At 40.9% G+C, this 52,482-nt stretch carries 54 protein-coding genes, 2 tRNA genes, 1 other RNA gene and 1 pseudogene (1 of these 58 cut by a window edge); 27 read left to right on the top strand and 31 right to left on the bottom strand.

What is annotated here, in order from left to right; translation table 11 throughout:
• The 3 genes from FTU19_RS06105 to FTU19_RS06115 form a co-directional block, all read right to left on the bottom strand.
• A protein-coding gene (locus FTU19_RS06105; protein WP_180048114.1) for a BON domain-containing protein crosses the window boundary here: on the bottom strand, positions 1-23 show its 5' end (the start). 670 nt of this gene lie to the left of the window's left edge; only the first 23 of its 693 coding nucleotides appear in the window; it begins with the start codon at positions 21-23; its stop codon lies off the left edge, out of view.
• A 136-nt stretch (positions 24-159) separates the two neighbouring features.
• Positions 160-573 carry a YraN family protein gene (locus FTU19_RS06110; protein ID WP_034703744.1) on the bottom strand — a complete coding sequence of 138 codons (414 nt, stop codon included), beginning with the start codon at positions 571-573 and terminating at the stop codon, positions 160-162.
• Positions 574-582: 9 nt separating this feature from the next.
• Positions 583-1,542, bottom strand: a complete 960-nt coding sequence (locus tag FTU19_RS06115; RefSeq protein WP_180016846.1) for a penicillin-binding protein activator — start codon at positions 1,540-1,542, stop codon at positions 583-585.
• Between the two features lie 10 nt (positions 1,543-1,552).
• Here FTU19_RS06115 and rsmI point away from each other — a divergent pair, with 10 nt between their 5' ends.
• Complete coding sequence (rsmI, locus tag FTU19_RS06120) at positions 1,553-2,395, top strand: 16S rRNA (cytidine(1402)-2'-O)-methyltransferase (RefSeq protein WP_180016844.1); 843 nt, start codon at positions 1,553-1,555, stop codon at positions 2,393-2,395.
• Positions 2,396-2,463: 68 nt separating this feature from the next.
• On the opposite strand, the gene FTU19_RS06125 is transcribed toward rsmI, so the two are convergent.
• From FTU19_RS06125 to FTU19_RS06140, 4 genes are all read right to left on the bottom strand, one after another.
• On the bottom strand, positions 2,464-2,715 hold the full coding sequence (locus FTU19_RS06125) for a hypothetical protein (protein ID WP_004782870.1): 252 nt from the start codon (positions 2,713-2,715) through the stop codon (positions 2,464-2,466).
• 174 nt (positions 2,716-2,889) lie between these two features.
• Positions 2,890-4,137 carry an FAD-dependent monooxygenase gene (locus tag FTU19_RS06130; RefSeq protein WP_180130420.1) on the bottom strand — a complete coding sequence of 416 codons (1,248 nt, stop codon included), beginning with the start codon at positions 4,135-4,137 and terminating at the stop codon, positions 2,890-2,892.
• Complete coding sequence (ubiH, locus tag FTU19_RS06135) at positions 4,134-5,342, bottom strand: 2-octaprenyl-6-methoxyphenyl hydroxylase (protein ID WP_034703738.1); 1,209 nt, start codon at positions 5,340-5,342, stop codon at positions 4,134-4,136. Before ubiH ends, FTU19_RS06130 begins: the two co-directional genes overlap by 4 nt.
• Before the next feature lie 410 nt (positions 5,343-5,752).
• Positions 5,753-6,193, bottom strand: a complete 441-nt coding sequence (locus tag FTU19_RS06140; protein ID WP_004782875.1) for a BLUF domain-containing protein — start codon at positions 6,191-6,193, stop codon at positions 5,753-5,755.
• 1,200 nt (positions 6,194-7,393) lie between these two features.
• Here FTU19_RS06140 and FTU19_RS06145 point away from each other — a divergent pair.
• Entirely contained in the window at positions 7,394-8,437 is a 1,044-nt protein-coding gene (locus tag FTU19_RS06145; RefSeq protein ID WP_257225436.1) for an acyltransferase, read from the top strand.
• Between the two features lie 163 nt (positions 8,438-8,600).
• Here the strand turns inward: FTU19_RS06145 and FTU19_RS06150 are convergent, their stop codons facing one another.
• From FTU19_RS06150 to FTU19_RS06160, 3 genes are all read right to left on the bottom strand, one after another.
• Positions 8,601-8,840 (bottom strand): DUF378 domain-containing protein, encoded by a 240-nt coding sequence (locus tag FTU19_RS06150; RefSeq protein ID WP_034703714.1) that lies wholly within the window; start codon positions 8,838-8,840, stop codon positions 8,601-8,603.
• A 393-nt stretch (positions 8,841-9,233) separates the two neighbouring features.
• Positions 9,234-10,568 carry a Xaa-Pro aminopeptidase gene (pepP, locus tag FTU19_RS06155; RefSeq protein WP_180130423.1) on the bottom strand — a complete coding sequence of 445 codons (1,335 nt, stop codon included), beginning with the start codon at positions 10,566-10,568 and terminating at the stop codon, positions 9,234-9,236.
• A gap of 150 nt (positions 10,569-10,718) precedes the next feature.
• Positions 10,719-11,351, bottom strand: a complete 633-nt coding sequence (locus FTU19_RS06160) for a UPF0149 family protein (protein ID WP_180002308.1) — start codon at positions 11,349-11,351, stop codon at positions 10,719-10,721.
• Between the two features lie 65 nt (positions 11,352-11,416).
• Here FTU19_RS06160 and FTU19_RS06165 point away from each other — a divergent pair, with 65 nt between their 5' ends.
• The 5 genes from FTU19_RS06165 to lon all read left to right on the top strand — a co-directional run bounded on the left by FTU19_RS06165 (position 11,417) and on the right by lon (position 15,985).
• Entirely contained in the window at positions 11,417-11,974 is a 558-nt protein-coding gene (locus FTU19_RS06165; RefSeq protein WP_004782884.1) for a hypothetical protein, read from the top strand.
• Positions 11,971-12,258, top strand: a complete 288-nt coding sequence (locus tag FTU19_RS06170; protein ID WP_005234746.1) for a cell division protein ZapA — start codon at positions 11,971-11,973, stop codon at positions 12,256-12,258. Before FTU19_RS06165 ends, FTU19_RS06170 begins: the two co-directional genes overlap by 4 nt.
• Before the next feature lie 97 nt (positions 12,259-12,355).
• Positions 12,356-12,540, top strand: a non-coding RNA gene (ssrS, locus tag FTU19_RS06175) — 6S RNA.
• A 289-nt stretch (positions 12,541-12,829) separates the two neighbouring features.
• The gene (locus FTU19_RS06180) at positions 12,830-13,411 is read left to right on the top strand and encodes a 5-formyltetrahydrofolate cyclo-ligase (RefSeq protein WP_159123362.1); all 582 of its coding nucleotides are present in this window, start codon (positions 12,830-12,832) and stop codon (positions 13,409-13,411) included.
• 147 nt (positions 13,412-13,558) lie between these two features.
• On the top strand, positions 13,559-15,985 hold the full coding sequence (gene lon / locus FTU19_RS06185; RefSeq protein WP_034703702.1) for an endopeptidase La: 2,427 nt from the start codon (positions 13,559-13,561) through the stop codon (positions 15,983-15,985).
• A 63-nt stretch (positions 15,986-16,048) separates the two neighbouring features.
• On the opposite strand, the gene FTU19_RS06190 is transcribed toward lon, so the two are convergent.
• Complete coding sequence (locus FTU19_RS06190) at positions 16,049-17,008, bottom strand: M28 family peptidase (protein WP_180130425.1); 960 nt, start codon at positions 17,006-17,008, stop codon at positions 16,049-16,051.
• Between the two features lie 155 nt (positions 17,009-17,163).
• On the opposite strand from FTU19_RS06190, the gene rlmH reads away from it, so the two are divergent.
• The 3 genes from rlmH (at position 17,164) to FTU19_RS06205 (ending at position 19,451) form a co-directional block, all read left to right on the top strand.
• The gene (gene rlmH, locus FTU19_RS06195; protein WP_179992085.1) at positions 17,164-17,646 is read left to right on the top strand and encodes a 23S rRNA (pseudouridine(1915)-N(3))-methyltransferase RlmH; all 483 of its coding nucleotides are present in this window, start codon (positions 17,164-17,166) and stop codon (positions 17,644-17,646) included.
• Positions 17,647-17,752: 106 nt separating this feature from the next.
• Positions 17,753-18,529: a dioxygenase gene (locus FTU19_RS06200; RefSeq protein WP_004782897.1), complete on the top strand. Its 777-nt coding sequence runs from the start codon at positions 17,753-17,755 to the stop codon at positions 18,527-18,529.
• A 139-nt stretch (positions 18,530-18,668) separates the two neighbouring features.
• Positions 18,669-19,451 carry an META and DUF4377 domain-containing protein gene (locus FTU19_RS06205; protein WP_180130427.1) on the top strand — a complete coding sequence of 261 codons (783 nt, stop codon included), beginning with the start codon at positions 18,669-18,671 and terminating at the stop codon, positions 19,449-19,451.
• A gap of 70 nt (positions 19,452-19,521) precedes the next feature.
• Here the strand turns inward: FTU19_RS06205 and gdhA are convergent, their stop codons facing one another.
• Complete coding sequence (gdhA, locus tag FTU19_RS06210; RefSeq protein ID WP_004782901.1) at positions 19,522-20,865, bottom strand: NADP-specific glutamate dehydrogenase; 1,344 nt, start codon at positions 20,863-20,865, stop codon at positions 19,522-19,524.
• A gap of 347 nt (positions 20,866-21,212) precedes the next feature.
• Between gdhA and FTU19_RS06215 the strand changes: the two genes are divergently transcribed.
• Together FTU19_RS06215 and nth are read left to right on the top strand one after the other, a co-directional pair.
• Positions 21,213-22,004, top strand: coding sequence for an RnfABCDGE type electron transport complex subunit B (locus tag FTU19_RS06215; protein ID WP_180130430.1), 792 nt, complete (start codon positions 21,213-21,215; stop codon positions 22,002-22,004).
• A gap of 4 nt (positions 22,005-22,008) precedes the next feature.
• Positions 22,009-22,722 (top strand): endonuclease III, encoded by a 714-nt coding sequence (gene nth, locus FTU19_RS06220; RefSeq protein ID WP_180053172.1) that lies wholly within the window; start codon positions 22,009-22,011, stop codon positions 22,720-22,722.
• 34 nt (positions 22,723-22,756) lie between these two features.
• Here the strand turns inward: nth and FTU19_RS06225 are convergent, their stop codons facing one another.
• From FTU19_RS06225 to FTU19_RS06240, 4 genes are all read right to left on the bottom strand, one after another.
• Positions 22,757-22,966 carry a hypothetical protein gene (locus FTU19_RS06225; RefSeq protein ID WP_034170490.1) on the bottom strand — a complete coding sequence of 70 codons (210 nt, stop codon included), beginning with the start codon at positions 22,964-22,966 and terminating at the stop codon, positions 22,757-22,759.
• An 82-nt stretch (positions 22,967-23,048) separates the two neighbouring features.
• A complete protein-coding gene (gene adk / locus FTU19_RS06230; protein WP_004782907.1) occupies positions 23,049-23,708 on the bottom strand; it encodes an adenylate kinase in 660 nt (219 codons plus the stop codon).
• Positions 23,709-23,790: 82 nt separating this feature from the next.
• Entirely contained in the window at positions 23,791-25,107 is a 1,317-nt protein-coding gene (locus FTU19_RS06235) for a membrane protein (RefSeq protein WP_034170491.1), read from the bottom strand.
• A 65-nt stretch (positions 25,108-25,172) separates the two neighbouring features.
• Positions 25,173-25,691: a hypothetical protein gene (locus tag FTU19_RS06240; protein WP_034170492.1), complete on the bottom strand. Its 519-nt coding sequence runs from the start codon at positions 25,689-25,691 to the stop codon at positions 25,173-25,175.
• Between the two features lie 234 nt (positions 25,692-25,925).
• On the opposite strand from FTU19_RS06240, the gene mrdA reads away from it, so the two are divergent.
• Both mrdA and rsmD read left to right on the top strand, forming a co-directional pair.
• The gene (gene mrdA, locus FTU19_RS06245) at positions 25,926-27,968 is read left to right on the top strand and encodes a penicillin-binding protein 2 (protein WP_180130431.1); all 2,043 of its coding nucleotides are present in this window, start codon (positions 25,926-25,928) and stop codon (positions 27,966-27,968) included.
• 3 nt (positions 27,969-27,971) lie between these two features.
• Complete coding sequence (rsmD, locus tag FTU19_RS06250) at positions 27,972-28,529, top strand: 16S rRNA (guanine(966)-N(2))-methyltransferase RsmD (RefSeq protein WP_180130432.1); 558 nt, start codon at positions 27,972-27,974, stop codon at positions 28,527-28,529.
• A gap of 75 nt (positions 28,530-28,604) precedes the next feature.
• On the opposite strand, the gene FTU19_RS06255 is transcribed toward rsmD, so the two are convergent.
• A complete protein-coding gene (locus FTU19_RS06255) occupies positions 28,605-28,811 on the bottom strand; it encodes a hypothetical protein (RefSeq protein WP_004782913.1) in 207 nt (68 codons plus the stop codon).
• A 244-nt stretch (positions 28,812-29,055) separates the two neighbouring features.
• Here FTU19_RS06255 and FTU19_RS06260 point away from each other — a divergent pair, with 244 nt between their 5' ends.
• From FTU19_RS06260 to FTU19_RS06270, 3 genes are all read left to right on the top strand, one after another.
• Entirely contained in the window at positions 29,056-29,805 is a 750-nt protein-coding gene (locus FTU19_RS06260; RefSeq protein ID WP_180130433.1) for a sulfite exporter TauE/SafE family protein, read from the top strand.
• 84 nt (positions 29,806-29,889) lie between these two features.
• Entirely contained in the window at positions 29,890-30,651 is a 762-nt protein-coding gene (locus FTU19_RS06265) for a 3-oxoacyl-ACP reductase (protein ID WP_180016819.1), read from the top strand.
• 132 nt (positions 30,652-30,783) lie between these two features.
• The gene (locus FTU19_RS06270) at positions 30,784-31,107 is read left to right on the top strand and encodes a hypothetical protein (protein WP_125278719.1); all 324 of its coding nucleotides are present in this window, start codon (positions 30,784-30,786) and stop codon (positions 31,105-31,107) included.
• A gap of 64 nt (positions 31,108-31,171) precedes the next feature.
• Here FTU19_RS06270 and FTU19_RS06275 read toward each other — a convergent pair whose 3' ends face one another.
• On the bottom strand, positions 31,172-31,750 hold the full coding sequence (locus FTU19_RS06275) for a 1-acyl-sn-glycerol-3-phosphate acyltransferase (RefSeq protein ID WP_180130434.1): 579 nt from the start codon (positions 31,748-31,750) through the stop codon (positions 31,172-31,174).
• Positions 31,751-32,058: 308 nt separating this feature from the next.
• Here FTU19_RS06275 and FTU19_RS06280 point away from each other — a divergent pair, with 308 nt between their 5' ends.
• Positions 32,059-33,243 (top strand): hypothetical protein, encoded by a 1,185-nt coding sequence (locus FTU19_RS06280; RefSeq protein WP_180130435.1) that lies wholly within the window; start codon positions 32,059-32,061, stop codon positions 33,241-33,243.
• A gap of 38 nt (positions 33,244-33,281) precedes the next feature.
• Here FTU19_RS06280 and FTU19_RS06285 read toward each other — a convergent pair whose 3' ends face one another.
• Positions 33,282-34,436: a LuxR C-terminal-related transcriptional regulator gene (locus FTU19_RS06285; RefSeq protein ID WP_180130436.1), complete on the bottom strand. Its 1,155-nt coding sequence runs from the start codon at positions 34,434-34,436 to the stop codon at positions 33,282-33,284.
• 230 nt (positions 34,437-34,666) lie between these two features.
• Here FTU19_RS06285 and FTU19_RS06290 point away from each other — a divergent pair, with 230 nt between their 5' ends.
• Positions 34,667-35,173 carry a copper resistance protein NlpE gene (locus FTU19_RS06290; protein ID WP_125278722.1) on the top strand — a complete coding sequence of 169 codons (507 nt, stop codon included), beginning with the start codon at positions 34,667-34,669 and terminating at the stop codon, positions 35,171-35,173.
• Positions 35,174-35,243: 70 nt separating this feature from the next.
• On the opposite strand, the gene FTU19_RS06295 is transcribed toward FTU19_RS06290, so the two are convergent.
• Entirely contained in the window at positions 35,244-36,920 is a 1,677-nt protein-coding gene (locus tag FTU19_RS06295) for a YadA C-terminal domain-containing protein (protein ID WP_179992095.1), read from the bottom strand.
• 510 nt (positions 36,921-37,430) lie between these two features.
• On the opposite strand from FTU19_RS06295, the gene FTU19_RS06300 reads away from it, so the two are divergent.
• A complete protein-coding gene (locus tag FTU19_RS06300; RefSeq protein ID WP_179992096.1) occupies positions 37,431-37,808 on the top strand; it encodes a hypothetical protein in 378 nt (125 codons plus the stop codon).
• On the opposite strand, the gene FTU19_RS06305 is transcribed toward FTU19_RS06300, so the two are convergent.
• From FTU19_RS06305 to FTU19_RS06325, 5 genes are all read right to left on the bottom strand, one after another.
• The gene (locus tag FTU19_RS06305; RefSeq protein ID WP_180016811.1) at positions 37,795-37,980 is read right to left on the bottom strand and encodes a hypothetical protein; all 186 of its coding nucleotides are present in this window, start codon (positions 37,978-37,980) and stop codon (positions 37,795-37,797) included. The two genes, FTU19_RS06300 and FTU19_RS06305, sit on opposite strands and share 14 nt — an antisense overlap.
• A gap of 260 nt (positions 37,981-38,240) precedes the next feature.
• On the bottom strand, positions 38,241-39,875 hold the full coding sequence (gene groL, locus FTU19_RS06310) for a chaperonin GroEL (RefSeq protein WP_005234685.1): 1,635 nt from the start codon (positions 39,873-39,875) through the stop codon (positions 38,241-38,243).
• Between the two features lie 69 nt (positions 39,876-39,944).
• Positions 39,945-40,235, bottom strand: coding sequence for a co-chaperone GroES (gene groES / locus FTU19_RS06315; RefSeq protein WP_004646315.1), 291 nt, complete (start codon positions 40,233-40,235; stop codon positions 39,945-39,947).
• Positions 40,236-40,413: 178 nt separating this feature from the next.
• The gene (locus FTU19_RS06320) at positions 40,414-41,190 is read right to left on the bottom strand and encodes a metallophosphoesterase (protein ID WP_180002289.1); all 777 of its coding nucleotides are present in this window, start codon (positions 41,188-41,190) and stop codon (positions 40,414-40,416) included.
• Positions 41,171-42,109: a diacylglycerol kinase family protein gene (locus tag FTU19_RS06325; protein WP_180130437.1), complete on the bottom strand. Its 939-nt coding sequence runs from the start codon at positions 42,107-42,109 to the stop codon at positions 41,171-41,173. The genes FTU19_RS06320 and FTU19_RS06325 overlap by 20 nt, the downstream gene beginning before the upstream one ends.
• Positions 42,110-42,523: 414 nt before the next feature.
• On the opposite strand from FTU19_RS06325, the gene FTU19_RS06330 reads away from it, so the two are divergent.
• From FTU19_RS06330 to FTU19_RS06340, 3 genes are all read left to right on the top strand, one after another.
• On the top strand, positions 42,524-44,353 hold the full coding sequence (locus FTU19_RS06330) for a phosphoenolpyruvate carboxykinase (GTP) (protein WP_034706283.1): 1,830 nt from the start codon (positions 42,524-42,526) through the stop codon (positions 44,351-44,353).
• A 355-nt stretch (positions 44,354-44,708) separates the two neighbouring features.
• Entirely contained in the window at positions 44,709-46,061 is a 1,353-nt protein-coding gene (locus FTU19_RS06335; RefSeq protein WP_171523054.1) for an MFS transporter, read from the top strand.
• Between the two features lie 136 nt (positions 46,062-46,197).
• Positions 46,198-46,620 (top strand): hypothetical protein, encoded by a 423-nt coding sequence (locus FTU19_RS06340; protein WP_200230802.1) that lies wholly within the window; start codon positions 46,198-46,200, stop codon positions 46,618-46,620.
• A 55-nt stretch (positions 46,621-46,675) separates the two neighbouring features.
• Here the strand turns inward: FTU19_RS06340 and FTU19_RS06345 are convergent, their stop codons facing one another.
• Both FTU19_RS06345 and folD read right to left on the bottom strand, forming a co-directional pair.
• Positions 46,676-47,344 carry a methyltransferase gene (locus FTU19_RS06345; protein WP_034704932.1) on the bottom strand — a complete coding sequence of 223 codons (669 nt, stop codon included), beginning with the start codon at positions 47,342-47,344 and terminating at the stop codon, positions 46,676-46,678.
• 263 nt (positions 47,345-47,607) lie between these two features.
• Positions 47,608-48,456 (bottom strand): bifunctional methylenetetrahydrofolate dehydrogenase/methenyltetrahydrofolate cyclohydrolase FolD, encoded by an 849-nt coding sequence (gene folD / locus FTU19_RS06350; protein ID WP_034704935.1) that lies wholly within the window; start codon positions 48,454-48,456, stop codon positions 47,608-47,610.
• Positions 48,457-48,609: 153 nt separating this feature from the next.
• Between folD and FTU19_RS06355 the strand changes: the two genes are divergently transcribed.
• A tRNA-Cys gene (locus FTU19_RS06355) sits at positions 48,610-48,683 on the top strand.
• A gap of 11 nt (positions 48,684-48,694) precedes the next feature.
• A tRNA-Leu gene (locus tag FTU19_RS06360) sits at positions 48,695-48,780 on the top strand.
• Between the two features lie 131 nt (positions 48,781-48,911).
• Here FTU19_RS06360 and FTU19_RS06365 read toward each other — a convergent pair.
• The 3 genes from FTU19_RS06365 to FTU19_RS06375 all read right to left on the bottom strand — a co-directional run bounded on the left by FTU19_RS06365 (position 48,912) and on the right by FTU19_RS06375 (position 51,387).
• Positions 48,912-49,817 (bottom strand): YafY family protein, encoded by a 906-nt coding sequence (locus tag FTU19_RS06365; RefSeq protein WP_179992100.1) that lies wholly within the window; start codon positions 49,815-49,817, stop codon positions 48,912-48,914.
• 139 nt (positions 49,818-49,956) lie between these two features.
• On the bottom strand, positions 49,957-50,157 hold the full coding sequence (locus FTU19_RS06370; RefSeq protein WP_179992101.1) for a hypothetical protein: 201 nt from the start codon (positions 50,155-50,157) through the stop codon (positions 49,957-49,959).
• A gap of 237 nt (positions 50,158-50,394) precedes the next feature.
• Positions 50,395-51,387, bottom strand: coding sequence for an NAD(P)H-quinone oxidoreductase (locus FTU19_RS06375; protein WP_180130441.1), 993 nt, complete (start codon positions 51,385-51,387; stop codon positions 50,395-50,397).
• A 129-nt stretch (positions 51,388-51,516) separates the two neighbouring features.
• On the opposite strand from FTU19_RS06375, the gene FTU19_RS06380 reads away from it, so the two are divergent.
• Both FTU19_RS06380 and FTU19_RS06385 read left to right on the top strand, forming a co-directional pair.
• Complete coding sequence (locus FTU19_RS06380) at positions 51,517-51,957, top strand: N-acetyltransferase (protein WP_180130443.1); 441 nt, start codon at positions 51,517-51,519, stop codon at positions 51,955-51,957.
• A 24-nt stretch (positions 51,958-51,981) separates the two neighbouring features.
• Positions 51,982-52,332 (top strand): co-chaperone YbbN, encoded by a 351-nt coding sequence (locus tag FTU19_RS06385; RefSeq protein WP_034704950.1) that lies wholly within the window; start codon positions 51,982-51,984, stop codon positions 52,330-52,332.
• Between the two features lie 36 nt (positions 52,333-52,368).
• Here the strand turns inward: FTU19_RS06385 and FTU19_RS06390 are convergent.
• Positions 52,369-52,482, bottom strand: a pseudogene (locus tag FTU19_RS06390) (IS982 family transposase); the annotation flags it as partial.

Raw genomic sequence — 52,482 nt, forward strand, 5'->3', positions numbered from 1 at the left:
GTTATTGCAATACGCTTAACCACTCAGCAAGACTCCTTAATTTTAATCAGTCTTATTTCAATATAATAATCTGTTTTTTCAAGGCCAGATGTTCTTCATCATACTTGAACTTTCCCATGATGCTGCAAATTTTATCTACCGCATCCGATCTTATTTTATTCAAAGATTAATAAACTCTTGATCAAAAGTAAAAGCATTTTCAAACCAGTGCAGATCATAAGGGTATTGAGAAAAATCATGCTGTATGGTTTTTGCAAAATACCGATTAAAATCAAAACAAATCACATCAAAACGATAGTAATAATGTGCAAACTGTGGATTTTTTTGAATAAAACATACAGCCGTTTGTAGGACTTTTCGTTGCTTCGCAGAGGAAACAGATTCAAAAGCCAATGCATAACCCGTTTTAGCTCGTGCTTTTACTTCGACAAAGACCAGTTCCTGCTCACGCTGCATGACCAGATCAAGTTCACCATAGCGGCTATGCCAGTTTCTGGCAATGAGCTGAAAGTCTTGTTGCTGCATCAGTTGGGCAGCCTGTTGTTCTGCCCATGCACCTAATTGTTTCTGCATCACTGACCCTTATAGTGCCTTAAGACCTTTGGCACTCTGCTGAAAACAGGACGGCGTACGTTGTATGCCCTGATCTGATACCTGAATCATTCCAGTACGACCCTGGAATTCAATATTGCGTATTTTTTTATTGTTCAAATAATACTGGGTGATTTGCCAGGCATCGCCACCAAAAGCAATCAAGCGCTGATAGGCCATATTCACCGGTGCATGATGATAAGCCTGCATCACATCAGGCCAGTTAGCAAAATAAAGTACCGGCACATCGCAGAACTTGATGCCTCTTGGCGGAGCATGCTGCTCATTAATTGCATTCGCGACTGTATAAATCCGTTTATGTCCCAAACCCTGTAAGGATGCCAGCCAGTCCGCATTGCCAAGCAATAATATCCCCTGCTTGCTCTTCAGAAAAAATGGTGGCTTCTGGATCATTTCCAGTTGCAGCTCACTCTGACTAAGTAGTGACATTAGCAGAAGTTCATGTTCTGACTCACTACCCGGTTGGCGCATCACAAACAGTTGCTGAATCCCATCTTGCGCAATCTGCTTCTGTAAGGCAGCCGCATCTTCTTTTTTCGACAGACTAAATTGCCAGATATTTGGCGCTGTAAGACTACTTTCATTCAAACTCAGTGTACGAATCTTGGGTTTAGTTTGCACCAGTTGCTCTACATCCTGACGTGCCAAAGGACCAATCACCATTTGCGTCTTTTTACTGACATGTTGTTTGAGTAGTTGAGAGATTTTTTTCTGATCTGAATTGACCCATTTCAATGGTACTTTCTGTCCGGACGCTGTATATGCACTGAGAAATCCTTGCTTGATACTCGAAGCGGCTCGCGCCAAGGGGCCGCTTTCAGGTAGAATAATCAGCACTTCTGCTTGTACGCTGCTGACGCAGGCCAGTAACCCCAAGCCCAAAATTTTATTTTGAATCTTCCATTTTTTATTATTCGATTTATTCCACATGGAGAAACCTATGAGTGCTCAGTTATTTGTTGTTGCGACTCCAATCGGGCACTTAGATGATATTAGTTATCGTGCAATTAATGTATTGAAATCGGTGAGTCTTATTGCAGCTGAGGATACACGAACTTCTGCACAATTACTTAAACACTTTAATATTCAAACACCTTTGACAGCCTGTCATGAACATAATGAAAGCAACAAGATTGATCAGTTGATTCAACGCCTGCTCAATGGTGAAGATATGGCATTGATCAGTGATGCAGGCACGCCACTGATTAGCGATCCAGGATTCAAGTTTGTCCGTGCTGCCCAAGAACATAATATTCATGTGGTTCCTGTACCGGGTGCATGTGCTGCAATTGCCGCTTTAAGCGCAGTAGGTTTACCAAGTGACCGTTTCAGCTTTGAAGGTTTTTTGCCGTCTAAACAAAGCCAGCGGCTCTTGACTCTGGAAAAACTGAAAGATGAAACCCAGACCTTAATTTTCTATGAAGCGCCGCACCGCATTTTGGAATGTGTCAAAGATCTGGCAGCGGTATTCGGTGCAGAGCGTCCTGTCGGTTTTGCCCGTGAAATTACCAAGACCTTTGAAACCATCAAGAAAATGACACTGGGTGAACTGGTTGAATTTGTTGCCAATGATCATAACCAGCAAAAAGGTGAAATCGTACTGGTGATTGGCGGTTCTATCGAAGAAAAAGATCTGGATCAGGAAAAACTGGATAAATTGTTACTGCGTTTATTACAAGACCTGTCTGTCAAAGCAGCTTCACAGCTGGCTGCTGATTTGACCGGGATTAAGAAAAAAATCGCCTATCAACGTGCTTTGGAACTAACCTCTGCCAACGATTAATTTTTCTTTACCCATAAAAAACACCACAATCAATGTGGTGTTTTTTTATTTAATAATATTGAGTGCAATTATTCTCTTGCAACGGATTCATCAGCTGGAACTTCAGTAATACGGCCACCGCTTGCCAGAAAAGCCGCAATTTCATCTTCAAGTGCCTGACGTTTTTTCTGCTTAGCAGTTACAGTCAAAGTTTCAGCTTCTAATACGTCCGTATCATTCACAACTTCTTCGCTACTTGCAGCGCCTTTTTCTGCTGCTTTTGCTTCATCGTCGTCGATTACAGGATCTTCTACATCATCATAATCATTTACGTCTGTCATTTTGCTCTCCCCACAAATGGCTTCGCTTTTATCTATTAAACCAAGCTTTAAATTAACTGAAATTTAGCAATCTCTTTGGTCTTCGCCTAGCCCTAATTTTCAAAAAATCGTATCTTTTTTAAACAAAATGGTTACTCTTTATAGATGTTTGTTTAAAAAATTTACATTCGGCCGCTAGGCTGAATAACGTGTATCTTTGAGTAAACTTAAACCATTCGCCTGAGCCATAAATGCATCTTTCAGGACTGTCTGTTGCTCGACCTGTTTCAGCCCGAAATTACGTGCCCACACCACTGGGAAAAGCTCTGTAGTTTCCATCCAGCCAATCGCCGACATGCTATGCATCATCGCATCATTCTGGCCTTTACGGCGATGCTCATAACGTTTCAAGGTCTGTTCATGGGCCCACACTCCACGCGCTTTGTCATGCAGCAACACGTCACAGAGTACGGCAGCATCCAGACAGCCGATATTAACCCCTTGTCCAGCGAGCGGATGAATCACATGCGCAGCGTCACCAATTAGTGCCAAACCATCTTGTACATACTGCTGTGCAGCACGAGCTTTGAGTGGGAATTTAGCTCGTGCTGTCGCTTCCAGCACTTCACCCAGCATATGATAGCTTTCACGGGTCAATAGTTGAGTAAAGTCAGCATCTGATAATGCCACATATTCATCGGCATAATCATCAGGTAATGTCCAGACTATGGATTGCCAGTGCCCTTGTTTTTCCTCCTTTAGACTTGCCATTGGCAGATAAGCCAAAGGACCGGTTTCCAGAAAAATCTGACGCGCCACATGTTGATGTGGCTGAGCTGTTCTAATTGCACAGCTGATTCCTGCCTGTTTATAGTCCAGTACATCAATATCAATAAAGGCTTGTTCACGCACAAAGGAGTTCGCGCCATCTGCACCAATAACCAGCTTGGTTTTGAGCTGGGTACCATCTGCCAGATGAATGATCCAAACATCTACTCCACGTTCAACCCGGCTAACTTTGACCTGTGTGCGGTAATCTTGCACCTCTTCAAGCATCTTTTGCTGAATGGCCAGATTCAGGATACTCGGTTCCACCATCGAGCCTAGCGCCTGCTCTACAGAAGGTGTTCTTTCTGAAGAATGACCAAAGTTAATTTCACCGTAGCCATTTTTATTCCAGACCTGCATTCCAGTATATGGCTGCTGGCGTGCAAGTTTGTCCCACACACCCACAGTTTTTAATAAATGAATAGTCGCCTGACTTAGAGCCAAAACCCGCGGATTGGCTACGCTTAAAGTTTTGTCTGCATCCAGAATAGGCGCAGCATCCAGAACAGTCGCTTGCACACCACCTTGAGCGAGTAATAAAGCCGTTAGACCGCCTACCAGACCGCCACCAACAATCACGACATCTAATACATCAGAACTTGGATTCAGACTCATGCTTTTAACCCCATGGCATAGTTAGCGACTAGTGGCTTGATACCAGGAATGGTATCAAAAGCAATCAGTCCGGTATTACGGATCAGTTTCAAGAATGGATTCTGGTTACTAAATCCACGTACGACTGAATCACAGAACTTAATCACTCTTTGCTGGTCATTCAAACGGGATTTTTCATAATCCTGTAATACTGCTGCATCACCTAAGTCTGCACCTTGTGACTGCTGTTCTTTCAGGTAGCGCACCAATACATGCGCATCTCGCATACACAGGTTAAAACCCTGACCCGCTACTGGATGAATTGTATGTGCAGCATTACCCATCAAGACCACGCGGCCCACAGCCTGTTTTTCTGCTAATACTTGGGACAATGGAAAACTGAAGCGCTTACCTGTTTTCTGGAATTTACCGGCACGATCGCCATAGGTTTCTTGTAAGGCGTTCAGGAAATGCTGGTCATTTTCTTCACCCAGCCATTCTCCTTCCGTTCCTTTTTTCACAGGCCAGACTACAGAACGACGATATTCACCTGGAAGTGGTAATAAGGCTAATGGGCCTAAGTGGCTAAACCGTTCAAAGCCAACATGATTATGTGGCTTAGAAGTTTGAACGGTAGTGACAATGGCGACCTGATCATAGTCATGTTCTGAAGCCCCAATACCGAGCGCTTTACGACAGAAAGAATCACGCCCATCAGCAGCAATCACCACTTTGGATTGAAGTTTCAATAAAGCATCACCACGTTGTGCTTCAAGATAAGCAAACTCAGCATCTTGAGTCAGAGAGCTGACCTGAACCCCATCAATCAGTTCAATGAGTGGTTCTTTTTTGACTTGAGTTAATAGCACACGACCTAGCCAGGCATTTTCAATCACTTGGCCAAAGCTTTCGACTTTTTCCTGTTCTGCAATTAAGCGCGCCTTACCAAAACTGCCCTGCTCAGTGATATTCACTTCAAGAATCGGCGTTGCATGTTCCTGCAAGGCATCCCAAAGCCCAAGTTCCTGATAAATCTGTACACTACGGCGTGACAAGGCACTATTACGTGCATCAAAGCTGGAATGATAGGGTGCAAGGTTTACATCATCATAATCTGGATATTTGATCGCTTCCAAAAGTTTGACTGCAATATTGGTTTTGGCCAACATCAGCGCGAGACTCAAGCCGACCATACCACCACCGACAATGATGACTTCTTGTTGCATGCTGTAATCCTTTCAATGGCGTACCTATATATAGATACTTATAATCATGATGAATTTTATATTAGCCTAAAAAATTTCTTTTTTATAATAAATTAGGTTGCGGTTTCGAAGCGAAGTCTGCTTGTGGTTAATTTATAGCTCACCTCAACGTCCTACTTAAATTTTTCAAAATACAGAAGTATCATCTGCCTGATAAAAAGCAGAAGAATTTTGGCACTGATTGTTAGGTTTAAAAGCTTGGCTTGGTATGAAATGATGAAGATGGGATCTGGATATAATTTTTTGAATTAACAATATTTATGTTTTTGAATTTATATAATATTTTTTATTTAACTTATTTAAAGTAAATACTCATTTTAAAAAATCATGCGATACGTAGCTTTAGCTTATATCGCATGATGATGTAAGGATTAACTTGCTTTCAATGTATAGGCATGGTCATTCAAACTTGCCAATATCTGTATAAATTGAGGAATGGTCTCGGCATTCAAGGTATAAGGATTGAATTCATCCAGATTATGTTCGGCAAAGAATCCAAGAATATCCTGATGGATATTGGCATATTTCATATGCCAGTCTGAGAAGAGACGGTCATTCACATCTTCAAAATACAGAACTTCACAATTTTTATGTCGAGGATCTTTCAAGATTTTTTTATAGAACAGATCTTCAATCTTGTTCCTATCTCCTTCCAGACATTGAACAAAGTAACCATTTCCATAATACAGAGCCCCAAAAATCGCATTACGTGAATTGAAATTCAACGCTTCTGTCAGAATATTGAATAGATCATTCATTGGATCTTCGCAATCATACAACTTACTAACATATAAAAGTCTTGCGTCGCTCATTGTCTACCTCAATATTTTAGATTATGTACATTACTCAATATTTTTCTGTTTAATATATATAACTGATTTTATAAAAATTTTCTATGATTAGATACAAAATAATTTATCGAATAGTAAAATAACTTGAAAAATAAAATAAATTTTTATATAAATTCAGCTACTTGCTTTTAACACGCATTTTCCAAATATTTCTATATTAAAAAGCTTCAAAATTTTGCTATTTGAGATCTGCCATCAAGTATCAGTTTTTTACTTTCTAAATGCTCATGTAATTTGAGCACCAGTTATCTTTGCCAGAACATCAGCAAGCCAGCAAAAATGTAAATCAGCGATTTGTTCTCAATCAATAGTGCAAGTGCTACGAATACGATAGCAAAGATGAAGGAACGGATTAAAGTCGCGATGTTTAATTTAGAAACGACAGTCTAAGTCGAGCTCAAGCAACTTATTAAGTATGTACTTTCTTACACCTCTCTTCTTATAATATTTTTAAAAGGTAATTGTTTTTAATTTCTAAATGATACAAAAACATGCTTATTTAATAATCAATCTTGTACTCTTTGACTTACAGCTATTCAAGTCCTTTACCCCTATTTTAGTTAAATGAATTTTCATATGATGATTACATCAGGAACAGGGAGTTCCACATAAGAATAACAATAGATAAGCACAAGGACAGTAAGGTACGACAGGAGTTATACCAAGCTAACCAATACGAAAAACCCCGGCAGGATGCCGGGGTTTTTTATTATTTAATGATTAAAAATTTGAAGATGATACTGAAGTTTCTAAACAGAAATCTTAGCAATCACTACTACCTATATCTTTCATCTACTTATAGAAAATTCCCAAATTTTGGTGTGAAGTTAATAATGTATACGTGATCTTTGAATTAATTCATCAATGGTTTCTGGAATTTCTTTTATTAAGCTGAGTACTTTTACTTTTTATTAAAATTTTGAAACATATTTTAAGCCGGTTAATAAATAATAATAATTAATAAAAAATTCATTTTTTACCAGTTTCTAAACTCTAGTGAATATTTGAGTTCCCATAAAATACGGCTACTTTTATATAAAACCAACCGTAATGATTTTAGATTAAATAATTAGTAATATTCACGGTCTTTCACTAGGTATATTTGTTAGACAAACATTGAGTATGGTAGTTTAAATTAAATACTTTAATAAAATAATAACTATGCTTTATTCAGTGCAATTTCTTAGGGGGATTGCTGCCTTAATGGTAGTTATAAGTCATACCTCCTTTAAAGGACAACAATACAGTGTTGATACGCTTCAGTGGTATCACATAGGTGGTTCTGGCGTTGATTTATTTTTCATAATATCTGGCTTTATTATGTGTTATACAACATATAATAAAAAAGTTAATTTTCTAAATTTCATGAGAAACCGATTCATCCGAATCATTCCTCTTTATTGGGTTCTCAGTTTTTTTGCTTTAATCGTATTTCTGATTTCTCCAAATCTTATAAATTCATCCGGTGGTGAAACAGGAATTTTCGAATCTTTCTTTTTAATTCCGAATGGCAGTAAATTTTTAATTAATAATGGATGGACTTTAAGCTACGAATTTTATTATTATTTTATATTTTCTTTTTTCCTAATCTTTTTATTAAAAGACTTATATAAATATCTTTTTATCATTCTATATTTTTCAGTTGTTGTGGCTATAGGTTTAATACTCCAACCAAAATCTGAATTTCTGATGTTTTTAACCCATAATCTTTTGCTTGAATTCGCTTTAGGCGTTCTGGCATTTATCATTATAAAAAATACTAGTCTTTCCCGATTAATGTCTTTATTTATGATTCTTGTCGGTGCTTCCCTATTAGCCTATCAAAACTTTTATAAACTACCTGATTTCATCACCTTGAGATCATTAAAAATCGGGATCCCAATGTTTTTAATTTTTGTTGGATGCGTAGCTTTAGAAGACTTAATCACAGAAACTAAATCACTAATTTTAAGATTCTTTAATCATCTTGGAGATTCATCTTACTCTTTATATTTGATTCATCCTTTTACTTTAAGCCCAGTTGCTATGGTTTTAAATAAACTCAATATATTAAACCCTTACCTATTTAGCTCTATACTTATTACCTCTTCGATCTTGGCAGGCTCTATTACGTATCTAGTTTTAGAAAAAAGGTTAATTAAATTAGGCAAAGAACCATTTAACTTCTTTAGGTATTTTTATCCGGTCGATAGAAAAAACTTATAGATATTTTTTGATCTCTTTAGGCATTATCAAAAATTTAAATACTAAAAACGGAGCTTAAGCTCCGTTTCTGTTAAATGTCCTTTATATCTTTTAGATTAACTAATCTGTTATAGAAATCAGTTAATTAAAAAAATATCAATGACTTCAATTAATTTTTAGTCAGTTAACGTACTACTCGAGCTTGAGACTCATGATGTACATCGCGTCGACCCAATTTTGTACCAGTATAGATCAGATACAAGGCAGACAAACCAACCAATACATAGATAATTCGAGATAGTGCACTCATTTCACCAAAGATGGCAGCGACTAAATCAAAGTTAAATGCACCAACCAGACCCCAGTTGATGCCACCAATAATCGCTAAAGCATAAGCAATCCAGTCAAGCGTATTTAGTCTCATCATTTTTCTCCTGCTCTTCTTTGAGTTTATTTAAGGAACAGGTCAAGTATGAGAACGAAATCGGAATTAATATGTTGCTTTGATGCTAAAAACTCAATTGCTGTGTTGAATTCCTGTCATCTTATAATTCTCAATTTTAACAAAGTTAATTTTATTTGAATAAGTCGCGATTAACGTAAGTAAAAGTCTTGCATGTTTCTTGATAGTATCTTTGTTTTATGTAGCCATTGGATAACTTATTGCCTAAGAAATTAATCCATTTTTTCTTAAAATTTTATAAATATTCATTTTAATATCAATAAATTAAAAAATTACTATCATTCACGAATACATTTTTAACTTTCTACTATATAAAAAAGCCGGTGAGATCACCGGCTTTTTTATATCTTTCATTTAAGCAGCATGGGCTTTGGCCATTAAGGCTTCAATATCTTCCACGGTTTTCACAACTTTTGCAGTTAGCACTAGTGGGCCATTTTTGGTAGCAACCACATCATCTTCAATCCGGATTCCGATACCACGCCATTTAACATCTACAGTTTCATCATCTGGTGCAATATAAAGACCCGGCTCAACTGTCACGACCATACCTTCTTCATATGCACGCCATTCACCGTTGGCTTTATAAGTACCTACATCATGTACATCCATACCCAGCCAATGTCCAGTACCGTGCATATAGAACTGGCGGAAACTTTCCGTCTGGATAATTTCTTCAAGATCTCCCTGCATAATCCCCAGATCAAGTAAACCTTGAACCAGAATGCGAACCGCCACATTATGCGGCTCTTTATAAGAGTTCCCGATTTGAACTGCATTGATGGCAGCAATCTGTGCATCCAGTACGACATTATATAAAGCTTTTTGTTCCAGACTGAATTTACCATTCACCGGGAAAGTACGGGTAATGTCCGAAGCATAAAACTGATATTCACATGCAGCATCAATCAGAACCAGATCACCATCTTTCAGTTCTTTGTCATTCTCTACATAATGCAGAATACAGGCATTTTCACCGCCACCAACAATACTGTTGTACGATGGTACACAGCCATTTTTACCAAAAACATAATTTAATTCTGCTTCTAAAGCATATTCCATCATGCCTGGACGAACTTTCTGCATAGCCAGTGTATGCGCTTCTGCAGAAATATCTGATGCAAGCTGCATCAGTTCAATTTCATTTTCATCTTTATGCAGACGCATTTCATCAATGATACGATCCAGCTGCATGATCTGTGCCGGTGCAGAAGTACCACGGCGGCTTTCACCACTGGCTGTTACGATCCATTTGGCTACACGTGCATCAAATTCGGCATTGTGTCCAATCCGGTAGAAAAGCTTGTCTTTGTTCTGAAGCTTGGTGAGGATTTCCTCATCCAGTAGATCAATCGCATAAGCTTCGTCTGCTTCATAATCATCAACGGCGCCATCTACTCCGGCACGGTAGCCGTTCCAGATTTCCATTTCACGATCACGTTCACGGCAGAACAGGCTATAGGTATAGCCTTCTTCTTCAGTATCGAAAGTTTCAATGACTGCAACTGCTTCAGGCTCAGCAAATCCGGTCAGGTAAAAGAAACTGCTGTCCGCGCGGTATTTATAATCTGCATCACGGTTACGCAGGGCAACCGGGCTGGTGGCAATAATCGCGATACTACGTAATCCCATTTCCCCTGCGAGGATGTCACGACGTTCCTGAAAATCGGCTTGAGTCAGTTTCTTCATTACACCTTACTTCTTATCAATTGCTACTGTTATTTAAAATTTGGTCCTGAAAACAGGTCAGATTAATTTACTATCATCATGAGAAGGATCAGCAAAAAATATGCCGGTTTTCAGAACCGTTTTTTAATTTGTGTTTAGAACCGCTTGAACTTAACTCGGACGTTTCGGCGAGAAAATTTCAACTACAGATTGCGCTTCAGTTGCAGAAGCTGGAGTAGGTGCTTTTTGCGTGAATTTCTGCAATAAAGGTGTTTCTTCAACTTCTAATTTCTTACGGCCGACGGACAGGCTTACCGGAATCAGACGAACAAACTCATACAGCTCCTGATAGCTTTCTTCGCCTTCGGCATCGTCATCAGAATCTTCAAACTCGACTGCTGCAACATCTTGTAAATGTTCAATCAGTTCCATTTCATCATTGCGGATATGCCCTGAAGCCAGACCGAAACCAAGCACTACGCCTGCACACCAGTCAGCCAGTGCCTGAACGCGTTCAGCCAAGCTATGCTCATCATCTGGTAGTAATGGCAGATAATCCAGCTCATCTTCAGACAGCGCATGAAATATGTCTTCTGCCTCACCCGTTAACAATTCTAATGCTTCAGGGTTCAGTTCAGGAACATCTAGCGTTTCTAGAATCTGTACCCATTCATCATTTGAAGGTGCCTGAGTGACACAGACAATTCCGGTAAGCAAACCATGCAGTTCGCTTGGGCTAGAAATTTCTTCAATTGAGGAAAAATTGCGGTACCATTCTGACCAACCTGAAATATCGTCTTGCATTCGTTTATCCAATCTCTATACTGCTTTATATATTACCTTTGTTTGCAACACTGTGCGACCTCGATATGTTAGAAGAATTACAGCGTCTACAAGTGCATATTGGCGTTTTAAAAACGCGACTTGCACAACTTGAAAGTGAGAATACCAGTTTACGGGAGAAGCAAGAGGCTTCAAGCGTGCAACATGAAACTCAAATTGAACAAAAAAATAGCTTTATTGCGCAAAAACAACAAGAAATCCAGAATCTCAATCAGCAACTGACAGAATCACGTAACCAGTTTCAGCATTTAAACCAGGATGCTACAGCACTGGCAGATCGTTATAGCCGTCTGGAAAAAAGTTGTACTGATCTAAAGAACCGTTTTCAGGAAATTCTGGCTGAACGCAATGAGTTACGCGTGCTGAAAGAAAAGTTATTGCTGGAACAGCGTCATGCCCAGCAGGAAATTCAGCGGCTGAATCAGGAATCTGAACGTCTTACCCAGAAAAATGAAAATGCCAAAGCTAAAGTTGAAGCCATTATTCAACGTCTGGCGATTTTGGGAACAGCCCAAGATCAAAATGCACAGGAAATTCAGCAATTGGCCCATCCTACTGAAGTGACTGAGGAAGCTTCATCATGAGTGAACAAATCGCAATCGACTTAAAGGTATTGGGTCATAGTTTCCGTCTGGCCTCCACTGCGGATCAGCAGGATGAACTACAACGTGCAGCGCAATTACTCAATGAAAAATACGATGAATTTCGCCGTAAAGCCCCTCGTATGGAACCAAGTAAACTGATCATTATGGTGGCACTGGAACTGATGCAGGAAGTATTGACGATGAATAAATCCCTGCAACAATATGCTCACTGCGAACGTTTGTTACAAACTATTTTGGAAGAAGTTGAAGAACTAACTGAATAATCGAGTTTTTTGTATAAACTTCGGTCGTTCGACTAAACTGTTTACAGTTCACGAACAGCAGAGAGTTGCCACATCAGCATTATCGTTTATACTTAGTCTAACTCTGAGATGTTCGCCAGCGGGTCAGATTCCCCTGAGCCGATATTTAAATCTTAGGATTGAGTTCTGCATATTTAGAGTGTATGCCCATCCGGTATGGGAAACCCAGCAAGTATGCGTCTCGTCCACCTTGAACTTTAGGGTTCAAGGGTAATGACATGCAGCGGCATCCTCGGAGTGCTTCTATTTTTCTCAAAATATTTCATCATTTATCTTCTTTTCTAAAGCTCAAATTTATTATATTTTTCTTGGTTTAGCGTCCTATACCCGTATCTTTTTTCGTCTTTTAAAAAGTTGACTAGATCTAATTACAGATCAATCAATTAATGATTCGTGTTTTATTATTTTTAAAATTTAATCAAAAATTCATACAGATGCCTATAATACTCGTTATGTTGCTACCCTCTATTTAAGTTATGGCATTTTATTAATCTAATGCCTTAAAATCCTGAAGACCATATTTATGACGACGATGAATCTTTCCGAACTTCGCAAACAGCTACGTAAACAGCGCCGTCAACTCTCTCGATTTACCCAGAAACAGACTCAACAACGTATCCTGAATATGATTCGGACTTTGCCAGAATTTCATGCAAGCAAATCTGTGGGGGTTTATCTGGATGCTTTCGGTGAGGTTCGGACTCAGGCACTGATTGAATACTGCTTTAAGCACCATAAACGGGTTTATCTCCCCAATATTTGCAATATGAACCAGCAACTCACTTGGGTAGAAATCAGCCAGAATCAATATCGTTCCCAGCGTTTTGCTCATCATCGGTTGGGAATGCGTGAACCCATGGCTACACGTGGTCTGCATGTCTCAAAACTGGATCTTTTAGTTATGCCACTATTAGCCTGTGATCAATATGGCACCCGAATTGGTATGGGGGGCGGTTATTATGATCGTACGCTGGCAACAGCACCGCACCGTCCTTTTCGTCTGGGGTTAGCACATGACTTTCAGCTGATCCCACAGCCTTTAACCCGAGAAGTTTGGGACCAGCCTCTAGATGCCCTGCTTACGCCTACACTTTTACAACGTTTTAAGCGTTAAACAATGTATTTCCAAATACATAAGTACTTTAAAATCACATAATTAGTCATTTTTTATACAATTTAGTCGCTATAGCCCTTGTAATTTTTAAATTACCCATCACTATTAAAAACATGGCAACACCGTTGTCACTCATTAGGAGTGCCCATGTCTGAAATTATTATGAATCAAGAAACCTTAGAGCCTCAGGTTCCAAGTGTATTACCACTTTTGGCGCTACGTGATGTGGTGGTGTATCCACACATGCAAATTGCGCTATTTGTCGGTCGTGAAAAATCGATCAATGCAGTTGATGTGGCTCGTAACAGTGACAATCTAGTATTTGTAGTTGCGCAAAAAGATTCGCTTACAGAAGAAATTGATCACGACAACTTATATCAATACGGTACTGTCGCGAAGATTGTGCAAGTTGTGAATCACGAAAATGATGAAAACTGTATTAAAGTCCTGATTGAGGGACTGTATCGTGCCAAGCTCAAAACCATCATTGATGAAAATGAGTATTTGACTGCTGAGCATGAACTTAGTCCAATGACTGTATCAGTCGATGAAACAACTCAAGCTACGCGCTTGCAGGAGCTGCGTGCCCTGTTCGCTCAGTATGCTGAAGCAAAACTTCGTAATGCTCGTGAGCTGATTGCAGCTGCGAATAAAATCGAAGACTTGTTGCAATTGTTATTCTTCGTAGCGACCCGTGTTCCTTTGAATATCGAAGTGAAACAGAAATTCCTGGAATACGACGAGTTCGATGCACATTTAACTGAGTTGATGACTTATTTATTGCAACAGTCTGAAGAACAGCAGATCGAACAGACTTTGCATGACTCTGTTAAACGCCAGATGGAAAAAAACCAGCGTGAATACTTCCTGAATGAAAAAATGAAAGTCATTCAGCGCGAGCTTTCCGATATGAATGGCGGTGCGGAAGATGACGTTGCGGAAATCGAAAAACGTCTGGCTGAAGCTGATCTGCCTGAGCATGTGCGTAAAAAAGCGGAATCTGAGTTCCGTAAACTCAAAGCAATGCAACCAGCCTCTAGCGAAGCTGCGGTAGTTCGCAACTATCTAGAAGTGATTCTAGATACGCCATGGAACAAAGCCAGCAAAGTTAGCATTAACTTGAATAAAGCTCAGGAAATCCTGGATGCCGATCACTATGGTCTGGACGATGTCAAAGACCGTATTGTGGAATATCTGGCGGTTCAGTCTCGCGTGAAAAAATTACGCGGTCCAATCCTGTGTCTAGTTGGTCCTCCAGGTGTAGGTAAAACTTCCTTGGGTGAATCGATTGCCAAAGCGACTGGCCGTGAGTTTGTCCGTATGGCCCTAGGTGGTGTACGTGACGAAGCAGAAATTCGTGGTCACCGTCGTACCTACATTGGTGCGATGCCAGGTAAGATCGTGCAGTCATTGACCAAAGTTGGCGTGAAAAACCCGCTGTTCTTGCTCGATGAGATTGACAAGATGGCTCAAGACTACCGCGGTGATCCAGCTTCTGCGATGCTTGAAGTACTTGATCCATCACAGAACAACAAGTTCAATGATCACTATCTTGATTTGGACCTTGACCTGTCAGAAGTGATGTTCATCTGTACTGCCAACAGCATGAATATTCCTGAAGCCCTCTTGGACCGTATGGAAGTGATTCGTCTGCCTGGCTATACCGAAGAAGAGAAAGTTAACATTGCTGACCGTTACCTTGTTCCTAAAGCAATCAAGAACAATGGTTTACGTGCTAAAGAGTTGACTGTGCATGAAGAAGCGATTCGTGACATCGTGCGTCGTTATACTCGTGAAGCCGGTGTTCGTAACCTTGAACGTGAAGTGTCTAAAATTGCACGTAAGGTAGTGAAAGAAGCAGTTAGCAAGAAAGCTAAGAATCTTCAGGTTGAAGTGAATGCGGGTAATCTTCCAGATTACTTAGGTCCACACAAATTTGACTACGGTATGGCGGAAGAAGAGGCTCAAATCGGCCGTGTAAATGGCTTGGCTTGGACTTCAGTGGGTGGTGAGTTACTGACTATTGAAGTTGCAGCAGTACCTGGTAAAGGTAAATTCATTACCACCGGTTCACTTGGTGATGTAATGAAAGAATCGATTACCGCTGCCATGACTGTCGTTCGTACCCGTGCGGCTGAGCTAGGTATCGAAGCGTCTCGCTTTGAAGAAACTGATGTGCACGTGCATTTACCAGAAGGTGCGACTCCGAAAGATGGTCCATCTGCAGGTTTGGCACTGACCACTGCTCTAGTTTCTGCATTCACCGGTATTGCGATTCGTCCAGATATTGCGATGACAGGTGAAACCAGCTTAAGTGGCCGTGCAATGCGTATCGGTGGCCTGAAAGAGAAACTGCTTGCTGCGCACCGTGGTGGCATTAAACTGGTGTTCATTCCACAGGAAAACGTTCGCGACCTTGCGGAAATTCCTGAAAATGTAAAAGAAGGCTTAGAAATCAAAGCTGTGAAATCGATTGATGAGATTTTACCTCTGGCTTTGATCGATATGCCGAAAGCACTGGTGAAACCACCAATTGTGAAAGCAAGTGAAGAAGCTAAAGCTGCACGTCATTAAGACCTAAAGGCTTTGAAAAACACCCTGCTCTGGCAGGGTGTTTTTGTATCTAGGTGAAGACAATTAAAGGCGAATCACCATATCGACCAAACCATTCACGACCTGAGCCATCTTGGTCAGATCCAGTTTATCTAAGGTATCCTGCTCGGTATTGTAGTAAGGATTACGATAATGCGCTGTGTCTGTAATCAGCATAGTTGAATAGTTAAACTTGGCATAATTCAAATAGCCAGAAAAATTCATGTCCTGAGCAAATGCCGGACTAATAAAACGCTGACAGTCTAGCCGCTTGAAACGTTGCATGGACGTGCAGTAATCTCCTGTCAAACCGGCTGATGCCAAATGTCCAATCGCAGCAATAAAGTTTCCATGTCGGGGATAGATCCATTTTAATCCTGTCGGATAGGTCTGCACCAGATTTTCATCATAATAACCAATAGAATCCAGAATAATGACACCTTTCACTTTTTGTTTCTGGGCCTTTAATGCTTTGGCATGTAGATAGCTTCCCATATGTTCAGTCTTGAAATAGGGTGGCTCCTCCAGTGTATAGAAAGCAAACTCGATATTATGTTTGAGTTTTGACTTTTGTAAGGCCAATAATCGAGCTGTTTCCAGTACCCCTGCTACACCGGAAGCATTGTTATCTGCTCCATACAGATCACTAAAGACATCATAATGCGCACCAATAACCAGTTTGGTTTTGGCTTTAGCATTAAGCTGACATACCACATTTCTATAGCTTAGGCTATTTACGATATAATTTTGGAACTGACATGGGATGCCAAGCAGACGCATCTGTTCTTTGAGCCATGCTGAGACCCGGTTTAATTCACTGGTATTTTTAAAATTCCGGTATTCGTCCACACTGATAATCTGTTTGATAAACAGTTCCAGATATTCTGGCTGTGCCTGTTTGGAGGAAAAATTTGCAGGCGCAGCAAAGCTCATGCCTGAACTGGTTAAACCGAGAATAATTAGTAGAAAAGTACAATATCTTTTAATAATGAAACTGGTCCGCATTTCTTATTATCCATTCCTTTATTATCAAGCGGATACTTGAATCATGGATATTAAAGCAACATTAAATTCATGATTTCAATTTCAATTTGTTTCCCTAGCTCAACTTCGTGTTGTTTGATCGTTATAATGAAGTATCTAATTATTGATCCAGTTCTATGAAAATCCGTATCTTGACCATCGGCCAGAAAATGCCGGCTTGGGTGTTGACAGGCTTTGAAGACTATTTCAAACGTATCCAGCCTTTTGTACAGACTCAGGTGGTTGAATTGCCCATGGCGAAACGGGGCAAAAACGATTCTGAAGCCGATATTATGAAATACCGGAATATTGAAGGTGACAGTATTTTAAATGCCTTAAAACAGAATGAAGTCCTGATTGCACTAGAAGTCGGTGGCCGTGAGTTTAGTACGGAAAAACTGGCTGAAACCATGAAAGGCTGGATGCTGGAAGGTCATGATATTGCCTTGGCGATTGGTGGGCCAGATGGCCATTCTGAAGCAGTCCGAAAAGCAGCAGCCTGGCATTGGTCCCTGTCTAAACTCACCTTGCCACATCCGCTAGTCCGTGTAATGCTGATTGAACAACTGTATCGCGCCATGAGCATCAACCATAATCATCCTTATCACCGTGCAGGCTGATCTGTTGATGCGTTCTGATTATGCAACGTTTTGTTGAACAATTCCCCCTGCCTTTGCTTCTCTTTTTATTGCATGATTAAAACATTGAATTAATGTGGTTTGACTTATGAACTTACAGACTTTGCCCGGCTTATTTATTTCTCATGGTTCCCCTATGCTCGCGCTCAATCCTGAGCAGGTTGGCCCGGCATTGCACCGTTTAAGCCTGAATCTGCCACGTCCAACTGCCATTATTGTTATGTCGGCACATTGGGAAAGTGAAGCTCTGGAAGTCAATACAGGTATTCGTCCTGAAACCTGGCATGACTTCCGTGGCTTTCCACCTGAGTTATATGAGTTACGCTATCCTGCTCCCGGCAATCCAGAGCTGGCTGAGCAAGTCTTGGGCTTATTGGCCAATGCCGGGTTCTCTGCACATGCCAACAGCACCCGTCCACGTGATCATGGCGTCTGGATGCCGCTCTTACATATGTATCCAGAAGCAGACATCCCGGTGGTTGAAATTTCTTTACCAATGTCGATGAGTGCAGAAGAGATTTACAAGATTGGCCAGACCTTGGCGCCACTTCGTGAGCAGCAGGTTTTTCTGATCGGGTCAGGGAGCATTACTCATAATTTGCGTGAATTGTCTTGGCAAGGAAATAGCGATGAAGTTCCGGAATGGGCATCAACCTTCCGCAACTATGTAGCCAATAAATTAACCCATAGCGATTTTGATGCTGTGCTGGACTGGCAATCCATTCCTCAACTGAAACGCAACCATCCAACGCTGGAACACTTTGCGCCGCTATTCTTTGCCATGGGCACCGGCAACCGTTTCAGTATCGTGCATAGCAGTTTTACGATGGGCGCTTTGGGAATGGATATTTACCGTTTTGACTGACAGTAAACTTCAACCATTTAACATCCGACTTTTTAATTTGGATACATTTTGTTAGCAAAAGCTACGTTTTGTATCCATATTTTTTGTTAATCTCTTGATTATAATCACGTTGAAACTTTAGCACATAGAATATAAACCAATGAAATTCAGTATTTTTGCGCTTGCCCTATTCCCTTTGGCTTTAACTGCATGTCAATCTTCTCATCTTCCTGCCGCTTCAGGAGATACAGCTATTTCTACTCTATCCACCACATTAAAAACGCCTACACAAATTTTACCCGCTTATACTTGGGAACTTGATCGTGGGCTGCAACGCCCGATTGTTCTGAGCTTTGATCAGCAAGGCAGACTGAGTGTAGCTTCTGGCTGTAATGGCCTTGGCACGAGCTGGACTGTTAAAGATAATACCCTGAGTACTGGTGACATGATGGGTACCATGATGGCGTGTGATGCACCATTAATGGAACAGGAACGTTTTATCAGCCAGCTTCTGCAAAAGCGTGATATTCCGTTTAGTCTGGATCTAAGTGATGCCAATCAGCCAAAACTGAGTATTACTACAGCTGATGGTCAAAAATATGTCTTTACCGGAAAAATGACACCGGAAACCAAATACCAAGGTCAGGCAGAAACCATTTTCCTGGAAGTTTCGCCACAGACTAAAGCCTGTACGGGTGTAGCTCAGCAAACCTGCTTGCAGGTGAAAGAAATTAAGTATGATGAAAAAGGTTTAAAGACTCAGGTCGATAAAGACTGGACTTTATTTTACGATCAGATTGAAGATTTTCATCATACACCGAATGAGCGTCAGATTATTCGGGTAAAACGTTATGAAATCAAAAATCCGGCAGCTGACCAGTCTAAATATGCCTATATATTCGACATGGCTGTAGAGCGTGAAACAGTCAAAGGCACTCTTTAAAGATAAAATCTGAACATAAAAAAACCGAGGCATTCACCTCGGTTTTTTTTAAGCTTAAACTAAGTCAGACTTAGAATACGCCTTGAGAAAGCATTGCATCAGCAACTTTTACGAAGCCAGCGATGTTTGCGCCGTCTACATAGTTTACAGTACCGTCTTCTTTAGTACCGTATTTCACACAGTTGCGGTGAATTTCTTTCATGATCGCATGCAGACGTTCGTCAACTTCTTCGAAAGTCCAGCCTAAACGCAATGCGTTTTGAGACATTTCAAGACCAGAAGTTGCTACACCACCGGCGTTAGATGCTTTACCTGGAGCATAAAGGATTTTCGCTTCAACGAATTTCTCAACTGCTTCAAGTGTAGAAGGCATGTTCGCGCCTTCAGCAACACAAATTACGCCGTTTGCAAGAAGCGCTGCTGCATCATTCGCATCAAGTTCGTTTTGAGTCGCACATGGAAGCGCGATATCACATTTGATACCCCAAGGACGTTGACCTTCAAGGTATTCAAAACCGTGTTTAGATGCAAATTCAGAGATACGGCCACGTTTAATGTTTTTCAGTTCCATCACTTCAGCAAGAAGCTCTTCAGTGAAACCGTCTTTAACGTGAACAGTACCCGCAGAGTCAGATAGAGAAACAACTTTAGCACCCAGGAACATTGCTTTTTCAGCAGCGTACTGGGCAACGTTACCAGAACCAGAGATTGTTACCACTTTATCTTTGAAACTTTCGCCACGAGTTTTCAGCATCTCTTCAGCGAAATACACTGTACCGTAACCAGTTGCTTCTGGACGAGCCAGAGAACCACCGAAAGTCAGGCCTTTACCAGTGAATACACATGAAGTGTCATTGCTGAGTTTTTTCATCATACCAGCCATGTAACCAACTTCACGGCCACCCACACCGATATCACCCGCTGGGATATCTGTATTAGAACCAAGATGACGATAAAGCTCGATGATTAACGCTTGGCAGAAACGCATGATTTCGCCTTCTGATTTGCCTTTAGGGTCAAAATCAGAACCGCCTTTACCACCACCCATAGGCAATGTAGTCAGGGCATTTTTGAAAGTTTGCTCGAAACCGAGGAATTTCAAAATAGAAAGGTTCACTGACGGGTGGAAACGCATACCACCTTTGAATGGACCAATCGCTGAGTTGTACTGTACGCGGAACGCACGGTTAACCTGTGTTTGACCTTGGTCATCTACCCAAGCAACACGGAACTGGATCGCACGCTCAGGTTCAACTAGACGTTCTAGTAAACCATGTGCTGCGTATTGTGGATTCTTTTCAATGAATGGCCACAAACTGGTCATCACTTCTTCTACAGCTTGAAGAAATTCGGGTTGATGTGCATCACGTGATTTTACGTAATCTAGGAACTCATTAAGTGTGTTGTATTTCAACGCTTAATCCTCAGCAGAAAATGGATCAAAATTGGTCAAATTTACAATCAATGTTAAATTTTGGCGCAAAATATTAAATATCTTTTGTAACTAATCTACAATACTTTTTTGAAAAATAGTTTAAATTTAATTTGATAACAATTATTTATATTGATTATGAATATTTTTTCTGTGTGCTTAAATGCCAATTGAATCAATGCTTAATTGTTAATTTATGCCTGATAATAATGCACAAAGTGACCTTTAATCGTGCATAACTTAGTTCCTTAAAAACATGTTAAAATTGTTAAATTGACATATTTTGTTTCATTCACTCTAAGGCTCAGCCCGAGCAGCCTAGGTTATTCATGAATTCGCAGATCTCTCTAGTCCAGTCTATTGATGCTTTATTGCCCCAAACCCAGTGCGGTTTATGTGGTCATCGTGATGGCTGCTTGCCCTATGCTCAATCCATTGCTGAGGGCGAAGATGCCAATAAATGTGTACCGGGTGGACAGCCCGTCGCTGATGCTCTGGCAACATTGTTAAATCGTTCTAAACTGCCCGCTGAAGAAAGTGTCTGGCCCATTCAGACGAATGGTCGTCCTCAGCGCATGAAAGCCATCATTCGTGAAGATGAATGTATTGGTTGTACCAAATGCATCAATGCCTGTCCGGTCGATGCGATTATTGGCTCAGGTAAATTAATGCATACTGTGCTCACTGACTTGTGTACCGGCTGTGAACTCTGCATTTCGCCTTGCCCGGTAGACTGTATTGATCTGGTCGAAGATCTTCAGCCTTTGCCAACTGAAGCTCAGCGTATTGCTGAACAGGATGACTTGCGTAAACGTTACTATGCGCATATTCAACGCGAAGAAAAACGTCGCATTGACCGTAAGGGCCCTGTCGTTCGTGCCGAGATTAATACTGCCCTATTTGCCCAGTTCTCTGCTCAGGTCGATCAGGTTCCTGTCATTGAAATCGTGCAAAAACCAGCCGATGAAGTGGTTACACTTGATGCCAAAACCACGATTGAGCTTGCCAAATTACGCACACAAATCAAAAAGTTAGAAAAACAGCTTTCGGTCCGTGAGGATGTACGCAAACGTCTGCAACTTGAAGAACTGACCCAGCAATTACAGGCTTTACAGGGATAAGATCATGACAACAGCAACAGCCAAGCCTGTAAAAAACATGACTAAAAAACAGATTCAGACTTTCTTTGAGCGCCTGCGCGAGCAGCGTCCGAATCCAAAAACTGAATTGAATTATTCCAGTCCATTTGAATTACTGGTTGCAGTGACCCTGTCTGCCCAAGCTACGGATGTGAGCGTCAATAAAGCCACCGATAAACTGTTTCCGGTCGCCAATACACCGGAAGCGATTTATGCACTCGGCGTGGATGGGCTGAAGGAATATATCAAAACGATTGGCCTGTATAATTCCAAAGCTGTGAACGTCATTAAAGCCTGTGAAATGCTCATCAAGAAGCATAACAGCGTAGTACCGGACAATCGTGCAGATCTGGAAGCTTTACCGGGTGTAGGACGCAAAACAGCGAATGTGGTGCTAAATACCGCCTTTGGCCAACCGACCATGGCTGTGGATACGCATATCTTTCGTGTTGGTAACCGTACCGGGTTGGCGGTGGGTAAAAACGTGCTTGAGGTCGAGCATCGTCTGGTCAAAGTGATTCCAAAAGAATTTATTATTGATTCACATCACTGGCTGATTTTACATGGCCGCTATTGCTGCATCGCACGTAAACCGAAGTGTCATGAATGTGTGGTCGCCGATGTCTGCAATTGGCCCGACCGTTTTGAATTTGGCGCAGGTCGCGCAATTCCGGTGAAAAATATTGAAGCTGAACGCTAGGTTCAGCTTTTTAATTTAAGTACTCGAAAAGTTTTTATTTTTTATTTTGCTCAGCCTGTTCTTGCTTGCGCTTTTGCTCAAGCTCTGCCTGTAATTTAGGATGCAGCTGACGCTCAGGCACCTTACCCGCATTTTCAGCACGTTCTTCCTGGCGTACTTTTTTTAACATCTTAAAGCTCACATAGAACAGCGCAAACAGTACTGCCAGAAATACAATCATCAATCCCAATACAGCAAATTTCACAGCAGATCCTTTTGAACAACGCAATAAAAAGAGCCCTAATATGACTTAGGGCTCTTTGAAAGTCAAAATGATCGGAAACCGATTATTTTGCTTGATCCAGAATCGCGAAAAGATCTTTTTGAACTTCTTCGATTGGACGTAGACCGTTTAACTTGTCATAAGTCGGTGCATTTTCGCCTGAAGCTGCACGGCCTTGATAGAAGCCAACCAGCTGTTCAGTTTCAGTGTGGTATGAACCTAAACGGCGACGAATAGTTTCTTCCTGGTCATCTGGACGTTGTACCAGATCTTCACCAGTTTCATCATCTTTACCTTCCACTTTTGGCGGGTTGTAAACGATGTGATAAACGCGACCAGACGCCGGGTGTTGACGACGACCAGATAGACGTTGAACGATTTCTTCATCCGGCACATCAATTTCAATTACATGATCAATTGCAATGCCTTCTTTTTCCAGCGCTTCAGCTTGAGGAATCGTACGTGGGAAACCATCAAAGATGCAGCCATTTGCACAGTCAGGTTGTGCAATACGCTCTTTGACCAGACCAATGATCAATTCATCAGAAACCAAACCGCCATTGTCCATGACGCTTTTAGCTTGTAGACCTAATTCAGTTCCTTCACGAATTGCAGCACGGAGCATATCACCGGTTGAAATTTGTGGGATATTGTAGCGCTTACAGATCAACTGAGCTTGTGTACCTTTACCTGCTCCAGGTGGTCCGAGTAAGATAATGCGCATATATAAACATCCTCATTTTTTAACTATGTATAAGATACCCAGCTTCACACGACCAAAACGTGTGCTGCTCTTTGGCATCTAATTATAAGAAAGCCACAAACAAATGGATTAAACCCGCAACAAAACCGGTAACTCCCCCCAGGACAATCAAGATCCATTCATCTTCCTGAAAAGCAGGACGTAATAGATTCTGAAACTCGTTAGGCGTCAAATCACGTATGCGGTCTCTAAACATTTGATAGATCTTCTGTGCACGGCTCGCATTAAACGCAGGGTCGCTTACAGGCACCATCGTAATTTCAATCGAGCGATCGATCAAGTCTGTCTTGAGTTTTGCATACTCTTTTGGTCCTAAAGACAACTGTAAAGAGGTCCGAACCAGCGGTGTTTCCATAATTTCGTTAATATGACGTTTGACAATACGGCGGGTTTTATCTTTTTTACCACCATACATCATTTCTGTCATGATCGATTTTAGCGTAATCAGATCTTCTGTGACCACACTTGCAAATACGTCAGAGACTTCCTCCTGACGTTTCATAAATGCGCCTTGTATGTTATAGGTGCCAATTCTTGGAATCACCGGCTTGATCCAAGGGAATCTATGATCGGCTGTACGCTTAAAGAATTGCGGGTATTTAATATAATGCGGTTCTACCGGATTAAACACCATCCAGATCGCAATCCAGTTAGTCAGGAAGCCCCAGATAGCCGCCCAGAACGGTACGGTCCAGTGCCATGGCACCACAAACCAGACCACCATCTGGAACAGGCCAAAGAACATCCCGATCAGGGCACTGATATGCCAGATAAAGTTGATTTCTTTTTGGCCAACTTTCAGGAACATGCGCACCATTAAACGGCGATCACCTTCCATTTGACTGACCACCATGTCGCGCATATCGACCAGTGACTCGACGTTCATGGTCAGTTCAGTCACTAATTCTTTTAATACCTGTGGCAGCTGTTTATGGGCTTGGGCATAAATACGGCGCTTGATTGAATAAGGCAAGTTTTCCCATAACACCGCATTTCGGTCCATCATGACTTCATCAATCAGATGTTCCAGTTCAAAACCGACCTGTTCCCCGATAATACGTGCCATATCATCCGGATCCATTGCCTGCAAGAACTCTTGGATAGAACCCAATTTAGACAAAGTATTATCCGTGATAATTCCTGAGATTCTTCCAGCTTTACGCGGCACAATACCTTGCCAGCCAACAGGAACAGGCCCGACATGAAAACCCCAAAAATTAATTGGATAAAACACCATTTTTAGCGCCATCCACACGTGAGCCCATGTTACGAATGCGGTCACCGGGATAATGCTGAGCACTGCCCAAAAATCTGGGCGATTCAAGAAGGCTTGCCACAATTCATTGACGTACTCAAGCATGCATAAATTCCATATTTAATTTTTTGTTCACAGAATACAGGTATTAATAAAGTTGAATATTTTGTCTATAAACCGATACTTAAAGTATAGGAGAATTGTAGTCTGGGTTCAGTTTTGGCTACAACGCGACCATTACTGTCCTGTAATTTCTCCCCCGCCCCAATACCGATACTAAAACTGCTGATCCGTTCTGAACTAAGCAAAACATACGCCAGATCAATGCCCCCACCTAAACGGCTTTCGTATTTGCCATCAACCTGTTTGCTATCGATATGACCGGCATAAGCCCCTACATAATAACCATTTTTGTCCTTGCCGGTGAGGTGTGCAGGATAACGAAAGCCAACTTGTGCTCCAACTGTACGATCATCGTTGAGAAAAGCACCACCTTTCACATAAGCAATCCCATAAGGATTCACCCATTCAGTGTTTAGATGGATAAGTTTCTGGGTAAAACCGACCCCAACATTAAATGCTTTAGGCTCACGATCCTCAGTTCTGTTTGTCGTATTATTCACTTGATCATGTGCATATACCCCATTTGCAAAGAATGCAAATGCCAACAAAGGGTAAACTTTGTTCATTCCTTCACCATCTTCCTTAATTATAGTTTTTGGTAGAGTCCTATTTTTATTTAATTTTGACTTTATCAGAATTATTAAAACTCTTGTACACAGCACTTTACAATTTTCATGTCTGCAAAGTCAAAGTTTAAACACAGGAATTGCTACAGCCAGTTTTCCATTATCAAATCCCGTACAGTTGCGCTAGAATACTCCACTTTGATTCCTTTCCCTCTGGTCTTAAGTCGATCGCGTATGAAGCAGCACTTTCCTTTAAAAAATGCACAACAAGAAAAGCGCATCTATAGCAGTCGGGTCTGGATCTCTGTCGGTATTGTGGTTTTCTTTATGCTGCTGCTGGTCAGCCGCTATGCCTATTTGCAAATTTTTAATTTTGAAACCTTCTCTACGGCTTCTGACCAGAACCGTATTCGTCTGCAGCCTTTAGCGCCAGCACGCGGTTATATTTACGATCGTAACGGTATTTTACTTGCCGATAATTATCCTGTTTTCACAGCTACCTTAAGCCGCGCCGATGTGCAGGATATTGATGATACGCTGAAACGTCTTACACCGATTCTGGAATTAACCGAAGAAGATATTGAACGTTTTCAGGCACGAATCAAGACGGCGCGTAAAACTGAGCGGGTATCAATCAAGCTGAATCTGAATGAAAATGATATTGCCCGTTTTAGTGAGGTGAAATATCTATTTCCGGGCGTCAATATTGAAACGCAGATGACCCGTTACTATCCGCATGGTGAACTTTTCGCGCATGTGATTGGTTATGTCGGCCGTATTAATGACAAAGAACTCAAAGAAATTGATAAGGATCTCTATGCCGGGTCTAACCTGATCGGGAAAATCGGGGTAGAAAAATACTATGAAGATTTATTGCATGGTGTGCCGGGTAATGAATCTGTTGAGGCTGATGCTTTCGGTAATGTTCTGCGTCACTTAGGCCGTAAAGAGCCGGTACGCGGTAATGATCTGTATTTATCACTGGATTATGGTCTACAAACCATTGCCACTGAACAACTGGCCGGTCGTCGTGGTGCTATTGTCGCGATTGACCCACGTACAGGTGAAATTCTGGCGCTGGTTTCCAGTCCAAGTTTTAACCCTAATTTATTTGTCACTGGGATTAGTAGCAAAGATTATTCAGGTCTTCGTGACAGTTTAGATCAACCACTCTATAACCGTGCTGTTCAAGGGGCCTATCCTCCAGGTTCGACCATTAAACCGATGTTTGGCCTGGGTGGCCTTCATTATGGCCTGGTCGATTGGGATACAGCAATTTCCGATCCCGGCTATTTCACACTTCCGGGCGATTCGCATAAATTCCGCGACTGGAAAAAGTCAGGACACGGCGTAGTCAACTTGCATAAATCGCAAGTGGTCTCGTGCGATACCTTCTTCTACATTTTGTCGTTCCGTATGGGCATTGAAAAAATGAATAGCTGGATGCGCCAGTTCGGCTTTGGCGAAAAAACCGGTGTGGATTTACCAAGTGAAAGTTCAGGGCTTTATCCAAGTCCTGAATGGAAAATGCGTACCCGTAAATCTAAATGGTCACGTGGTGAAACCATCTCGGTGAGTATTGGTCAGGGTGCCTTTACCGCCACACCATTACAGCTCGCCATGGCAACTGCTATTACAGCAAATCAAGGCTCACATGTTACGCCTCACGTACTGCGTGAAAGTAAAGGTGCCAAACCTTTTACAGTACATAATGCCCCTAATGGTAAAATCGACTTTAATGGTCAACCAGATGACTGGATCAAAATGCGTGATGCGATGATCGATGTGGTTCAGTCAGGGACAGGTCGCGGAATCCGCACGCCGATGTATCAAATCGCAGGTAAAACCGGTACGGCACAGGTGAAAAGTATTGCGCAAGGTAAGCGCTATAATGAAGCCCTGCTGACTGAACGCCAGCTGGATCATGGTCTGTTTGTTGGTTTTGCTCCTGCTGAAACCCCTGAAATTGCAGTAGTCGTTGTCTGGGAAAATGGCCGACATGGGGGTTCTGCTGCACAACTGGCTAAACCGTTATTCGACTACTGGTTACTGTCTCGCGATAAAAATCCGATCCATCCTGCCGGCCATCAAATCAGTGGTGGTCTCATGACAGCAGGTATTAAACCAAGCGAATTGCCAAGTGGACCAAACCTGTTAAGTGCAGACCCGAATGCTACCCCAACTCAAGAAGGCAGTCAGGCGCCCCATGCACAGCCAAACAATCCGCAACCTGCAACTTCTCGCTCTGCTCCTGCAGCCAATGACGATCAGGAATAATTCATGAAAAACCAACTTAGAATTATTGGTGGTGACTGGAAACGCCGTCAATTGGCTTTTGCCAGTATCGAAGGATTACGCCCCACACCTGATCGTGTGCGTGAAACTTTATTTAACTGGCTGATGTGGGATGTCCAGAATGCCTGTGTCTTGGATCTGTGTACCGGTTCAGGTGCTTTATCTTTTGAAGCATTATCACGTGGTGCAGCTTCAGTGGTGATGATTGAGCCGGATCGTACTCAGGCGCAATTCCTCACCCAAAATCTGGAATTACTCAAAGTCACCAAAGCACGTGCGCAACTTAAAATTGCGACAGCACAACAAGCATTAACCAGCCTGAAACAGCAGTTTGATCTGGTCTTTCTAGACCCACCGTATAGTCTGGACCTATGGGAAAGTTTGGCTACTCAGGCTGATCCACTGATCAAAGAAGATGGTTTTATCTATGTAGAAGCCGATCGTGAACTGAGTACATTGAAGTTACCAAGTTCATGGCGTTTAGTTAAAAATACCAAAGCCGGTACAGTACGCGCAGGGCTGTATCAGAAAAAAGCGGCTTAAGACCTACTTATATTAAATACTTAAATAAAAAAGGATTCCTTAAAGGAATCCTTTTTCATAAATGGAAGGTAACGATTAACGATTACGACGCCAATCCCGATCGCCTCTGTCACGTTTCCAGTCACGATGATCTTTATGTTTTTTCCAGTCCTTATCACCACGATCCCGATCATAATGTCCATTACGATCATGATGACCGCGATAACCTTCATCCCAAGGATCAACCACACAGCCTGTTAGCGCTACTGCCAATACAGATGACAGTAATATCATTTTTTTCATGTTCATCACCTCTATACCGCACTCAATTAGTATCAAGTGATTTCATGAAGAGTACGCGGAGCCATTGTTGCACTCTTGTATGATTTTGTTCATTTTCCATACTTAATTAAAGGATTTATCTCGGATTTAATAAAAATCATTTATGCATATTTACACTTAGATCCGCATAAATACAGCTAAGGATCTGCTTGGTTTTTCTAGCCATATTTTGAATACTATAAACTTTTCCAATATCCTGATTTTTATGACCTGGCTACTCTTTATTCTTGGTGCAATTATCGCAGGATTTGTACAGGGACTTACCGGTTTTGCTTTTGCATTAATTGCCATGTCATTCTGGGTATGGGGATTAAGCCCTCAACTTGCTGCGCCCTTAGTGGTTTTTGCCTCGGTGTGGAGTCACCTCATTTCATTATCCAATGAACCTAGACTTCCTCATCTGCACCGAACCTTATATCTACCTTATTTAATTGCTGGTCTGATCGGTGTCCCACTCGGCACCTGGTTACTGAATATCGTTGAAGCGAGTACTTTTCGTATTTTGCTTGGTATATTTCTCGTGATCTGGTGTCCACTGATGTTGCTTAATCCACAGATTAAATTGATTCAACATTCAGGTAAAACTGCGGATGCAGGGATTGGTTTGGTTGGCGGCATCTTAGGAGGTTTAGGGGGATTCTGTGGTTCTGTACCCTCTGCGTGGTTAGTGCTGAAGCAGCTGCCGAAAGAACAGCAGCGCTATATATTGCGTCATTTTAATTTTGCCATACAGGTGTTTACCTTAGCCGCCTATTTACTGCAAGGAACCTTAAATCAGACTCACCTTCCCTATATGGCGGTACTCATTCTAGCTGTAAGTATTCCCGCTATTTTAGGCGCACGTCTGTTTCATCGAATTTCAGAATTACGTTTTAAACAGATTGTCTTAAGCTTGCTCTTCAGCTCGGGCTGCTTTCTCCTGATCAAGGAAGGCATTGACTCATTTGCGCGATAGAGCAGCTCTAAAACCTTACATCACTTTGCTTTCAGCCCTATTGCTGTTATGTTAGCCCGAATGATTCTCAGGCGGATATAAGCAATGCAAATTCGTGATCAAATTGTCCTTGTGACTGGTGGTGCTCGTGGATTGGGACTAGCCATTACCCAGCTCCTGATTCAGGAAGGTGCACGTGTGGTAGTAAATTACCATAGCAGCAAAACCCAAGCTGAAGCTTTGCAAAATCAGTATCCTGATCAGGTCTTTGCCTGTCAGGCAGATGTAACACAAGCTGATCAAGTAAAAGCTTTATTCACTGCCAGCAAGGCCCATTTTGGAGAAGCCATCCATTCCGTCATTAATAATGCGCTGGTGCAGTTTGAGTTTAATGGTGATGAGCGACCTAAAGTTGAAGATCTGACCTGGGAAAGTATGTCCCGTCAGTTTAGTGGAGCAGTTCAAGCCTGTTTAAATACGACGCAAGCTGCATTAGAAGATATGAAACAGGCACATTTTGGTCGTATCGTGAATATTGGGACTAACCTGATTCAAAACCCTGTCGTTCCTTATCATGATTATACGACTGGGAAAGCGGCGCTATTGGCCTTTACCCGAACTACTGCGCAAGACCTGGGTCAGTATGGGATTAACGTGAACATGCTTTCAGGCGGATTACTGCAAACTACAGATGCAAGTAAAGCAACGCCTGACTTTGTCTTTGACCTGATTGCTCAATCCACTCCTTTACGTCGCGTGATTACACCTGAAGAATTTGCGTCTGCTATTCTGATGTTCCTGTCACCTTATTCACGTGCAGTGACAGGTCAAAACCTGATTGTCGATGGCGGACTGGTTAAAGGTTAAAGATCGCCAAGGAAGAATGAGATTCTGAATTTTATTCTTCTATTTTTTGACCAGTTGTTGAATAAAACTACTTTTGCATAGCGCATTTACTTCTACAATAGTGCGCTCCCCATCAAAGTTCATCTATTTTCTATGAAACTCCTAACGGCATTGCTCAGTAGCATGTTACTGGCAGGTTGTATGTCCAATGATCTTAAAAAGTCAGAACAGCTTCTGCGAAACTTCAATTGTGCCAAGATTGATACAGCGCAAATGCCACACAGTAGTATGACGGATTATTATCAACACATGCTGTACAGCAGCAAAACCAAGGTCGAGTCTTATATTGAGCAATATCATCAAGGTGAAGAGCTCTTTGACCTGCCTTTATATGAAGTGGTAGAACAGCAATACAATCTTTATAAAGATGCCTGCCAGAATCTGGGGGGAATTTTATCTGAAGAGAATCAAAATTAAATTCGGTATTTATATATCGTACAGAAAAGCAGAGTCCATTCCTCTGCTTTTATTTTTCCTGAAATTAAAAATAGCGTTGATCAATACTGAATTTTTCAGGAAATTTAGGTTCAATATTGGCATAGAACGTCATGATCTCAGCCATATCCTGTTCATAATTTCCTGTTGGATAAATGATTTTACCTACGCCCGCTTCTTTTTTTGCATAATCCATATAAGCCAGCGCAATTGGCACACCCGCATTGATCGCCACGTGATAAAAACCGGTTTTCCATTGTTCCTGACGGGCGCGTGTGCCTTCCGGTGTAACCAGCATCACCAGTTTAGGATGCTGTTTAAATAGATCTGTCATGACCTGAACCATGCTTGGACGTGGCTCACCTGGTTGTTTAGGACGACGGTCAATACCAATTCCACCCATTGCACGTACAAAAGGCCCAAATGGAAATTCCATATAGCTGTCTTTAATGGTCAGACGCACATTCACTTTTAATGCTTTTAAGGCCAAACGTGCATATAGCGCATCCCAGTTACTGGTATGTGGTGCTGCAATCATCACACATTGATCAAGGTCTTCAGGCCATTGGTCATCGGTTTTCCAGCCCATTAAATTTAAAGTTTTCTCAGCTAAATTTTCAAACACAGCTACATCACAATCATTGTCAAAATTTCGCCACAGTCTAACAATGCAGCAGAATATAGATAGTGCATCCTGATCAATAAAACATCAATTAATATATATTTGTATTTTTAAGCTTTAGGAAGAATTTCAATTTATTGTTATTTGAATATTTCTTCTTTCACTACCTATTGCAAGCTCACTCTTTTAAGCAAATAGTGAGTTCAATTTATTTTACTGATTTATATATTTTTCCATCCTAATTTTAGGATATGTCGATTTTAGCTTTCTTTCTATACTTCGCTGACATAATAAATTTCAGGAAGATTTTCATGAAAAAGACTTTAATTTGTCTTGCCTTAGCGGGGTTACTTACAGCATGTGGCGGTTCAGATAATGATCGTACAGAGGGTTCATCACCTGTTCCACCTACAGCTCCGGTCGGGACCGAAACTGGTGTACTGACAGATGGAATTATCTCAGGGGTAACATATATCACCAGCAGCGGTGCGGAAGGGGTTACTAATGAAAAAGGTGAATTTAAATTTAATGATGGAGAAAAGGTTAAATTCCTGATTGGTGACGTACAACTAGGTCAAGAAATTGAAGCGAAAGAACGTGTTACTCCGTTAGATTTAGCACAAACTGAAAATGCACGTACCAATCTGATGGTGCTTTTACAGTCTTTAGATACAGATAGTAATCATGACAATGGGATTAGCATCAGTACTGAAGCTGCTAATGCCCTTCTTAATAAAAGTTTAGATTTTTCTAAGGCCCCTACAGCATTTGCTACAGACGTGGTATCAACAGGCGTAGTTACCACAGAAAAATTGATTACACCTGAAAAAGCTGTAGAAAACTTCCAGTCAACTTTCTATAAAGATATTGCCGGTACTTGGGAAATTGGCCGTAATGCAAACAGCGCTGTTCTAATCCATATTTTAGAAGATGGCCGTTATGCCTTAGGTCAAGCAGAAGCTGCTGATGGTGATGGAACGCCTGGCATTGAAACTGGAGAGTTAAACTGGAATGCAACTACCAGTGTAATTTCACCGCGTATTATTCAAGACAGTAATGGTGAATGGGGACTCTCACATCCTGCAGGAGGCAAACCTTATACGTTAAACTATGATGGAACGACCTTAATTCTGACAGAACCGGGGATCAATACCGAATACCGTTTAAGCCGCGTCAAACAGTCTGCTAATGGTCTGGTAGGTGCATGGAGATTTAGTGACACCCATTTATTTGCCTTCTTTGACACAAACTATTATTTCTTCCTGGACACTGAAGGCGGAGATGATTGTGGCTGGCCTGGTATTGAATATGGCAAATTTATCCTCTCAGGTAATACACTTACGACCACTGAAGTTTTATTCGATACCAATGAATGTGGCGGATTACAAGACAGTTCCGATGGCAGCAAGACCATTGCAAACATCAATGTATCGGCTGAAACTCTGATCTTGCATCCACAAGGTGAAGGTCCTGTAACATTACAGCGCGTTAGATAATGAGCACTGCCTACCTAAAGAATTATCTTTAGGTAGGTTTAATTAATATGTTCAAAATGAATCGTACATCCCATCAATAAGTGCATCAGCTCAATTTGTGAAGTGCAGTCAGTTTTTTCATAAATATTCTTAAAATAAGTGCGTACTGAACTTAAAGTGATCCCACATTTCACTGCAATTTCTTCTAATTTATAGCCATTGATTAAAAGTTCACACAAATCAAATTCACGTTTTGACAGTTGATATGCTTGCTGCAAATAAGCTCTAGATAATGAATAATGCCGGTTTTTGTCTGTCATAAATACAGCAATCTGATGCTGAGCTTCAGAAAATTGCTGCATTTTTCTCAACCTTTTAAAAGGCACAACAGTGAGCATCAATTGCTGTCCTTTAGAATCCTGCAAAGCCAAGACCCCGCCTATTTCACTCGACATACTGGTATCTTCCAGCAAAGCACTCGATAGCAATCTTTCCAGACGTTCCTGATCACCTACCGGTGTTTTCAGCCGGTTATGCATATCCATTTCCAGACATGTTGAAGCTTCAATCATGCTTTGTGCTAGTGGATTTGAATAAGATAACTTGAGATCCTGATCCAGCAAAATAATACCGATTTTTAAACAGTCTAATACGGTATATAAGCTGATATTGTCTTGTTCTACCAAACTGATTTGCCGATGAATCTGTAAAGAGCGACGCAAATGTATGCCGATCCGTTTGAGAAAATTCAGTTCAGCTGCTTCAAAACCTTGAGTGTGTGGAGCACGATGTAGTCCCATGACTGCCCAGCGATAGTTTCCTCTGTCCAGCAATACTCCCGCCATATACCCTATCCCTGTAGGCTTAAGGCATTTTTCATAAAAAATATACTGTTCTGTTCCAGGTTGATCTGCATAATGACGGCAGTCCTGATTAAGTGCCTCCCCCATATCAATTTCATTCCATAAAGGCATATGCAGCTTCATGTCAATGACCCGAATCCGTTCATCCTGATAAGCAGCCAGACTTTCTTCCGGGATATTGTAAGTATAAACAAAGTCATAGGCGGGATTGAATTGATCAAGACCGGTAAAAATTGCACTATGACTCTGGGTATATTGCACAATATCCTGAATGACCTCTAGCCATAAAGCAGGCAATAAAGCAGCATCATATATTTTCGCGATGATATTATTTTCCTGTTCTGCTTTCATGACCGCTCTTATTAATAATTATTTCTATCAAATCATAACCTTAAGGTTTATAAAATAAAACTAAAGAAAACCTATCGCTTATTTTGTATTTTAATTATCTTAGTTTCTCATCTACATATATTTAATCCGTTTCACTTAACGAATCAATTTTTAACAAGATCTCTCTGTATATTGATAGCTCATACTTTTAATGTAAATCCTAATACAGAAGAACAAGAGGATGATCTTCAATGAAAAAAATATTATGGCCTGCTTTATTGGTAGTAACAGTTACTAGTTTAAGTGCATGTTCTAAACAGAATGACCGCGATATGGCCAGTGCAGATACTCAATCTAATACCACAAATGCTCCTGTTACTACAGAGACTACAAATAGTCAAAGCAATATGAGTACTGAGATGAGCAGTAATGCCACTGCCAACTCAAACTGGGCAGGTGAATATGAAGGTGTTTTCCCGTGTGCTGACTGCGAAGGTATTAAAGTTGAACTAGATCTTAATCCTGACAAAACTTATGAATTGAGTGAGGAATATTTAGGTAAAACTGGAAATAATGAAACTGAAACCAAAGGTAGCTTCACTTTCGATCCTCAACAACCTTCTATTATCGTCCTAGATGGAAAAGCTGAAAACCGGAAGTTTTATGTAGGTGATAATTTCGTTGAAGCTCGTGATATAGAAACAGGTAAGGAAATACAGAGTAATCTGAATTATAAATTAGTTAAAAAATCACCTTAATCATTTTGTAACTTAATAAAAAATCCCCACAAAAGCGGGGATTTTTTATTTCAACTATGTTGAGGGTAAATTATTTACCGCCAAACACATATGAAACACCTACACGGCCACCAACTTCGTTACCGCCAGCGAAACCAAGAGCAGCACTTAGAGAAGTACGGCCATCAGCGAATACGCTTGCAACACCTAAAGCACCGGCAGTTTCACCTTCATAGTGACCTACACCACCGAATACTGCGAATTGACCAGCACCGATGTTAGGAATTTGTTGTTGAGCAGCTAAAGCAATTGCAACACCACGGTAAGCAGTTTGCTCTACGTCATCAATACGGCTGTTCAAACGAGCTGCTGTAGAATTGAATTGAGTTAAACGAGAATCAACTTCCACTAGAGCAGCATCAACTTTAGCATCAACAGCTTTAGAAGTTTCTTCTAAGTAGCCTTTCACAGAAGTTTTTGAACCAGTAGCAGCGTCAACAAAAGCGATGTCACCAGTGGTTTCAATACCAGCTGCAGTTACTGTAGTTTGCGCTGTAACTTTACCATCTGTAGTATTTGTAGCTTGTAAACCGTAAGTTTTATTACCTGCTTCATCTACTGCAATAATGCCAGTTTTTACATCCTTAGTTGATGTAGATACTGGAGCATTAGAAGTTACTGTATATTTATTACCACTTGTATCATTTGCAACTAATGGGTCTGTACTAGAAATTTTGATTTCACCAGCATTTGGGGCTTTAGAAACAGACTCACCATAGGTAACGTTTAGATTTGATACTAAACCAGTATTTACTGTAGTAGTACGATCGCCACCAGTTGTTTCATCAGCTGTACCTTTACCTACTTTAGTTAAGTTAGCATCACTAGTATCGCCAGTGTAAGCAGTCAAAGTATTATCAGTTGCTTTGAAATATTTACCATTAAATTCAACTACACGATTACCATCTTTATCATCGTAAGCATTTAGTACTGCTGTTGGTGCAGTTGTAGTAGTGCCTGTAACTGAAGTTGTAGTTACTGTACCTTTCTCAAGATCAACCACTCCACCTTTCGCCACATCCAAGACAGCTAAACCATTGCCTGTAACACCAGCTACAGCAGTATTGGCATCAGCTTCAGTTTTAATTGTTGCAAGAGTACCTTGAACATTTTTTCCAGCTAAAGTGAAATCGTATTTAGCTTTACCAGCTGTATCACGATCTTCTTCAGTAATGTTACCAATTTGAACATCTTTTTTAACTGAAACTACATCAGTTGCAGTAGTTGCTGGTGATGTTTCACCTGTAAAAGTGATTTTCTCATCAACTAGACCATTATTACCATGCCAGTCAGTATTTACTAACTGACCTTCAAGAGTATAAGTTCCGGCTGTTGTTGTTGTTGTGGTGGTGGTTGATCCACCAAAAGACCAATAATTATTTTGGTCTACATTACCATCAAAGCTTAAACCACCTGTTGTAGTACCACCTGTTGTAGATGGAGTTGATTCTGTAATTTGGACTTGACCAGCAGACACCACGATTGTGTAATCTTTTGTTTCACCTGTAAATGCTGTTAGCTTATTGCCTTCAAGCTTATACCAACCATTTTGAACAACCCCATTGCTGTCATTAGCATCTTCTACTTTAACAAGAACATCACCTTCAGCATTTGCGTATTTTACTACATCTGCTTGGTTCACTGCTGCTAGCGCACCAAAACTTACTGCTGCTAATGCAGCTGCCAATAAGGTTTTTTGAAATTTCATATAAATTTCCTTCAATTTTTATAAAAAGACTGGCCTACCCTAGGATCATGTAAACCAGCAAAACTGTTACGAATGCGTGGTTAAAAGGGAATTACGCCATTCATACCCCACCGCCACCGCGGTCCTGAGGCAATAATATACAAAACATAACAAATTTATCAATCAAAATTTGATTTATTTTTTAAATATTAATTTATCTATTATGTTTAATATTAATTTATATGTATAACTTTATGTTTTTATTGCATATATAATTGGATTATAATCATCAACTAAAAGTTTATGTTGTTAGAATTATTTACTAATATTTGAATTAAGCTGAGCTAAATAAATTTGATTTAAGAAATAAAGAAAATTCATTACAAATAATTACAACAAGTTATCTTAAATAAAGTTGTTACAATTGAAATATTTTCGAAGTTTTCTTAAAATTAGGCTCTGAAACATTGTAGTATTTAAAATACTTTTTAAGGCTAGGCTTAAAAGTATAGGAATAGATAGAAGGAATTTATGAGCAGCCAAAAAGAAAAAAATCTATTTGCTGAACGGCTGAAAAGTGCTTTAACAAATGCAAGACATCCTATAAGTCCTACTTATTTATCAAAAGAATTTAATTATCGTTATGACGGTCCAGCTATTTCAGTACAGTCAGCAAATAACTGGTTGTTAGGAAAGGCAATTCCTAGCCAAGATAAATTGGCAATACTCGCAATTTGGCTTAATGTTTCCAACCAATGGTTAAGATTTGGAGACCATGATTTTAATCCTGCCCCTCAAGTTTCAGAACATGATACTGAAGATTTGGATTATTATTTAAAGTTTCGCTCTTTAAAAAATACCCAGAAAGATATTATTAAAAAGTTGATTGATGAATTTAATCAATTGTAATCTTTTGAGTGAAGTAAGCTAATAGCTTTCTATGTTCATATTCACTTTTCTTTAAACGATCTTCATACTCTCTTAATTTTCGGTATAAAGATTTTAATTCATCTTTACTCACCAATACAAGTTTAGATTGATCATCTGAACTCTCACCCTCATTTATAACTGTATTGCTCATATTGCCATATATATCAATTATATTTTGATCAAATAATAAATCAAAACTTTACAAAAACCAAGCCTAAAAATATTACAAAAGTAAACATTTTTCATTTATTTAAAAAAAATTGAATACTTCATCAATCATTTATGACTATAAGTCAACTTAAGTCTCAAATTCTACTATATTTTTCATGAAAATCTCACTTTTATTTTATTTAAAATTAAAAAAATCCCCGCAAATGCGGGGATTTTTTGAGCATATAATCGGGTAATGAATTACATCATACCGCCCATACCACCCATGCCGCCCATATCAGGCATAGCTGGTTTTTCTTCCGGGATTTCAGTGATCATGCACTCAGTTGTGAGCATTAAGCCCGCTACAGATGCAGCATGCTCAAGTGCAGAACGAGTTACTTTCGCAGGGTCAAGAATACCCATTTCCAGCATGTCGCCATATTCACCTGTCGCAGCGTTATAACCATAGTTACCTTCACCGTTCTTCACAGCATTGATCACTACAGATGGCTCATCACCAGCATTGGCTACGATTTGACGAAGAGGAGCTTCGATTGCACGACGAAGGATATTAATACCAACGTTTTGGTCATCGTTAGCACCAGTCAAACCATCAAGTGCAGATGCAGCACGTACCAGTGCAACACCACCACCTGCAACCACACCCTCTTCAACCGCAGCACGAGTTGCGTGAAGCGCATCATCCACACGGTCTTTCTTCTCTTTCATTTCAACTTCAGTTGCAGCACCGATTTTGATGACTGCTACACCACCTGCTAATTTAGCAACGCGTTCTTGAAGTTTTTCTTTGTCGTATTCAGAAGTAGATTCTTCGATTTGAGCACGGATTTGTTGTACACGTTCAGAAATCTGATTTGCATCACCAGCACCATCAACAATCACTGTATTTTCTTTAGATACAGTTACTTTATGCGCAGTACCTAAGTGTTCAAGTGAAGTTTGATCTAACTGCATACCGATTTCTTCAGAAATTACAGTACCGCCAGTCAGGATCGCGATATCTTGAAGCATTGCTTTACGACGGTCACCAAAACCAGGTGCTTTAACAGCACATACTTTGATAATGCCGCGCATGTTGTTTACTACAAGTGTAGCCAACGCTTCGCCTTCAACATCTTCAGCAATGATAAGAAGAGGCTTACCAGTTTTCGCAACAGCTTCTAGAACAGTGATCAATTCACGGATGTTGCTGATTTTCTTGTCAACCAACAGGATGTATGGGTTTTCAAGTTCAGCAGTCAACGTATCTTGTTTGTTTGCGAAGTATGGAGAGATATAACCACGGTCAAACTGCATACCTTCTACAACATCAAGCGAATCTTCGAAGCCTGAACCTTCTTCAACAGTGATTACGCCTTCTTTGCCCACTTTCTCCATTGCTTGTGCAATCAGAGAACCAACAGTGGTGTCAGAGTTTGCAGAAATCGAACCGACTTGCTCAATCGCTTTAGAATCAGAAGCTGGTTTTGCAGTTTGTTTAATATTTTCAACAACAGTTTTCACTGCAAGGTCGATACCGCGTTTCAGATCCATTGGGTTCATACCCGCAGTTACTGACTTGATCCCTTCGTTCAGGATTGCTTGAGCCAATACAGTTGCAGTTGTTGTACCGTCACCTGCGATATCATTGGTTTTTGAAGAAACTTCACGAACCAGTTGCGCACCCATGTTTTCGAATTTGTCTTTCAGGGTAATTTCTTTCGCAACAGATACACCATCTTTAGTAATGTGCGGTGCACCGAAAGAACGGTCGATTACAACGTTACGGCCTTTAGGACCTAAAGTCACTTTCACCGCATCTGCAAGGATGTTCACACCAGCGATCATTTTTGAACGAGCTGAATCACCAAATTTTACGTCTTTAGCTGACATATTTGACTCCGAATATTGTTATATCTTTACAAAATCTGAATTGGAATGAGTAAAACGATCTGGCGCAGATTAAGCTTCTAATACTGCCAGAATGTCAGACTCTTTCATGATTAAAAGTTCTTCGCCGTTTACTTTTACAGTTGTACCTGCATAAGTACCGAACAATACTTTGTCGCCAACTTTTACGTCTAACGCGCGTACGCCATTGTCAGTGATTTGACCATTACCAACTGCAATGATTTCACCTTGTGCAGGTTTTTCAGCAGCAGAACCTGGAAGTAAGATGCCCCCAGCTGTTTTTGTTTCTTCTTCAACACGACGAATAACAACGCGGTCATGTAATGGACGAATGTTGCTCATAAATAACTCCATCAGACTAAGTCTTTTTTAGATCACCGATGACGACTTATTTATTCCATTGGTCATCATCAAAATTTTTTGATGTCCTTTTTATGGAGATGGAATAAAACGCTTCAAGGGCAAAAATGAAAAAAAATTGGTTTTTTTTTAATTTTTTGGTGGATTGCGTATTTTTTGTCTATTTATTTACGGGATCAGGCTGTTGAACAAAGGTTTTTAACTGTTCATCAAAACAATATTGCGTAATTTTTCCTGTTTCATCAATTGCATTAAAGCTATTCGGCTGATTCTTATGGAGTCGATGCGACGCAGAAGTCCCAGCATGTACATCATAAACTGGATGATCTCCTCCCAATTCGAATATACGGTTCAAATCATAGACTGCGATACGATGCAAATGCCCATGCAATACAGCAAACAGACCATGCTGCGACCAAGACTCCAATGCAATTTTGGCCATCAGGGGAATATCCTTAAACCCCCGCCTATTCTGAAATGGCACATAAAAAGGTTGATGACTGACAATAATCTTAATTTTGGAAGCAGGTGCCTGCTGTAGTTTTAGGTCAATCCTTTGAATCTGCTCAAGGGATAAATGGCCTTTGGTATGATATCGACGTCTAATCGAATTTACCCCGATCAGATAAAAATGTTCAGTTTCTAAAACAGGCTCGAGTTCACCGAAAAATAATTGATAACGGGTAAATGGAGTAAATAGCCGATTCCATAAATGATAAAGCGGAATGTCATGATTCCCTGGTATCACCAGATAAGGCGTATTCAACTGATCCAGAAACCGTTTACAGGCAAAGAACTGCCCCAAACGTGCTCGCTGGGTGAGATCGCCGCTGACTACCACCGCTTCCAATGCATGATCCCGACAAAATTGTTGGATGGCTTCCAAACATTCAGGCCTTTCTGTACCAAAATGTAGATCAGAGAGATGCAGAATCATGAGGCACCATTACACTTAAACTATTTTTTAAAACTGAAATATTTAAAGGTGGTGTCATTTCTACCGTTTCTCCATCTATAGCTACCATTAATTTCTTACGTTTAGACTCAATTCGCACCTGATCTGCAGCAAAACTATAAACATTGGAGGCTTGATCAATCTTGCCCCGGATTAACTGATATACCAGCTTGAATAACGTCAGCTTGTCACTTTTGGAAACTACAACCCCAGCCACCTTCCCTTGCTCAGCTGCTTGGGCAATCCGCATTTTCATGTCTGCTAACTGTAGTGGATTATTGCCAAAGAAAATCAGTGGAGTTTTGACCGGATATTTCTTCTGATCTACCCAGATTTCCAGTTTTAATTCTTTACGGTCACGAATCAACACATCGAGTGCTGAGGTATAGGCATGTAAAGGGAAACGGCCAAATATGCGATTATAGTCTTCACGTTTTTTAATAAATAAGGGATATAAGCCCAGACTAGCATTGTTTAGGTAGATTTCCTGATTGATGCGTGCCACATGGATACGTTTGGTTTGACCCGTTGCAATGACTTGTGCGGCTTCAACCAAATCTAAGGGAATATCCAGCAATCTTGCCGCATAGTTAAAAGTACCTAGAGGCAATATTCCGACTGGAATATCAGTTTCAAGCAGGTGTTTGGCGACTGAATTGAGCGTTCCATCTCCTCCTGCTGCCACGACCACACCATGATCCGGCGATTGTTGATGCCGTTGCAGCACTTCAGCAATGACTTTTTTGAACTGTTCTGGATCGTTGATTTCAAAGGCTTTAGTCTCAAAATCATGCGCTGCAAAAATATCTAGTAATTGCTCATATTTTTCTTGTTGGTCGAATAGACGGAAACCAGAATTATGATTATAAATAATGGATAAGGGTTTAGATTGATTAGACATTTTTTACACAGATTGATGCACACCTATTGGCATTTTGTCCAATTCATAAACAATTAATAGTTGCTTTATGTAAAATTCGAATGGCGACCATTTATTTAATCAATAACAAATATAACTGAACAATTTTATTTAAACATTTGATTTAAATAAAAATAATTAAAATAAATACCACACATAAAGTTAATAAATATATATTTAAGATTTTGAATTTATTTATATCTTATTGTTTTATATAAATTTAAACAGAAAATAGCATAATATTCCAAATAAAATCCAGCACTTCTTTAGTCTTATTTTTTTGATGATTTTATGCTTTAATACAGCCACTTTTTTTCATATTTCATCTGGCCAGTATTTTATTGACCAGATTGTACTTTGTACAAAATTTTGTACACATTTGAGATAGGCCTCACCATGACCCAAGTGAACGCACCAGAATTCGTTCGTCACCCTAAGCTTATTGCATGGGTGGAAGAAATTGCTAAATTAACAAAACCAGCAAAAATTGAATGGTGTGACGGTAGCGCAGAAGAATATCAACGTTATATCGACTTGATGATCGCTAACGGCACAATGCAAGCGCTTAACCAAGAGAAACATCCTGGTTCTTATCTTGCAAATTCTGATCCTTCTGACGTTGCTCGTGTTGAAGACCGTACTTTTATCTGTTCTGCAAATAAAGAAGACGCTGGCGCGACCAATAACTGGGAAGATCCAGCAGTTATGCGCGAAAAATTGAATGGTCTGTTTGACGGTTCAATGAAAGGTCGTACCCTGTATGTGGTTCCATTCTCTATGGGTCCTTTGGGTTCACACATTGCGCACATCGGTATCGAATTAACTGACTCTCCTTATGTGGCAGTCAGCATGTCTAAAATGGCTCGTATGGGTAAAGCTGTTTATGACGTTCTAGGTACAGATGGCGAATTTGTCCCTTGCGTACACACTGTGGGTGCACCACTTGAAGAAGGTCAAAAAGATGTTGCTTGGCCTTGCAACAAAGAAAAATACATCGTGCACTACCCAGAAACTCGTGAAATCTGGTCATTTGGTTCTGGTTACGGCGGTAACGCATTGTTAGGTAAAAAATGCCTGGCTTTACGTATTGCATCTTATATGGGTCGTCAACAAGGCTGGTTAGCTGAACATATGCTAATCCTTGGCGTGACTAGCCCTAAAGGCGAAAAACACTACATCGCAGCTGCATTCCCATCTGCTTGTGGTAAAACAAACTTCGCGATGCTGATTCCACCAGCAGGTTATGAAGGTTGGAAAATTGAAACTGTAGGTGACGATATTGCCTGGATCAAACCAGGTGAAGATGGTCGCTTATATGCAATCAACCCTGAAGCTGGTTTCTTCGGTGTAGCTCCTGGTACAAATACCAAAACGAATCCGAACTGTATGGCAACTCTTCATAAAGACGTAATCTATACAAACGTTGCTGTGACTGACAACGGTGAAGTTTGGTGGGAAGGTCTGACTAAAGAAGCACCTGCGAATCTGACTAACTGGAAAGGTCAACCACACACTGGCGAAGAAAAAGCGGCTCATCCGAACGCTCGTTTCACAGTTTCTGCTGGTCAATGCCCTTCTATCGATGCGGATTGGGAAAATCCAGCAGGTGTTCCAATTTCTGCGTTCATCTTCGGTGGTCGCCGTGCAGACACAGTGCCTCTGATTTCAGAAGCATTTGACTGGGTTGATGGTGTTTATAAAGCTGCAACCATGGGTTCTGAAACAACTGCTGCTGCTGTTGGTCAACAAGGTATCGTTCGTCGCGACCCATTTGCGATGCTTCCATTTGCTGGCTACAACATGGCTGACTACTTCACTCACTGGTTAGAAATGGGTGAGAAAGTTGGCGAGAAAGCTGCTGCTGCTGGTAACAAGCTTCCTGGTATCTACAACGTGAACTGGTTCCGTCGTGATGCTGAAGGTAACTTCGTATGGCCTGGTTTCGGTCAAAACATGCGTGTTCTTGAGTGGATCATCGATCGTTGTGAAGGTCGTGCTGATGCTGTTGAAACTCCAATCGGCCGTGTACCTACTTACGAACAGCTAAACTGGACTGGTTCTGATTTCACTAAAGAACAATTTGACCTGGTAACTTCTCAAGACAAAGATCAATGGATCAAAGAACTTGAAAGCCACACTGAATTGTTCAACAAATTAGGTGATCGTCTGCCAGAAGCGTTGAAAAAACGCCAAGCTGAACTTCTTGAAGCGGTTAAATCTGCTTAATTGCTGATTTAATTTTAAAAAGGTCGCGTAAGCGGCCTTTTTTATTATCTTAAGATAAGGTTAAAGCCAATTTTTTAATCTATTTTACATCTAAATAAAAACTACCTTTACCATTCATTAATCCCTTTAAAGAACAGCATTTAACCAGTTAATCCAATATAAAAATCAAGCAATTACTCTAAACAAATGGTAAATTTATGTTTTATAAAAATATTTAAAAACTACATTATTTATTAAGACTAAAGTCCTATAAAAAGAGAAAACTTGGAGGCGTATAAGTATATGAAATCTCCTCACTTTCTCTCTCACTAAAACATAACTTTTTAGATTTTATAGCAATGAAAATTTAAAAAAGATGTGTTTTACAGCATTCCTTTGGAGCAATGTTGTGAATCAGCCACTTCCTGAAGCTGCTACACCGCAGCTTGATCGTAAAACACGGGTTAAATCTATTCTCGGTGGTTCTGCAGGTAACCTGGTCGAATGGTACGACTGGTATGTTTATGCAGCCTTTACCTTATATTTCGCTTCACAGTTCTTCCCTGATGGCGACAATACCGTCAAACTTCTTCAGGCTGCTGCTGTATTCGCACTTGGTTTCTTGATGCGTCCGATTGGCGCATGGATTATGGGAATTTACGCTGACCGCAAAGGTCGTAAAGCAGGTTTGACCCTATCCGTTTCTCTAATGTGTGTAGGTTCCCTCATTATTGCCTGTGCACCCACCTATGATTCAGTGGGTATGCTGGCCCCTGCGCTGCTGTTATTTGCTCGCTTATTGCAAGGTCTGAGTGTGGGGGGTGAATACGGTTCAAGTGCCACTTACTTGACCGAAATGGCAGGTAAAAATCATCGTGGTTTCTACTCAAGCTTCCAGTATGTGACCCTGATCTCAGGTCAACTATTGGCACTCTGTGTCTTGATCTTCCTACAACGCACTTTGACTGAAGCACAACTCACTGAATGGGGCTGGCGTATTCCCTTCCTGATTGGTGCATTCTTAGCGATTGTGGTGTTCTGGATCCGTCGCGGTCTGGTAGAAACGCAATCTTCAAAACAGGCTGTTGAACAGGCGAAAAAAGGTGGCCCTAAATCCGGTGCCTTAGCTTTATTCACTAAATATCCTAAACAGGCATTTACCGTGATCATGCTAACTGCAGGTGGTACTTTAGCTTTCAATACTTTCACTACTTATTTGCAGAAATATCTGGTGAACACCTCAGGATTTGAAAAAACCACAGCGACTGAAATCACGACTCTTGCGATCTTTGTATTCATGCTCTTGCAACCTGTGATTGGTGCACTTTCTGACAAGATCGGCCGTAAGCCAATCATGATTGCTTTTGGTGTACTTGGTGTACTATTTACCATTCCTATCTTTAATGGCTTAGGCTCAACTACCAACCCAACTACAGCATTCATGCTGTGTATGAGTGGTATGGTGATTGTGACTGGTTACACAGCGATTAATGCAGTGGTAAAAGCTGAGCTATTCCCTGCACACATTCGTGCCTTAGGCGTAGCTTTGCCTTATGCGATTGCCAATACACTATTTGGGGGTACAGCAGAACTGGTGGCTTTAAGCTTTAAAAATGCCGGCCATGAAAACTACTTCTTCTATTACATTACTTTTATGATTGGCCTGTCGCTGCTCACTTATGTCTTTATGAAAGACACTAAAAAGCACAGCATGATTACTGATGACTAAGTAACTGTATTGCTTTAGGAGCTTTCCGGATGGAAACATTCGGAAAGCTTTTTTATTGGAATTTTATGTTTACTGCCATTCCGCTATTTCGTTGCTATGGCATACTTGTCTGATAAAAATACGGGAAATCATCATGATGAAAAAAACAGTTTTTTTACTCGGCTTAACTATCGGCACTTTAGGCCTGACAGCATGTCAGACGGCACCTCAACAATTCAACGGTCAGACCGGATATGAAATTCTGGAACGTTCAGAAAATTCTGCAACCTTAAGCTATACATTAGCAGGACGACCAAGTCAGGATGAAAACAGGTTACAGGCTGCTTGCAGACAAGTTCTTGGAACTTCTAAAAACTATAATATCCAGATTATCAACAGTCAGGAAATAGTTAACCCAACTCCTGAACAGGCTCAGTATGGCCGTCAACTCGGGGATAGCCGCACCCAGATCAGCTTGAGTAATACACCTGATTTATATAACAGTGAAAATCCGGGTGCCCGAGAGGCATTAGAAGCTCGCCCTACCACTGTACGTGTGATTCGTTATACTTGCTCATAAAACAGAGCATAAAAAAGGGCTTGATGCCCTTTTTTTCTTTTTCAATTCTTGGATGTTATTTAGTTCGATAGAAGCTGACATTACGGAATTCTGGTGATTCATCCAGATCTGGCCAGGTAGTCGCACTACGTTCATCCAGTTTGAGATATTGCGGATGACTAAAATTTTTCACCCGACTATCTGCGACCCAGACTTCTGGTGCAAATTTCAGGAATTCATCCAGGAAGAAACGGTTACACTGATCATAAAGCACATCTGCCGCTAGCAGTATATCCACCTGTTCTGCTTTATAGAGATCATCCAGATATTCCAGCTCAACATCATTTAACTCAGCATTGGCACGACAGGCATTCAGACTGACCTGATCGATATCACAACAGATCACACGTTTGGCTCCTGCCATTTTCGCTGCAATAGCAACAACACCTGATCCTGCACCAAAATCTAGTACCACTTTGTCTTTGACATGATGCGGTTCAGCCAGCAACCACTGTGCCATGGCCAATCCTGATGCCCAGCAGAAGATCCAGTACGGCGTATCATTCCAGATACGACGAATCACTTCATCATCTAGTTTGTCTGTCGGAAAGACTGGTGGAATCAGCCAGAGTGAAATCGGTGTTTCTGGTAGCTGCTGTGCCATCAGTTCACAATTAGGAATAACTTGGTGTAAGGCTTGAAGTAAATGCTCAGGGGCTTTAGGAAATTGGAAAGTACAGCTCATGAAGAAAGCCTTGATGCGAAAATATCTTTATTGGAATTTATACATTAATCGGATACATGACCACGTCATTCGCAGCTGTTCGAGGCAGACTGAAATCTAATTCGTCCTGTTTTTGCGACACATCAACCACGCAAAAGAAATATGACGAGTTCTGCGAATGACAAATGGTTTTGGTTACTTTTGCCGAAACAAAAGTAACGAATGAGCTTCTTACATCTATAGTCACAACGATACAACTCCGCCGTAACTAATTAAAATTTCAATTAACCCAAAGCCTTCTCAGCAGCTTCTACAGTTTGACGAATCAGCGTAGTGATTGTCATAGGACCTACACCACCCGGAACTGGGGTATAAGCAGAAGCGATTTCTTCGATACCGACTAATTGAATATCACCCACACCACCGCCATCACGTGGGTGGAAGCCAGCATCAACAACCACTGCACCTGGTTTAATCCAGTCTTTCTGGATCAGTTCAGCTTTACCCACCGCACCCACGATAATGTCAGCTTGTTTTACAAATTCTGGAAGGTTTTGAGTACGTGAATGGCAAATAGTCACTGTAGCATTCGCTTCAAGCAACATTGCTGCCATTGGTTTACCTAGAATCGCAGAACGACCAACCACTACCGCATGTTTACCTGCGATTTCAATATTGTTTTCTTTCAGGATGGTCATGATACCTGCAGGAGTAGCAGAACCATAAGCTGCTTCACCCATCGCCATACGACCATAGCCCAGACAAGTCACACCATCGACGTCTTTTTCAAGCGAGATAGCATCAAAACAAGCACGTTCATCAATTTGTGCAGGAACCGGATGTTGTAACAGAATACCGTGAACATCCGGATTTGCATTCAATTTTTCAATTTCAGCCAGCAATTCTTCAGTAGTCGTTTCTTTTGGAAGCTCAACTTTTAATGAATCCATACCAACACGGCGGCAAGCATTACCTTTCATACGTACATAAGTTGCAGATGCGCCATCGTCACCCACCAAAATAGTCGCAAGAATTGGAGTACGACCTGACTTTGCTTTCAGCGCTTCTACGCGAGTTAACAAGTCAGCTTCAATTTGCTTCGCCAATGCACGACCGTCTAGAACTAATGCCACGGCACTTCTCCCAAGTGTTGATATGAATCAATTTTGCACATTCTACATGATAATTCTGAATATTTTCCGCCATATGCTGTTTTTATGCGCATACAAATGAATATCCTATTGTTTTTTTTTCAGAGCTTGATAATATACGCATCAACAAGACGCGGCGGGGTGGCAGAGTGGTCATGCAGCGGACTGCAACTCCGTGGACGCCGGTTCGATTCCGACCTCCGCCTCCAATCTTGTTAAAGCCCGAGTGGTGAAATCGGTAGACACAGGGGATTTAAAATCCCCCGCCCACAAAGCGTGCCAGTTCGAGTCTGGCCTCGGGCACCATTCTTCTACTACTGAAGATGGTGCAAATAAAGAACCCAGCTAAAGCTGGTTTTTTTATGCCTGTAATTTGCTAAATCTAATTCTCAATAGAATTCTATAAGCATTCGCCAACCTGCTCTGCTTTCAAAATATTATCCAGCAGAGCGTAAATAACCTTCCAGATCCTGTTCCAGTTTTTCCTGAAAATGAATCGGCTCAATGATCTTTACATACGGTAGCCAGTAACGTACCAGTGGCAATAACTGCATTTCATGACGAATCTGACAACTAATTAACAATTCTCCAGACTCTGATTCCTGTTCGATCTGCTGTTCCGGAAATAAACGGCGCTCTTTAAAAAATACCGTGACTTCAGGTTGCACCTTCATCAAAACCTGCTGTTTTTGCTGACCAAACCAGATGCTGTCTTCATCTGCCAGCATTTTCAGAACTTCAGGATCATGCTCAAAGCTTTCATTTTCAAAAACCAGTTTGACTTCCTGCAACTGACTTAAACGATAAGTTTTGAGTTCAGCTTCAGTGACACCAGCCAGATACCAGATGCCATGATGATGAATCAATCGGTATGGCTGGATGATCCGTGTTTGTTCGGAATATTGCAGCTCAATCTGCTGCCGTTTATAGATCGCCCCTGCAAGCAGCTTGAAATGCTCGGCAAACTGTTTGGCATCTTCAAAATAATAACCTTTTGCCGAAAATACCTGATTTGCCCGCTCATCCAGCAATTCACGAATAAAAGACATATCCAGTGCCGGATACAGCTCACTGATTCCGGACAACTGTGCAAAATTCTGGATATCCTGCAACTTGAAACGCCCTAAATATGAAGGCTCAAGATAATAGCGTTTGGTATTTTGATCCTGTATGAGCGGTAAATACGCATTCAGACGAACAAAATCACGTTCAATAGTACGGGTGCTGACCTGAAATTCTCGTGCCAGCTCCTGTACACTTAACTGATGCCCTATATTAAGTTTGGTTAAAATATTTGCCAAACGGTCTGCGAGGCGCTCATGCGTTGACGCATTGCCCTTCATAAATACCCTCTTCGTGCCGCTTGTGCAGCACAATGATTCATCTGCTTAGAATTTTTAAATTATGGGAAAATTATACAGCCAAATAAAAACGAGATTAGAGTTATTCACTTCAACTTAAGGCTAATAGGCAAGGTGTTTTTTAAGCTTTTTTACGACGTTTGTAGTGAGGTTTCGGTGCTGAGTGGCTCAGCCGTTCCATATAGCGTTCCAGATGCAACATGGCTTGATACAGCTTGTGTAGATCGGAACGAAGTAACTGATTACGGATAATCGCTTTATGCAAACGCTTCAATGCACGAAAGCCATGTTCATGCGTATAAGGGGTGGACACTATCTTCATAATATACTTCCTTTTAATACGTGACATTTCATCTAATACCAAACAATTTAGTCAGATTATATTTAAGCGCTAATTTACTCCTCAGTTTTGACAGGTTGTGTCGAATAATCGACACTTTTTACCGTTTTTTAAAATTTATATCCCTATTTCAAGCAATTAATTTAAATTAGTTATCGTTTTTTATGCAAAATAAAAGCCAACAAAAGTTGGCTTTTAGTATTTCTATCACAAGAATAATTAGATGATTTCCACCACAATCTTACCGATATGTTCACCCGTATCCATCGTTGCATGCGCATCCTGAATCTGGTCAAATTTGAAGGTTTTATAGATCATCGGTAAACATTCACCTTTTGCCCAGAGTGGTGCCACATGCTCTTTCAGGCCTTGGGCAATTTCAGCTTTCTCAGCCGTATTGCGTGCACGCATGGTAGAACCAGTAATGGTCAAACGTTTCATCATGATTTGACCCAATTTTACATCCTTAGCTTTAGCGCCGCCCAGGAATGCGATATACACCAAACGACCATCACGACGCAGCAGATTCAGATTTTTCTCTAGGTACGGCGCACCCACCATATCCAGAATCACATCTACACCGGCATTATCCGTAGCTTCATTGATGACCTGCTCAAAGTCTTGGGTCTTGTAATTGATTCCTGTGGTCAGATGTGAAATCGCCTGAATTTTTTCATCACTGCCTGCTGTCGCGAAGGTTTTGATGCCTAATGATTTGCACAGCATTAAGGCTGTGGTTCCAATCCCGCTAGTTCCGCCATGAATCAGTACAGTCTCTCCTGCCTTAGCCTTACCCATCTGGAACACATTTGCCCATACAGTAAAGAAGGTTTCAGGAATCGCTGCAGCCTGTACAAAGCTCACGCCTTCAGGAATGTTTAAAGTCTGGCTTTCAGGCACGACGCAATATTCTGCATAACCACCGCCATTGGTCAGGCCACAGACTTTGTCACCTACTTTAAACTGGCTTACTTCACTCCCGACTGCGACCACTTCACCGGCAACTTCCAGACCCGGTACAGGAGTAACGCCCTTAGGCATTGGATACAAGCCCTGACGCTGCAAGATATCCGGACGGTTAATCCCGAAAGCATTTACCTTGACCAGCACTTCGTCTGCTTTAGGTTCAGGGATGGCAACCGTTTCATAAGCGAGTTTCTCTACACCACCCGGTTCTGTAATGATGACTTGTTGCATGCTTTGTTGCGTCATGGATTCTTTCCCTAATATTCACGTTTCATATTTTTCGAACTTATTTGAACATAGAAATGCTATGGATTGAAGCAGCATGGACTTATGTATAATCAGCTGCCTATTTAGTAAATTGATATAAGACCACTGATGACAATAATTACAAAAGCGAAAACCGAGGATATCGACGCTATTCTTGAAATCTGGTTCAAGGCTTCTTTAAAGGCACATGATTTTATTCCGGCTGATTATTGGAAAAATCAGCTGCTTCCAATGCGGGATCAATACCTACCTCTGGCAGAAAACTATGTCCTTAAAGAAAATCATACGGTGCTTGGCTTTGTTTCATTATTAAAATCGGAAAATATATTAGCTGCACTTTTCATTGATCCTGAGCAGCAAGGTGCTGGCTATGGCTGCCGTTTAGTTAATTTCTTAAAACAGCAATGTAATCAGCTGCATTTAAATGTCTATGCTGCAAATACATCAGCAGTTCATTTTTACCAAAAGCAGGGTTTTAAGGTGATCAATCAAGGAATCGATGAGAATACCGGTCAGGCTGAACTCACTATGAGCTGGTTTAAATCTTAATTTTGAAATGATGAGAGCAAATTCATGTCAGCAGTCATCCCCTACAATGAAGATAATTACAGTGACTTCGAATGGTTTGAAGGCTTTGCTGTGATCCGTTTCTATGCTGACTGGTGCAAGCCTTGTGTACAGAATTTTCCGGTTTTTGAGGAACTGGCAGCACAATATGCTGGGCATAACCCAGAAATTAAGTTCGGTAAAATCAATGTCGATCAATCACCGATTCTGACCTTACGCTATAATGTCTATGGCTTGCCTTCCACTCTAATCTTTAAAAATAGCCAGATTATTCATCGTATTGCGGGTGTGAAAAGCTTGTCTGAAATGAAATCTATTTTGTCTCAAGTTCTGAATAAGTCATCCGATTCCGACTGATTCGAATAAGCAATTTCTTATTTACCCGAATCCTGCTTAAGCCGATGACTTCATAATTTGAATTGTTGGCTTATTTTTATGGATCAGTTGATATGCACACAAGGACGCGTAAATCCCTCCTAGAAATCCATGAACACTACGTGCTTTGCT

It is taken from the genome of Acinetobacter sp. YH12072, from assembly GCF_013419565.1.
Lineage (GTDB): Bacteria > Pseudomonadota > Gammaproteobacteria > Pseudomonadales > Moraxellaceae > Acinetobacter.

Excerpts from the sequence above, each read along its gene's own strand:
- FTU19_RS06200 (WP_004782897.1), top strand. The coding sequence starts at position 17,753 with ATGAACTTACAGACTTTGCCCGGCTTATTTATTTCTCATGGTTCCCCT.
- FTU19_RS06235 (WP_034170491.1), bottom strand. The coding sequence starts at position 25,107 with ATGCTTGAGTACGTCAATGAATTGTGGCAAGCCTTCTTGAATCGCCCA.
- FTU19_RS06140 (WP_004782875.1), bottom strand. The coding sequence starts at position 6,193 with ATGAGCGACGCAAGACTTTTATATGTTAGTAAGTTGTATGATTGCGAA.
- FTU19_RS06290 (WP_125278722.1), top strand. The coding sequence starts at position 34,667 with ATGAAAAAAATATTATGGCCTGCTTTATTGGTAGTAACAGTTACTAGT.
- FTU19_RS06375 (WP_180130441.1), bottom strand. The coding sequence starts at position 51,387 with ATGACGCAACAAAGCATGCAACAAGTCATCATTACAGAACCGGGTGGT.
- FTU19_RS06115 (WP_180016846.1), bottom strand. The coding sequence starts at position 1,542 with ATGTGGAATAAATCGAATAATAAAAAATGGAAGATTCAAAATAAAATT.
- FTU19_RS06385 (WP_034704950.1), top strand. The coding sequence starts at position 51,982 with ATGTCAGCAGTCATCCCCTACAATGAAGATAATTACAGTGACTTCGAA.
- rlmH (WP_179992085.1), top strand. The coding sequence starts at position 17,164 with ATGAAAATCCGTATCTTGACCATCGGCCAGAAAATGCCGGCTTGGGTG.
- FTU19_RS06215 (WP_180130430.1), top strand. The coding sequence starts at position 21,213 with ATGAATTCGCAGATCTCTCTAGTCCAGTCTATTGATGCTTTATTGCCC.
- FTU19_RS06300 (WP_179992096.1), top strand. The coding sequence starts at position 37,431 with ATGAGCAGCCAAAAAGAAAAAAATCTATTTGCTGAACGGCTGAAAAGT.
- FTU19_RS06295 (WP_179992095.1), bottom strand. The coding sequence starts at position 36,920 with ATGAAATTTCAAAAAACCTTATTGGCAGCTGCATTAGCAGCAGTAAGT.
- FTU19_RS06305 (WP_180016811.1), bottom strand. The coding sequence starts at position 37,980 with ATGAGCAATACAGTTATAAATGAGGGTGAGAGTTCAGATGATCAATCT.
- pepP (WP_180130423.1), bottom strand. The coding sequence starts at position 10,568 with ATGAAGAAACTGACTCAAGCCGATTTTCAGGAACGTCGTGACATCCTC.
- FTU19_RS06285 (WP_180130436.1), bottom strand. The coding sequence starts at position 34,436 with ATGAAAGCAGAACAGGAAAATAATATCATCGCGAAAATATATGATGCT.
- rsmI (WP_180016844.1), top strand. The coding sequence starts at position 1,553 with ATGAGTGCTCAGTTATTTGTTGTTGCGACTCCAATCGGGCACTTAGAT.
- rsmD (WP_180130432.1), top strand. The coding sequence starts at position 27,972 with ATGAAAAACCAACTTAGAATTATTGGTGGTGACTGGAAACGCCGTCAA.
- FTU19_RS06335 (WP_171523054.1), top strand. The coding sequence starts at position 44,709 with ATGTGTTTTACAGCATTCCTTTGGAGCAATGTTGTGAATCAGCCACTT.
- FTU19_RS06110 (WP_034703744.1), bottom strand. The coding sequence starts at position 573 with ATGCAGAAACAATTAGGTGCATGGGCAGAACAACAGGCTGCCCAACTG.
- FTU19_RS06265 (WP_180016819.1), top strand. The coding sequence starts at position 29,890 with ATGCAAATTCGTGATCAAATTGTCCTTGTGACTGGTGGTGCTCGTGGA.
- FTU19_RS06180 (WP_159123362.1), top strand. The coding sequence starts at position 12,830 with ATGAATCTTTCCGAACTTCGCAAACAGCTACGTAAACAGCGCCGTCAA.
- FTU19_RS06160 (WP_180002308.1), bottom strand. The coding sequence starts at position 11,351 with ATGCAAGACGATATTTCAGGTTGGTCAGAATGGTACCGCAATTTTTCC.
- FTU19_RS06190 (WP_180130425.1), bottom strand. The coding sequence starts at position 17,008 with ATGCGGACCAGTTTCATTATTAAAAGATATTGTACTTTTCTACTAATT.
- FTU19_RS06125 (WP_004782870.1), bottom strand. The coding sequence starts at position 2,715 with ATGACAGACGTAAATGATTATGATGATGTAGAAGATCCTGTAATCGAC.
- ubiH (WP_034703738.1), bottom strand. The coding sequence starts at position 5,342 with ATGCAACAAGAAGTCATCATTGTCGGTGGTGGTATGGTCGGCTTGAGT.
- FTU19_RS06280 (WP_180130435.1), top strand. The coding sequence starts at position 32,059 with ATGAAAAAGACTTTAATTTGTCTTGCCTTAGCGGGGTTACTTACAGCA.
- FTU19_RS06340 (WP_200230802.1), top strand. The coding sequence starts at position 46,198 with ATGAAAAAAACAGTTTTTTTACTCGGCTTAACTATCGGCACTTTAGGC.
- adk (WP_004782907.1), bottom strand. The coding sequence starts at position 23,708 with ATGCGCATTATCTTACTCGGACCACCTGGAGCAGGTAAAGGTACACAA.
- mrdA (WP_180130431.1), top strand. The coding sequence starts at position 25,926 with ATGAAGCAGCACTTTCCTTTAAAAAATGCACAACAAGAAAAGCGCATC.
- FTU19_RS06145 (WP_257225436.1), top strand. The coding sequence starts at position 7,394 with ATGCTTTATTCAGTGCAATTTCTTAGGGGGATTGCTGCCTTAATGGTA.
- FTU19_RS06205 (WP_180130427.1), top strand. The coding sequence starts at position 18,669 with ATGAAATTCAGTATTTTTGCGCTTGCCCTATTCCCTTTGGCTTTAACT.
- FTU19_RS06325 (WP_180130437.1), bottom strand. The coding sequence starts at position 42,109 with ATGTCTAATCAATCTAAACCCTTATCCATTATTTATAATCATAATTCT.
- FTU19_RS06370 (WP_179992101.1), bottom strand. The coding sequence starts at position 50,157 with ATGAAGATAGTGTCCACCCCTTATACGCATGAACATGGCTTTCGTGCA.
- groES (WP_004646315.1), bottom strand. The coding sequence starts at position 40,235 with ATGAGCAACATTCGTCCATTACATGACCGCGTTGTTATTCGTCGTGTT.
- FTU19_RS06365 (WP_179992100.1), bottom strand. The coding sequence starts at position 49,817 with ATGAAGGGCAATGCGTCAACGCATGAGCGCCTCGCAGACCGTTTGGCA.
- FTU19_RS06345 (WP_034704932.1), bottom strand. The coding sequence starts at position 47,344 with ATGAGCTGTACTTTCCAATTTCCTAAAGCCCCTGAGCATTTACTTCAA.
- FTU19_RS06240 (WP_034170492.1), bottom strand. The coding sequence starts at position 25,691 with ATGAACAAAGTTTACCCTTTGTTGGCATTTGCATTCTTTGCAAATGGG.
- groL (WP_005234685.1), bottom strand. The coding sequence starts at position 39,875 with ATGTCAGCTAAAGACGTAAAATTTGGTGATTCAGCTCGTTCAAAAATG.
- FTU19_RS06270 (WP_125278719.1), top strand. The coding sequence starts at position 30,784 with ATGAAACTCCTAACGGCATTGCTCAGTAGCATGTTACTGGCAGGTTGT.
- lon (WP_034703702.1), top strand. The coding sequence starts at position 13,559 with ATGTCTGAAATTATTATGAATCAAGAAACCTTAGAGCCTCAGGTTCCA.
- FTU19_RS06380 (WP_180130443.1), top strand. The coding sequence starts at position 51,517 with ATGACAATAATTACAAAAGCGAAAACCGAGGATATCGACGCTATTCTT.
- FTU19_RS06170 (WP_005234746.1), top strand. The coding sequence starts at position 11,971 with ATGAGTGAACAAATCGCAATCGACTTAAAGGTATTGGGTCATAGTTTC.
- FTU19_RS06255 (WP_004782913.1), bottom strand. The coding sequence starts at position 28,811 with ATGAAAAAAATGATATTACTGTCATCTGTATTGGCAGTAGCGCTAACA.
- FTU19_RS06150 (WP_034703714.1), bottom strand. The coding sequence starts at position 8,840 with ATGAGACTAAATACGCTTGACTGGATTGCTTATGCTTTAGCGATTATT.
- FTU19_RS06260 (WP_180130433.1), top strand. The coding sequence starts at position 29,056 with ATGACCTGGCTACTCTTTATTCTTGGTGCAATTATCGCAGGATTTGTA.
- nth (WP_180053172.1), top strand. The coding sequence starts at position 22,009 with ATGACAACAGCAACAGCCAAGCCTGTAAAAAACATGACTAAAAAACAG.
- FTU19_RS06130 (WP_180130420.1), bottom strand. The coding sequence starts at position 4,137 with ATGAGTCTGAATCCAAGTTCTGATGTATTAGATGTCGTGATTGTTGGT.
- FTU19_RS06320 (WP_180002289.1), bottom strand. The coding sequence starts at position 41,190 with ATGATTCTGCATCTCTCTGATCTACATTTTGGTACAGAAAGGCCTGAA.
- FTU19_RS06165 (WP_004782884.1), top strand. The coding sequence starts at position 11,417 with ATGTTAGAAGAATTACAGCGTCTACAAGTGCATATTGGCGTTTTAAAA.
- FTU19_RS06330 (WP_034706283.1), top strand. The coding sequence starts at position 42,524 with ATGACCCAAGTGAACGCACCAGAATTCGTTCGTCACCCTAAGCTTATT.